This window comes from Pseudomonas sp. Root562 (assembly GCF_001427125.1).
Classification (GTDB): domain Bacteria; phylum Pseudomonadota; class Gammaproteobacteria; order Pseudomonadales; family Pseudomonadaceae; genus Aquipseudomonas.
The window spans coordinates 1-57196 of the sequence record NZ_LMGK01000008.1; the positions used below are offsets into that span (position 1 = coordinate 1).

Sequence of the window (57196 nt, forward strand, 5' to 3'; positions counted from 1 at the left end):
TGGGCGTGCATGCGTTCCGGAGAAGAATTTAATACGGCCAAGCTTTTTAGCGAAAAACATCTCGCGAAAGCTTGACCGTGAACAGAGTATCTACAGGTCCAATGAGTAACCGTAGGAGCGAGGCTTGCCCGCGAAGAGGTTGTCAACCGCAACACATTTTTCTGGGGCAACAAAAAACCCCGCCGGCTTTCGCAGGCGGGGTTTTTAGTACAGGGGTACGGCTGGCTTACATCATGCCGCCCATGCCGCCCATACCGCCCATGTCTGGCATACCGCCGCCAGCACCGCCGTCTTTCTTCGGTGCATCAGCAACAGCGGCTTCGGTGGTCAGGATCAGACCGCCGATCGAAGCTGCAGCTTGCAGGGCCGAACGGGTGACCTTGGTTGGGTCCAGGATGCCCATTTCGATCATGTCGCCGTATTCGCCAGTCGCAGCGTTGTAGCCGAAGCTGCCTTCGCCGTTCTTGACCTTGTCGACCACTACGCTCGGCTCGTCGCCGGAGTTGGCAACGATCTGGCGCAGCGGCGCTTCAACAGCGCGACGCAGTACAGCGATACCCACGTCCTGATCGGCGTTGTCGCCTTTCAGTTCGGTCAGTGCTTCCAGAGCACGGATCAGGGCCACGCCACCGCCAGGTACCACGCCTTCTTCAACGGCTGCACGGGTAGCGTGCAGGGCGTCTTCAACGCGGGCTTTCTTCTCTTTCATTTCAACTTCGGAACCAGCGCCAACCTTGATCACTGCAACGCCGCCAGACAGCTTGGCCAGACGCTCTTGCAGTTTTTCACGGTCGTAGTCCGAGGACGTTTCGGCAACCTGGGCACGGATCTGGTTGATGCGCGCTTCGATGTCGCCTTGTACGCCAGCACCGTCAACGATGATGGTGTTTTCCTTGGACAGGGTCACGCGCTTGGCGTTACCCAGGTGCTCCAGGGTGGTGCTTTCCAGGCTCAGGCCGATCTCTTCGGAGATAACGGTACCGCCGGTCAGAACGGCGATGTCCTGCAGCATGGCCTTGCGACGGTCGCCGAAGCCTGGAGCCTTGACGGCTGCGACTTTGACGATGCCACGCATGTTGTTCACAACCAGAGTCGCCAGGGCTTCGCCTTCAACGTCTTCGGCCACGATCAGCAGCGGACGGCCGGCTTTGGCAACGGCTTCCAGCACTGGCAGCATTTCGCGGATGTTCGAGATCTTTTTGTCGACCAGCAGGATCAGCGGGCCGTCCAGCTCAGCGACCATGGTCTCTGGCTTGTTGACGAAGTACGGGGACAGGTAGCCACGGTCGAACTGCATGCCTTCTACAACCGACAGTTCGTTTTCCAGGCCCGAGCCTTCTTCAACGGTGATCACGCCTTCTTTACCGACTTTTTCCATGGCTTCGGCAATGATGTCGCCGATGGAGTTGTCGGAGTTGGCGGAGATGGTGCCTACCTGAGCGATAGCCTTGGTGTCAGCGCATGGCTTGGACAGGGCCTTCAGCTCTTTGACGATCGCGATGGTCGCCTTGTCGATACCACGCTTCAGATCCATCGGGTTCATGCCGGCAGCGACGGCTTTCAGGCCTTCGTTGACGATCGACTGAGCCAGAACGGTGGCGGTGGTGGTGCCGTCGCCTGCGTCATCGTTGGCACGGGAGGCAACGTCTTTGACCAGCTGCGCGCCCATGTTCTCGAAACGGTCTTCCAGTTCGATTTCTTTGGCTACGGAAACGCCGTCCTTGGTGATGGTCGGAGCGCCGAAGCTCTTCTCGATGATCACGTTACGGCCTTTCGGGCCCAGGGTCGCTTTTACTGCGTCAGCCAGGACGTTGACACCGGTGAGCATTTTCTTGCGGGCGGAATCGCCGAATTTAACTTCTTTAGCAGCCATGATCGATATTCCTTAAATACTTTGTAGTAGCGGGAAAATGAGCGGGGAATCAGCCTTCGACAACAGCGAGGATTTCGTTCTCGCTCATTACCAGCAGGTCTTCGCCGTCGACTTTCACAGTGTTGCTGCCGGAGTAAGGACCGAACACAACCTTGTCGCCCACTTTCACGGACAGTGCACGCACTTCACCGTTATCCAGTACGCGGCCGGTGCCGACAGCGAGGATCTCGCCGCTGTTGGCTTTTTCAGCAGCCGAGCCTGGCAGGACGATACCGCCAGCGGTTTTCTTTTCTTCTTCGCTGCGACGGATGACGACGCGGTCATGCAGAGGACGAAGCTTCATTGTCGATCTCTCCTAATTGTGGTTTTCATCGGCCGGTGTAGTCCCGGCGGGTTTAACAAAGTCCGGCGGTGCCGGGTGCGGTTCGTCGAGCGAACCGCGGAAGTCTGTCTGGCGTGATCGCCAGAAACCTTGCGGTGACCGTTACATAAGGGCGTACAAGCTGATTACAAGGGCCGGCAGCGAAAAATTTTCATGTCGATGCCCCGCAAACGATCACGGCACCCGAAGGTGCCGTGTCGATAGATTGAATTACTTGGTATCGCGGTGTTCGAACTCGCCTTCGATCACGTTGGGCTCACGGCCCAGCGGTTCGCGTGGTGCGGGGCCGCCACGGGCCTGCAGGTCATCGGCAAACGCGCGTTGGCGAATCGCCTGTTCCTCGGCGCGCTGGCGCATTTTATTGGCCAGCAGACGACGACTGATCGGCAACAGCATGATCAGGCCGATCACATCGCTGATGAAGCCGGGCAGGATCAACAGGCCACCGGCCAGCGCCAGCATCAGACCTTCGAGCATGGTCTGGGCCGGTAGCTCACCGCGGTTCAGGCTTTCACGGGCACGCAGTGCGGTGGCCAGGCCGGCAATGCGCAGCACAAAAACACCGAACATCGAACCGAGTATTACCAGCAGCAGGGCCGGGAAAAACCCGATCGCCCCTGCCACCTTGACGAATACGAACAGCTCCAACACCGGGAACAGCAGAAAGAGCAACAAAAAAGGGCGCATCAAATGGTTCCTCAACGCAAGAATGCCTTGCCAGTTCACCTTAGATGACGTCGCCGTTTCGTGAATTCAAGCGTCGGCCACTTCATTTTTCGGCCAATGCTCAGCGTGGGCCAGGAAAACCAAGGCTTCGCGAACTTGTGTCGGCGTATTACATGGTGCCTGGAACGGTAGCCAGTAGAGGCTTTGACCGATGCGCAGGTGCATGCCCTCGCTGTCGATGCCGACCATTTGCGCCGGGGAAGTCTTTGGCAAACCGGCCAGTTCCACGTAATGGGCAATCGCTTTGGCGTGATCGGCGTTCATGTGCTCGACCATGCTGATTTCAGCCTTGCCGGCAAACGGGTTGGCCAGCGTCAGCTCATTGACCCAGTGGATCGCACCGAATCCACCGATGTAGCGATGACGGACCGGCGTCAGTACCCAGAAATCAAAATCATGGGCGGTGTGGTAGCTCTGCGATTCCGGAAAGTAGCGGTAATAGCGCTCGGCAGCGGCGTCAATGGCCGCGGCGTCTTCCAGCTGTCGGGCTTCGGCCAGGTAAGTCAGTCGACCGACGGCCTGTACATCTTCAGCGCCGCGTTCACCGACGAACAATGAACATTTCGGATCTTTTTGCAGATTGTGCGTGTGCTGCGCGATACGGCTGATCAGGATCAACGGTCGGCCATGCTCATCCAGGCAATACGGAACCACTGAGCCGAACGGAAAACCGGGCATTGCTTTGGAGTGCGTCGAGAGCACTCCACGGTATTCCTTGAGAAGCAATTCTCGTGCATGCTTAGCCGCTTCAACGCTCAATTTATGACTCCTTATATAGAATCCGTCAAAAAAACGGACGGGCTGCGCTGGAAAGTCCCAGCACGCCATCGGGCAATTCTCATGTGCAGCCAAGCCAGGTCAGGCGCAGATCGAGAGGCTATCTAGCAAGGAAACCACTCAGACCTGCTACCGGGGCATGCGAATGCAACTCACTGACAAAGTAATCATTATCACGGGCGGTTGCCAGGGTTTAGGCCGTTCCATGGCCGAGTATTTCGCCGGCAAGGGCGCGAAGCTGGCATTGGTCGACCTGAACCAGGAAAAACTCGATGACGCGGTCGCCGCCTGCAAAGCCAAAGGCGTCGAAGCTCGCGCTTACTTGTGCAATGTGGCCAACGAAGAACAAGTTACGCACATGGTTGCCCAGGTCGCCGAAGACTTCGGTGCGATCCATGGCCTGATCAACAACGCCGGCATCCTGCGCGACGGCCTGCTGCTCAAGGTCAAGGACGGCGAAATGACCAAAATGAGCCTGGCGCAGTGGCAGGCAGTGATCGACGTCAACCTGACCGGTGTATTCCTGTGCACCCGTGAAGTTGCGGCGAAAATGGTTGAGCTGAACAACAATGGCGCGATTATCAATATCTCGTCGATTTCCCGCGCTGGCAACATCGGCCAGACCAACTACTCTGCCGCCAAGGCCGGCGTCGCTGCGGCCACCGTGACCTGGGCCAAGGAACTGGCGCGCTACGGCATTCGCGTGGCCGGCATTGCACCGGGCTTCATCGAAACCGAAATGACTTTGGGCATGAAGCCTGAAGCGCTGGAGAAGATGACTGCCGGGATTCCGCTCAAGCGCATGGGCAGGCCGGAAGAAATCGCCCATTCCGCGGCGTACATTTTCGAGAACGACTACTACACCGGGCGGATTCTGGAGATGGATGGCGGGTTGCGGATCTAAGCCCAGACATGAAAAACACTGTGGGAGCCAGCCTGCTGGCGATTGCGGTGGTTCAGCCAACATGGTTGGTGAATCTGAATCCGCTATCGCCAGCAGGCTGGCTCCCACAGTTGATTGTGTTTCAGGCCATCAATCGTCGCTGATGCTGATGTTCGGCATCGCTGGCGTCAACGCTTCCTGCAACACGATCCGCGCACCGACGTGGCGGGCCAGTTCCTGATAAACCAGTGCTATCGGACTGTCCGGCTCGGCGATCACTGTTGGCTTGCCACCATCGGCCTGTTCGCGGATGGCCATCGCCAGCGGCAACGAAGCCAGCAGTTCGACGCCGTACTGATTGGCCAGTTTCACCCCGCCGCCCTCACCGAACAGATGCTCGGCATGCCCACAGTTCGAGCAGATGTGCACGGCCATGTTTTCCACCACGCCCAGCACCGGAATGTTGACCTTGCGGAACATTTCGACGCCCTTGCGAGCGTCCAGCAATGCCAGGTCCTGCGGGGTGGTGACGATGACGGCGCCGGCCACCGGGACTTTCTGCGCCAGGGTCAGCTGGATGTCGCCGGTGCCTGGCGGCATGTCGATGACCAGGTAATCCAGATCGCCCCAGGCAGTCTGGGTGACCAGTTGCAGCAAGGCACCGGAAACCATCGGTCCGCGCCAGACCATTGGCGTGTTGTCGTCGGTGAGGAAGGCCATGGACATGACTTCGACGCCGTGGGACTGGATCGGTACGAACCACTTCTGATCTTTGATCTGCGGGCGGGTGCCTTCGGCGATGCCGAACATGATGCCCTGGCTCGGACCGTAGATGTCGGCGTCTAGAATCCCGACCTTGGCGCCTTCGCGGGCGAGGGCCAGTGCCAGGTTGGCCGCGGTGGTGGATTTGCCCACGCCACCCTTGCCTGACGCCACGGCCACGACGTTTTTCACGTTGGCCAGCCCCGGGATCTGCGCCTGAGCCTTGTGCGCGGCAATCACGCTGGTGATGTCGACTTTTGCATTCGACACGCCATCGAGGCCTTGAATAGCCATTTCCAGCATCTGCGCCCAGCCACTCTTGAACAGACCGGCGGCGTAACCCAATTCGAGCTGGACGCTGACGCGGTCGCCCTGAATGTCGATGTTGCGCACGCACCCGGCGCTGACCGGGTCCTGGTTCAGATAAGGGTCGGTGTATTGGCGAAGGACGGCTTCCACCGCTGCGCGATTGACGGCGCTCATGGGCAACTCCGATAACAAGGCTGGAAAATCAGGCAGGTATCCTAACCGTTCTAGCTCAAGGACGGCATGCCCACTGATGATTTGTGGCAAACACATCCCTGTGGGGAGGGAGCTATTTGTGGCAAACACTTCCCTGTGGCGAGGAAGCTATTTGTGGCAAATATATCCCTGTGGCGAGGGAGCTTGCTCCCGCTCGGCTGCGCAGCAGTCGCAATCAGGTTGACGCGATCCTCCTGACAGCGCCGTGTTGCAGGGTTCGGGGCGGCTTCGCCACCCAGCGGGAGCAAGCTCCCTCGCCACNCAGCAGTCGCAATCAGGTTGACGCGATCCTCCTGACAGCGCCGTGTTGCAGGGTTCGGGGCGGCTTCGCCACCCAGCGGGAGCAAGCTCCCTCGCCACCAAAGCACTTTCCTGCTCAAACTGCCTGTTCACAGGTTTGAGCATCAGCTCAAAGACGGCATGCCCACTGATGATTTGTGGCAAACACATCCCTGTGGGGAGGAAGCTATTTGTGGCAAACACATCCCTGTGGCGAGGGAGCTTGCTCCCGCTCGGCTGCGCAGCAGTCGCAATCAGGTTGACGCGATCCTCCTGACAGCGCCGTGTTGCAGGGTTCGGGGCGGCTTCGCCACCCAGCGGGAGCAAGCTCCCTCGCCACNGGAGCTTGCTCCCGCTCGGCTGCGCAGCAGTCGCAATCAGGTTGACGCGATCCTCCTGACAGCGCCGTGTTGCAGGGTTCGGGGCGGCTTCGCCACCCAGCGGGAGCAAGCTCCCTCGCCACAACAGCCCTTTCCTGCTCAAACTGCCTGTTCACAGGTTTGAGCATCAGCTCAAGGACGGCATGCCCACTGATGATTTGTGGCAAACACACCCCTGTGGGGAGGGAGCTATTTGTGCCTGTGGCGAGGGAGCTTGCTCCCGCTCGGCTGCGCAGCAGTCGCAATCGGCTTGACGCGATCCTCCTGACAGCGCCGTGTAGCAGGGTTCGGGGCGGCTTCGCCACCCAGCGGGAGCAAGCTCCCTCGCCACCAAAGCACTTTCCTGCCCAAACTGCCTGTTCACAGGTTTGAGCATCAGCTCAAGGACGGCATGCCCACTGATGATTTGTGGCAAACACATCCCTGTGGGGAGGGAGCTTGCTCCCGTTCGGCTGCGCAGCAGTCGCAATCAGGTTGACGCGATCCTCCTGACAGCGCCGTGTAGCAGGGTTCGGGGCGGCTTCGCCCCCCAGCGGGAGCAAGCTCCCTCGCCACAACAGCCCTTTCTTCTTCAAACTGCCCGGACTCGGGTTTGAGCATCCGATGCAACCGGATACAGGTGCACAGGGTGAAAATTATGCGCTGGCGCTTTATAGTGGCCGACCTCCGTTTCATCAAGTAGCCGAGCCCCATGTCCGAGCCACGCAAGATCCTCGTCACCAGCGCCCTGCCCTATGCCAATGGTTCGATCCACCTTGGCCATATGCTGGAATACATCCAGACCGATATGTGGGTGCGCTTCCAGAAGCACCGCGGCAACCAATGCATTTATGTCTGCGCTGACGACGCCCACGGTTCGGCGATCATGCTGCGCGCAGAAAAAGAAGGCATCACCCCGGAACAACTGATCGCCAATGTCCAGGCTGAACACAGCGCCGACTTTGCCGACTTCCTGGTGGACTTCGACAACTTCCACTCCACTCACGCCGAAGAAAACCGTGAGCTGTCGAGCCAGATCTACCTCAAGCTGCGCGACGCCGGGCACATTGCCCAACGCTCGATCACGCAGTACTTCGACCCGGAAAAGAAAATGTTCCTGGCCGATCGCTTCATCAAGGGCACCTGCCCGAAATGCGGCACCGAAGACCAGTACGGCGACAACTGCGAAAAATGCGGCGCCACCTACGCGCCCACCGACCTGAAGGATCCGAAGTCGGCGATCTCTGGCGCCACGCCGGTGCTCAAGGACTCCCAGCACTTCTTCTTCAAGCTGCCGGACTTCCAGGAAATGCTGCAAGCCTGGACCCGCAGCGGCACCCTGCAAGACGCCGTGGCGAACAAGATTGCCGAATGGCTGGATGCCGGCCTGCAGCAGTGGGACATTTCCCGCGATGCGCCGTATTTCGGTTTTGAAATCCCGGGCGAGCCGGGCAAGTATTTCTATGTGTGGCTGGACGCGCCAATCGGCTACATGGCGAGCTTCAAGAACCTGTGCAACCGCACGCCGGAGCTGGACTTCGATGCGTTCTGGGGCAAGGACTCCACCGCCGAGCTGTACCACTTCATCGGCAAGGACATCGTCAACTTCCACGCCCTGTTCTGGCCAGCCATGCTCGAAGGCGCCGGCTACCGCAAGCCGACCGGCATCAACGTGCACGGCTACCTGACCGTCAACGGCCAGAAAATGTCCAAGTCCCGCGGCACCTTCATCAAGGCCCGGACCTACCTGGATCACCTGTCGCCGGAATACCTGCGCTACTACTACGCGGCCAAACTGGGCCGTGGCGTCGACGACCTCGACCTGAACCTCGAAGACTTCGTGCAGAAGGTCAACTCCGACCTGGTCGGCAAAGTCGTCAACATCGCCAGCCGTTGCGCCGGTTTTATCCACAAGGGCAATGCCGGCCTGATGGTCGACACCAACGCTGCGCCAGAGTTGACCGAAGCCTTCCTGGCCGCCGCGCCAAGCATCGCCGACGCCTATGAAGCCCGCGATTTCGCCCGCGCCATGCGCGAGATCATGGGCCTGGCCGATCGCGCCAACGCCTGGATTGCCGACAAGGCACCGTGGTCGCTGAACAAACAGGAAGGCAAACAGGATGAAGTCCAGGCGATCTGCGCCACCGGCGTCAATCTGTTCCGCCAACTGGTGATCTTCCTCAAGCCTGTGCTGCCGTTGCTGGCCGCCGATGCCGAGGCGTTCCTCAACGTCGCACCGCTGACCTGGAACGACCACGCAACCTTGCTCGCCAACCATCAGTTGAACGAGTTCAAGCCGTTGATGACCCGGATCGACCCGGTGAAAGTGCAAGCCATGACCGACGCTTCGAAAGAAGACCTGACCGCCAGCCAGACCGACACCGGCGAAGCCGCACCTGCCGGCAACGGCGAACTGGCCAAAGACCCGCTGTCGCCAGAAATCGACTTCGACACCTTCGCCGCAGTCGATCTGCGCGTGGCGCTGATCGTCAAGGCCGAACACGTGGAAGGCGCCGACAAGCTGTTGCGCCTGACCCTTGATATCGGTGACGAGCAACGCAACGTGTTCTCCGGGATCAAGAGTGCCTACCCGGATCCGTCCAAGCTCGATGGTCGCCTGACCATGATGATCGCCAACCTCAAGCCACGGAAAATGAAGTTCGGCATCTCCGAAGGCATGGTGATGGCGGCCGGCCCTGGCGGTGAAGAAATCTACCTGCTCAGCCCGGACAGTGGCGCCAAGCCAGGTCAGCGCATCAAGTAGATTTTGCGCTGAATCGATCCCACAGTCGTGCCTGGCGCGGCTGTGGGATTTTCATGTCTGGCCCATACTATCCATCAGGTGTGGCTTCACCTACAGGGTTATCCGGCAGCGGATATGGACAATCATGACCGATACGCTTTTGACGCTCTTCAGTGCAGCCTTGATCAACAACCTCGTGTTGCACTGGCCGCTGGGCGTCGATCCGCTGTTGGGCAGCAAGCGCCGGCAGGTCCATGCGCTCGGCATCGCGACGACATGCCTGATGTTGATGGCAGGCGTAGTCGGCTATGCACTGTACCGCTGGCTACTGGTGCCACTGGATCTGGCAGCCCTGCGCCTGTTCGTCTTTCTGCCACTGAGCGTCCTGCTGATCGCCCCCCTGCTCAAACTGCTTGCGCGGTTGATGCCCAAGCTTTCGTTCGAAGGCCTGTGGTTGCTACTGGCAGGCAATGCCGGCGTCCTGGGAGTGACATTGTTCAATGCTCAGGACGACAACGGTCTTTTCCATGCCACGGCATTGAGCCTGGGTTGCGGTCTGGGTTTCTGGCTGGTGCTGAGTCTTTTCAACGATTTGCGCCAGCGCACATTCGATAACGATGTTCCACTGCCCTTTCGCGGCTTGCCGATCGACCTGATCGGTGCCGGCTTGATAGCAGTGGCTTTTCTCGGATTCAGCGGACTGATCAAAACATGAGTCTGATTCAACGCATCGACGCCCTCCTGCCGCAAACTCAATGCGGCAAGTGCGGCCACCCAGGATGCAAACCTTACGCCGAGGGCATCGCCGCCGGCGAGCCGATCAACAAGTGCCCCCCGGGTGGCAGCGAAACCATCAATGCCCTGGCCCAACTGCTGAACGTGCCGGTATTGGAACTGGACGTCAGCCGAGGTTCAGCCCCGGCGCAGATCGCCTACATTCGCGAAGCCGAATGCATTGGCTGCACCAAGTGCATCCAGGCCTGCCCCGTCGATGCCATCGTCGGCGCGGCAAAACTGATGCACACGGTGATCATCGACGAATGCACCGGTTGCGATCTCTGCGTGGCGCCATGCCCGGTCGATTGCATCGAGATGCGTCCGCTGCCGATGGAGACCGTTGTGCCGATTGTCGGCGGTCTGGCATTCAGTCTTGACGATCAACGAGCCCGTGCCGAGAAGCGCAGTCATGCACGACGCCGGTTCGAACAGCGCAACGCCCGTTTGCAACGCGAAGAACAACAGAAGGCAGCCGAGCGCCAGGCTCGCTTGCAGCGAACGCCGCAGCCCGTTGAAGCCGCACTCGATCCAGTGCAAGCCGCCCTTGAACGCGTCCGCGCGCAAAAAACGGCGAATGCCGATGCGGCGCTGAAAAAAGCCAAGATCGACGTCGCGATGAGCCGGGCACAATTGCACAAGTCGCTGAAGGCTTTCGGCCATCCGCCCACCTTTGAACAGCAGTCGCAACTCGTCGTCCTGCAGCAGCAGTTCGAAGCAGCCGAACGTACGTTGACGCAACTGGAAAGCGATGCGCCGCCGGTTGCTGTGCCGCGTCCGGCAGCGGCGACAAACGATGCCGAGTTGAAACGGGCAAAAATCCAGCTGGCCATGCGCCGCGCCGAACTTAAAAAAGCCCAGACCAGCGAAGCCTCCGCCGAACAGATCGAAGCCCTGCAGCGTGCCCTCAACGAGGCCGAACGCCAGGTGGAAGCCTATGCCGTCTCTTGAGTCAGTTGACGATCGCTTGCAGCAGGCCATGAAACTGGTGCTGCTGGCCACCCTGCCCGGAGCACTGATGATGTTCTGGCTGTACGGTTGGGGCGTGTTGATCAATCTGATATTGGCCGGCATCGCTGCATTGTCGGTCGAAGCGGCCATGTTGCACCTGCGCAAGCGACCACTCGGGGCCAGCTTGAGCGACGGCAGCGCGTTGGTCAGCGCAACCCTGTTGGCGTTGGCCCTGCCACCCTATTGTCCGTGGTGGCTGACCGTCAGTGCCGCCGCGTTCGCGATGGTATTGGGCAAGCACTTGTATGGCGGTGTCGGATCGAACCCGTTCAATCCGGCGATGCTGGGTGTTGCTCTGGTGCTGGTGACATTCCCGCAACAGATGACCCATTGGCCGTCATCCCACGGCATGGACCTGTCGAGTGCTTTACAACAGGTGTTTGGCTTTGGACAGGCACCGGATGCGTGGGTCCGGGCCACGGCACTGGACAGTCTGCGGATCAACAAAAGCCTGACAATGGATGAACTGTTTTCGGCGAACCCGGCGTTTGGTCACTTCGGCGGCCGCGGTGTGGAGTGGGTGAACCTGGCATTCCTCGCCGGTGGCGCATTTTTGCTGCAACGTAAAGTGTTCAGTTGGCATGCGCCGGTCGGGATGCTGGCAAGTCTGTTCGTCATCAGTCTGTTGTGCTGGAACGGCTCGGGCTCTGACTCCCACGGTTCACCGCTGTTTCACCTGCTCACCGGTGCAACCATGTTGGGGGCATTCTTCATCGTTACGGAACCGGTATCTGGCGCCAAAAGCCCCATAGCCCGCCTGTTGTTTGGCGCCGGGGTCGGGCTGTTGACGTACCTGATTCGTACCTGGGGCGGCTACCCGGACGGCGTGGCCTTCGCCGTGCTTTTGATGAACCTCTGCGTTCCGGCGCTGGAGAGGTTTGCAGTCGCTCGTCAGGAGCAGAGCGCATCATGAATCGTGCGTCGAGCGTTGCGATCCTGGTTTTACTGGGCGCGTTTGGCATAGGCCTGAGTTATCTCGCGCAGCTCAACAGTGCGCCGCGCATCGCCTCCGAGCAGCGCTTGATCGACAGTCGCAACCTGCTGGATCTGCTACCCCCTGCCAGCTACGACAATCAGCCGCTGGAACAGCCGCTCACACTCCAGGACACCGCGTTGGGCAACAGTACCCTTATGGCCGGGTACCGAGCGACCAAGGCCGGTCAACCGTACGCTGTGTTGCTGCGCAGCCAGACCCTGGGTTACGCGGGCGCTATCGACCTGCTGATTGCCATTGACGCCAACGCAAGGCTGATCGGCGTCAAAACACTCAAACAAGCGGAAACCCCGGGGCTCGGCGCACGAATCGCCGACTGGCCCAACGCCTGGCTCCAATCGTTTACCGGCAAGTCTCGTTTTGATCCTGACGACAAGGGCTGGGCCTTGAAAAAGGATCTCGGGCAGTTCGATCAAATGGCGGGGGCGACCATTACCTCACGAGCAGTGATCAACGCCACCCACGACGCGCTGCGTTATTTTGATGAGCATCGGCAACAACTGCTCGGGAGCGCCGGCCATGAGTAAAACATCGTTGCTGCCGTGCTCATTGATGCTCGCACCGCTCATTGGCGTTACCGGCTCACTGGCGAGCGCATTGGGCCTGTGGTTGATGTTCGTTGTCGTGATCAGCGCGTTTGGCCTTGGCATGAACATCTTGCGACCACGCTTGCTCCCGGCAACGCATTTGTGGGCAAGCGTGCTGCTTTCGGCCACGCTCACCAGTTGCGCGGAACTCGGCGCACAAGTCTGGTCGCTGCAATGGCATCATCAAATAGGGATCTATGCGGCGCTGCTTGCTTTGCAATGTGTCGTGCTGGAACACAACGGATTCTTTCAGAGCACCTGGCGAGACCGCCTGCGCCTGTATGGGCTGTTCGGCGCCCTGATGGTCGGCCTCGGGCTGCTGCGCGAATTCATTGGTTACGGGACACTGGGTCATCACTTGTCGTGGTTGGTCGCTGCAACGCACGCGCAATGGCAAGGCTGGGGACTGACCACCGACGGTGGCTTACGCCTGGCTACGCTGGCTCCAGGCGGTTTTATTCTCCTGGGTCTGCTGATCGCCGCATGGCAAGCCTGGCATCGCCCGACACCTTCACACTGACGCCCTCGAGGACACGCACTGCCCATGAATGCTGCAAAACGTCTGGAAATATTCCGCAGGCTGCATGAAGACAACCCGGAACCAAAGACCGAACTGGCCTACTCCTCACCGTTCGAATTGCTGATCGCCGTTATTCTTTCGGCGCAATCGACCGACGTTGGAGTCAACAAGGCCACGGCAAAACTGTTTCCGGTCGCCAACACCCCTGCGGCTATTCATGCGTTGGGCGTTGAAGGACTGTCCGAATACATCAAGACTATCGGCCTGTTCAACAGCAAGGCAAAAAACGTCATCGAGACATGTCGGTTGCTGGTCGAGCGCCATGCAGGTGAAGTGCCGCAGACCCGAGAGGAACTGGAAGCCCTGCCCGGGGTTGGCCGCAAGACTGCCAACGTCGTGCTCAATACCGCATTCCGGCAGCTGACCATGGCGGTGGACACCCACATTTTCCGGGTCAGCAACCGCACCGGCATTGCACCTGGCAAGAATGTCGTCGAGGTCGAGCACAAATTGATGAAGTTCGTGCCCAAACAGTACCTGCTCGACTCACATCACTGGTTGATCCTGCATGGGCGCTATGTATGCCTGGCCCGCAAGCCGCGTTGTGGCAGTTGCCGTATCGAAGACCTGTGTGAATACAAGCACAAGACCTCGGACGATTGAGGCTCTATTAGAATTACCGATTCATCGATTGAAAAAATCTTTTTTACCCGCCAGGAGATTGTCGATATAAGGAGCCCCAAAGGCCTTCTTAGCCTGGAGTAACTACATGAGCACTGGCAAAGAGCAATTGGACGTAGAAGACGACTTCATCCCCGTTGAGGCTGACGATGCCGAGCCGGTGGTGGAAGTAGCCAAAACCAACCTGAGCAAACGCCGCACCATCGACAATCTGCTGGAGGAGCGCCGACTGCAAAAGCAATTGGCCGATTACGATTTTGACTTATGACATCTAAAAGCCTCCCGAAACGGAGGCTTTTTGCTAAATGCTGAACCGTGACAAGTGCCCGCTTATCCGGTGTCGTCAACGCTGCGCAATCAGACAAGCCCATTGCGCTGAGCCAGCTCGATCAGGTCGACCAGAGAGCGCGCATTAAGCTTCAACAGCAACCGCGTCTTGTAGGTACTGACGGTTTTGTTGCTGAGAAACATCCCATCGGCAATCTCCTTGTTGGTCTTGCCCCGAGCCAGCTGTTGTAGAACCATCATTTCCCGCCCCGACAGGCGATCCACCATATCGGCTTCGCTGGCGTTGCCCAAACTGGCACGCACGGTGTGCAATGCTTGATTGGGGAAGTAACTGTAACCGGACAGAACAGCCTTTATTGCACTGAGCAACTCCGTCAGGTCCTGTTGCTTGCAAACATATCCGGCAGCGCCGGATTGCATGCATCGCATGGAGAAATGCCCAGGTGCCTGTGAAGTCAATATCAATACTTTCATCGGTAAGGCTGCCGAACTCAATCGTGCGATAACTTCCAGGCCATCGAGTTTTGGTATTCCAATATCCAGAATGACAATGTCCGGCATTTGTTCACGGGCAAGTTGTAATGCATCCACACCATTGTCTGTTTCAGCAACGACTTCGTAGCCATGACGTTCCATCAGCATACGTACCGCAAGACGAATGACGGGATGATCATCCACGATCAGCACTTTATTCATGGGCAAGTCCAATTTCGCTGTTCGAATTTTTAGAGCCCGCACAATAGCCTAGTCGTTTCCCCCATGGCATGCCGCGCCCCCCGGGCATCTACAGCGAAAGACATTCCCTACAAACATCGCGGATTAGTCTTACAAAAAACCCTCGAACTCCGCCTCTGGAAAACTGTATCCGCATTGTGCATGTGTTTTTTCAACGGTGGTTTTTTGTATCAATTCACAACAAACACAAACCTTTATCGACTCTATTTTTTTCCCGCCGAACACAATCTGCCCCTCCATCCCCCTCAACGCAACAGATACTTTTAGTGCCAAACACTGAAAAAGGAAAGATCGCACAGGAAGTGCCACTCACCCTTACAGAAAAATTCAAGAATTGAACAACCATTAAAACAATACAACCCACACCGAAACAAACAGGGTATATTTTTAAAAACCAGCAACGAACCTTTTTAAGGGACTACAGCCAATCAACCGCAATAAACCAACCACTGCAATACAACCCATAAAATTTCAATCCATTAGAGAATAGACAACCAATATGAGTACAACACATGAAAATTCCCAAAAAAAGAATCGCAAACCCCATTACCGTTATCGCCATATTCGCAACACTGTCTGAAACTTCAGCAGCAGTGATATTACCTTTACTGGATAACAGAGAAAGGGAGATCTATATTTGGTTCTTGATAAGCTTTCCCTTTTATTTGCTTCTTCTTTTCTTTGCGACACTCAACTTCAATTATCGATCGTTGTACGCGCCTTCGGACTATGAAAAGGGCGAGCATTTCATAGAAGCCCTTGGTGAAATGGATAACCGGGAAAATGAGGCAACAGATGTTCCGCCTGCATCTCGCTCTCCCAACGCACAATCCCCTCCCGACGACATCGACTCGCGGCAAACCGCAGGCGAACAACGTATTCGACTGTCTCAGCCAGCAAATAGCCTGCAGATCATCGATGCACGTCAACTCAACAAGACAATCGAATTCAGTGCCTTGTCCCAGGCCATAAAAAAGCCACGGGAAAAACACTGTCAGGCAGTTTTATTTATCGCGGATACAGAATCGGAAAAATGCCTCAAGGAAGGCGCACTCAACCTTTTAAAGCAGACAAGAAAACGCAGCAACGCTACTTTTTATGTTGTTTACAATTTATGTTCAAAGAGAGTGACAGTTCTTGAATCTTGCCACTGACGTACACCACACGACGGTGATGAAAGCGGAGGGAGGTACCCGACAACGTGATATTGAGATTTCAGATAAAAAACAGCATCTGCAAATTTGTGGCCTCCTCGATGAGGAGGCCACAAATTCATTTCCGACTCAAAGGTCTCAGAACAGCTTGCGACCCTTGTTGGCTGCAATGCGCATACGCAGGGCGTTAAGCTTGATGAAGCCTGCCGCGTCGGCCTGGTTGTAGGCGCCGCCATCTTCTTCAAAGGTAGCAATGTTGGCGTCGAACAGCGACTCATCGGACTTGCGGCCGGTGACGATGACATTGCCCTTGTACAGTTTCAGACGCACGACACCGTTCACGTGGGCCTGGGACGCATCGATCATCTGTTGCAGCATCAGACGCTCAGGGCTCCACCAGTAACCGGTGTAGATGAGGCTGGCGTACTTAGGCATCAACTCGTCTTTGAGGTGAGCGACTTCGCGGTCCAGGGTGATCGACTCGATCGCACGGTGGGCGCGCAGCATGATGGTGCCGCCAGGGGTTTCGTAGCAGCCACGGGACTTCATGCCCACGTAACGGTTCTCGACGATGTCGAGACGACCGATACCGTGTTCACCACCAATACGGTTCAACGTCGCCAGAACGGTGGCCGGAGTCATTTCGACGCCGTCCAGCGCAACGATGTCGCCGTTGCGGTAGGTCAGTTCCAGGTACTGCGGCTTGTCAGGAGCCTTTTCCGGGGAAACGGTCCAGCGCCACATGTCTTCTTCGTGTTCGGTCCAGGTGTCTTCCAGCACGCCGCCTTCATAAGAGATGTGCAGGAGGTTGGCATCCATCGAGTACGGCGATTTCTTCTTGCCGTGACGCTCGATCGGGATCGCGTGTTTTTCCGCGTAGTCCATCAGCTTCTCGCGGGACAGAAGGTCCCACTCGCGCCACGGAGCAATCACTTTTACGCCTGGCTTCAAAGCATAGGCGCCCAGTTCGAAACGAACCTGGTCGTTGCCTTTACCGGTGGCGCCGTGGGAAATGGCGTCAGCGCCGGTTTCGTTGGCGATTTCAATCAGTCGCTTGGCGATCAGCGGACGCGCGATGGAAGTACCCAGCAGGTACTCGCCTTCGTAAACGGTGTTGGCGCGGAACATCGGGAACACGAAATCGCGCACGAACTCTTCGCGCAGGTCGTCGATGTAGATTTCTTTGACGCCCATGGCCTGAGCCTTGGCGCGTGCAGGTTCAACCTCTTCGCCCTGACCCAGGTCAGCGGTGAAGGTCACCACTTCACAGTTATAAGTATCCTGCAGCCACTTGAGGATCACCGAAGTGTCCAGGCCGCCGGAATACGCCAGAACGACCTTGTTTACGTCCGCCATGCCATCACTCCACGGGGTTCTACGGAAAGCCGAGAAGTCTACCGCTCATGCAGGATAATTTACAGTGGCGCGACAGCTTATGACGACGAAGCGACAGATTATGTCGAGAGCGCGACGATGACCGTAGAGTCAGGAAGTCGTTGAAGTGGCCGGTTTCACGGCTTGAGGTGCCACCTGCTCGGGTGGTGCTCCCCGTTCCAGACGTATGGTCACACGACGATTTCTCGAACGATTGGCGTTGTTGATATTGGGCGCCAACGGATAGGCTTCGCCGTGAAAGCGCAGGGTGATCTGCGACTCCTGGATCCCGTTGGCCTTGAAGAACTCCATCACAGCCAAGGCTCGACGTCGTGACAGGTCGCGATTGGTCAGGCGGTTACCGCTGTTGTCGGAATGGCCGTCAAGTTCGATATGGTTAACCGTCGGATCAGCCTTCATGTACTCCAGCATCACCCGGAGCTTGGCTTTCGCTGCCGCATCCAGATCGATACCGCCACCGGGGAAACCCACTTCGGATTGTTTGACCTGATCGAAATTCTGCGGCAACAATTTGGCCACACAGCTTTGGTAATCGGCGAATGCCTTGTTGAACCTGACCGGCAACAAGCGTACTTCCGATACCCGACCATCCGCCGAAGAATGCCGTACCACAGGGCTGCGACCGTCAATCAGGCCGCTGATCAGCCGTCCGGCCTGCGCTTGTGAACTGTTGAACAGCACGTTGCCGCTGCCGATTCGAACGGAGCCGAGATTGATGTCACCGCGCCCCGGTTGCCACGGCGCAGCCGCCGCCAACAGCGTGGCCGAGCCTCCACCCAGCATCGCGTTATAGGCATTCAGACGAAACGTCGCCTGCTCGCCAGCGCGTCGCACGAATTGCCCTGAGCCGAAATCGGTGATCGGCTGGGTCAAGCGGCACTCGAACTTGTCACCTTCGACCGTCCACTCAATGCTCTCCAGACGAGTCTGGAAAGTGAGCGCCATCGCGGGAAGGCTGGCAAACACACTGAGCAAGGCTAAATAACGCTGGCGCACGGGAGGCTCCACTGGCTTCTACAACAAAAAGACCGACACACAGATGTTTACGGCATACCTGTTGGATATCGGAAGCTTCCTGCAAAACTTGATAGCGAGTGCCTGCAAGTGTCTTTTCCGGTAGCATTCCCCTCAGTTTGACCCGCCTGGAATCCCCTCATGTCCGACCGCCTGACCCTGCTGCGTCCCGACGACTGGCACATTCATCTTCGCGATGGTGCCGTGTTGACCAATACCGTTGCGGATGTCGCGCGCACCTTTGGTCGCGCCATCATCATGCCCAACCTGGTCCCTCCGGTCCGCAATGCGGCTGAAGCCGACGGCTATCGCCAGCGGATTCTCGCTGCCCGCCCGGCCGGCAGCCCGTTCGAACCGCTGATGGTCCTGTACCTCACCGATCGCACCCAGCCTGAAGAAATTCGCGAGGCCAAGGCCAGCGGTTTCGTTCACGCCGCCAAGTTGTACCCGGCCGGCGCGACCACCAACTCGGACTCTGGCGTCACCAGTATCGACAAGATTTTCCCGGCACTGGAGGCCATGGCCGAAGTCGGAATGCCTTTGTTGATCCACGGTGAGGTCACCCGCGGCGATGTCGATGTCTTCGACCGCGAAAAAATCTTCATCGATGAGCACATGCGCCGTGTAGTCGAGCGTTTCCCGACGCTCAAAGTGGTGTTCGAACACATCACCACCGCTGACGCCGTGCAGTTCGTCAACTCGGCCTCGGCCAACGTTGGCGCGACCATCACCGCGCATCACCTGCTGTACAACCGCAACCACATGCTGGTGGGCGGGATCCGGCCGCACTTCTATTGCTTGCCGATCCTCAAGCGCAACACCCATCAGGAAGCCCTGCTCGACGCCGCCACCAGTGGCAGCGAGAAATTCTTCCTCGGTACCGACTCGGCGCCCCACGCCCAGCATGCCAAGGAAGCCGCCTGCGGTTGCGCCGGTTGCTACACCGCTTATGCAGCGATCGAGATGTACGCCGAAGCGTTCGAACAACGCAATGCACTGGACAAGCTCGAAGCCTTCGCCAGCCTCAACGGCCCGCGTTTCTATGGCCTGCCGGCAAACACCGATCGCATCACCCTGGTCCGTGAAGAATGGACTGCCCCAACCAGCCTGCCGTTTGGCGAGCTGACCGTTATCCCGCTGCGCGCCGGTGAAAAACTGCGCTGGCGCCTGCTGGAGGAACACGCGTGAGTGAAGACCATTTCGACGACGAACAGGAAGGCCAAGGCGGTGGCGGTGGTTCCCGTCACCCGATGGCCGCACGGTTTCGTGGCTATCTGCCAGTTGTCGTCGACGTAGAAACCGGTGGTTTCAACTCGGCCACCGACGCCCTGCTGGAAATCGCCGCAACCACCATTGCCATGGATGAAAAGGGTTTTGTCTACCCGGATCACACCTACTTCTTCCGGGTCGAGCCTTTCGAAGGCGCGAACGTCGAAGCGGCAGCGCTGGAGTTCACCGGGATCAAGCTCGATCACCCTCTGCGCATGGCCGTGAGTGAAGAAACTGCCCTGAACGATATCTTCCGCGGCGTGCGCAAGGCGCTCAAGGCCAATGGCTGCAAGCGGGCGATTCTGGTCGGCCACAACAGCAGCTTCGACCTGGGCTTCCTCAACGCTGCGGTCGCGCGCCTGGACATGAAACGCAACCCGTTTCATCCATTCTCCAGCTTCGACACCGCGACCCTCGCCGGTCTGGCCTACGGTCAAACTGTGCTGGCCAAGGCTTGTCAGGCGGCGGATATCGACTTCGACGGTCGCGAGGCTCACTCGGCTCGCTATGACACCGAGAAAACCGCCGAACTGTTCTGCGGCATCGTCAATCGCTGGAAACAAATGGGTGGCTGGGAAGATTTCGACGACTGATAGCTCGCCGCCCCCCCATAAAAAAACCGGCCTCTAAGGCCGGTTTTTTTTTATCTGCTTTTTAAAGCTGGAGCGTGCGCCTTACAGTGCGGCAGCGTGCTCGGTCAGGTAAGCCGCAACGCCTTCTGGCGAAGCGTTCATGCCTTTGTCGCCTTTTTTCCAGTTGGCAGGGCAGACTTCGCCGTGCTCTTCGTGGAATTGCAGAGCGTCGACCAGACGCAGCAGCTCTTCCATGTTACGGCCCAGCGGCAGGTCGTTGATGATCTGCGAACGGACAACGCCTTTGTCGTCGATCAGGAAAGCGCCACGGAACGCTACGCCGTCAGCGGACTGAACGTCGTAGGCCTTCATGATTTCCTGCTTGATGTCGGCAGCCATGGTGTAACGGACTTCGCCGATACCGCCATTATTGACCGGAGTGTTGCGCCAGGCGTTGTGGGTGAAGTGCGAATCGATCGAAACCGCGACCACTTCAACGTTGCGTGCCTTGAACTCAGACATGCGGTTGTCCAGAGCGATCAGCTCCGACGGGCAAACGAAGGTGAAGTCCAGTGGGTAGAAGAACACCAGGCCGTATTTGCCTTTGATGGCCGACGACAGGGTGAAGCTGTCTACGATTTCGCCATTGCCGAGTACGGCCGGTACGGTGAAGTCAGGGGCTTGTTTGCCTACGAGTACGCTCATTGGATATCTCCTGGTGTAGAAACGTGAATAACAAGGTTTGCGCCAGCCTGCCACTCTCAGGCGACAGCCCTGTGACACAAATCCGTTGCGCAAAGACCGGCCATCATACACTGCGTGTTTGGCCTGTCCTCAACGGTTTTTCCTGCTGGCGTAAAATTGCAGGAGCAAAATCAGCGCCTGCGCAGTGAAGAAAAACCGTTCGTCAGCCCTGGAGAAATGTTGCCTCAAAGCACTTTGACAATCATTCTCGTTAACATTAAGATCCATCGCATTCGAGCATAAACAAGCGACGGTCTTCTCTTATGTATGTTTGCCTCTGCACTGGTGTCACCGACGGTAAAATCCGCGATGCGATCTATGAAGGATGCTGCAGCTACAAAGAAGTCCGTTTAGCCACAGGCGTTGCCAGTCAATGTGGCAAATGTGCCTGCCTGGCCAAGGAAGTGGTCCGTGAAACCCTGATGGAACTGCAAACCGCGCAAGCTGCGATTCCTTTTCCCGCAGAATTTACCGCCGCCTGAATATCCCATTTCAAAGAACCGGACTGATGTCCGGTTTTTTTATGCCTGAAAATCAACCAGTTAGATGCTAGACGCGGAACACAAACATTCTTATTCCGATTAATTTTCATATATTATTCAATAACTTAGGTTTGACACTCTTAGTTGTGCGGCTCAAACTCTGCCTTATAGACAGCTAATAAAGGGCAGGACCCCATCATGAAAGGCGACATTACAGTCATCCAGCATCTCAACAAGATCCTTGCCAATGAGCTGGTCGCGATCAACCAATACTTCCTGCATGCACGGATGTATGAGGATTGGGGTCTGAACAAACTCGGCAAACACGAGTATCACGAATCCATCGATGAGATGAAGCACGCGGACAAGCTGATCAAGCGCATCCTGTTCCTCGAGGGCCTGCCGAACGTGCAGGACCTGGGCAAGCTGCACATCGGCGAGCACACCAAGGAAATGCTTGAGTGCGACCTGCGTATCGAGAAAACCGGTCACGCCGATCTGAAAGCCGCCATCGCGCATTGCGAGAAAGTCGGCGACTTCGGTAGCCGTGAACTGCTTGAAGACATCCTTGAGTCCGAAGAAGAACATATCGACTGGCTGGAAACCCAACTGGGCCTGATCGACAAGATTGGTCTGGAGAACTATCTGCAATCGCAGATGGGCGAAGACGAGTAAGTTCGACGCGATTAATTGCGATGCAATAAAAAGCCCCGTTCTCTTTTGAAGAAGCGGGGCTTTTTTGTTCTTGCTCGTTGCAGGAGCTGAGCTTGCTCCTACAAAGATACGAGATCAGGCTTCGCTTTTTGGAGCAGCAGCCTTGGCAGCTGCATCCTTGATCAGCGCCTGCAGCGAGCCGTCGGCGGACATCTCGGTCATGATGTCGCTACCGCCGACCAGCTCACCAGCAACCCACAGCTGCGGGAAGGTTGGCCAGTTGGCGTATTTTGGCAGGTTGGCGCGGATTTCCGGGTTCTGCAGGATGTCCACGTACGCAAACTTTTCGCCACATGCCATCACGGCCTGCGCGGCTTTAGCGGAGAAGCCGCACTGCGGGGCATTCGGCGAGCCTTTCATGTAAAGCAGAATGGTGTTGTTGGCAATCTGCTCTTTAATCGTTTCGATGATATCCATGGAGCACCTCGGCTGAACTTTCCGACTCATGGGTCGGCACGGTGGCGCATTGTAACGGAAAGCCGAGCGCCCTGCTCGGTCTCTCCGTCAGATACGATCAGGCCGCTGCCACGGTCACCGGGACGCCATTGAGCGCCGCATTTCCGGACAATTCATCGAGCTGACATTCGTCAGTCAGGTCGTTGGCACTGGAGCCCGGCTGGCCACTGGCAATCGTCATTTGCACGCCTGGGCGCGCATGGCCCCAACCGTGCGGAAGACTGACCACGCCTTTCATCATATCCAGACTGCCGAGCACCTCCACTTCAATTACCCCGACCCGTGAACTGACCCGCACACGCTGCCCGTCACTCAAGCCCCGACTGGCCAAATCATCGGGGTGCATCAGCAACTGATGGCGCGGCTTGCCCTTCACCAGACGATGATAGTTGTGCATCCACGAGTTATTGCTGCGCACATGGCGACGGCCGATCATCAGCAACTCATCGGCTGCCGGGGCCTGGAGTGCGCAAAAGCGCGCCAGATCAGCAAGGATCGCGGCAGGTGCGGCCTGAATCCGTTGGTTGGCGGTTTTCAGACGCGACGCCAGGTTTGGCTTGAGCGCCCCCAGATCAACGCCATGGGGATGGTCGAACAATGTCGCCAAGGACAGTTTTTGCTCTGACGCATCGCCGTACAGGCCCATGCGCAGACCACGATCGATCATCTGCGCCGGAGCGATGGTGGGTTTGAGCTCCTTGCCGGTCTTCGCGGCGAATGCCTGGGCCAATCCGACGAAAATCTCCCAGTCATGCAGCGCACCTTCGGGTTTGGGCAGAATTGCACGATTGAACCGGCTGACATTGCGCACGGCGAACATGTTGAACGTGGTGTCGTAGTGATCGTTTTCGAGCGCCGAGGTGGACGGCAGGATCAGGTCGGCGTATCGCGTGGTTTCATTGATGTACAAGTCGACACTGACCATGAACTCCAGTCCATCCAGCGCTTGTTCCAGCTGTCGGCCATTGGGCGTCGACAACACTGGATTGCCCGCCACGGTAATCAGCGCACGGACCTGCCCTTCGCCCTCGGTCAATATTTCTTCGGCCAGCGCTGATACCGGCAGCTCCCCGGCGTACTCCGGACGCCCGGACACCCGGCTCTGCCACAGATTGAAATGCCCACCCGAAGTAGAGGCCACCAGGTCGATCGCCGGCTCGGTGCACAAGGCGCCGCCAACACGATCGAGATTACCGGTCACCAGGTTGATCAACTGCACCAGCCAGTGGCAAAGCGTGCCGAACGCCTGGGTCGAGACGCCCATGCGACCGTAGCAAACCGCGCTTGGCGCAGCGGCAAAGTCCCGCGCCAGTTGGCGGATCTGCTCGGCTGGCACCGCGCAAAGCGGGCTCATGGCTTCGGCGGTGAATGTCGCGATTGCCTCGCGAACGTCATCCAGACCGTCAACAGGCAAGTGACTGTCACGGACCAGTCCTTCAGCGAACAACGTATTGAGCAGGCCGAACAACAGCGCCGCGTCGCCGCCAGGACGCACGAACAGATGCTGGTCGGCGATCGCCGCCGTTTCACTGCGTCGAGGATCGACCACGACCACTTTGCCGCCTCTTGCTTGAATGGCTTTCAAGCGCTTTTCCACATCCGGCACGGTCATGATGCTGCCGTTGGAGGCCAGCGGATTACCCCCGAGGATCAGCATGAAGTCGGTGTGATCGATGTCTGGAATCGGCAGCAACAAACCGTGGCCGTACATCAAATGGCTGGTCAAATGATGGGGCAACTGGTCAACCGACGTTGCTGAAAACCGGTTACGGGTTTTCAGCAAGCCGAGAAAGTAATTGCTGTGGGTCATCAACCCATAATTGTGCACGCTGGGGTTGCCTTGATAGACCGCCACTGCGTTTTGTCCGTGACGTTCCTGGATTGCCGCCAGCCGCTCGGCGACAAGTTTGAAGGCGTCTTCCCACTCGATGGGCTGCCATTCGCTGCCCATCCGTCGCATCGGTTTATGCAGGCGATCAGGATCGTTCTGAATATCCTGCAGGGCGACAGCCTTGGGGCAAATATGCCCACGGCTGAACGTATCCAGAGGGTCACCCTTGATCGAGGTGATCTGCAGGTTGCCGGCGTCGGCCTCGGTGGTTTCGATGGTCAGGCCGCAGATGGCTTCACACAGGTGGCAGGCACGGTGATGGAGAGTCTTGGTCATGGCCAGTCTCTGTCTTGTTCTGAGCGGGCAATGTCGGCCGCGGAAACAAAACTATGGCGCCTGCCCCGCAACCGCGCCAGCGACGTTCATCTTGTGAATCGGTGACCATCAGGCCAGCCGATGGCCGTTGTCGATCAGCTTGACGGCAGCCTCGGTGGAGCCTGCGACTGGATTTCCTGGATGGTTTCGATCTGCTCGTGGGCGACATGCACCCCGGTCAGTTCGCCAATCAATCGCCAGTGATCGTCGAGCCCGGCACTGATGGTGGCCATGCGGTCGATCATCCGCCGACCAGCGTCGCGGGTAGTCTGATCGTTGCTGCGCAGCAGTTCGAAAGACATCGAAGTCATCGACGCGGTCAGGTGCGTCAGGGAGCGGGCTGTAAGGCCAAGCAATTCCATAAGTTGCTGTTCTTTCGATTCCATTGCGGTGGCTTCCTGCGTCGCTCGTGACTTATTTATAACCCAGCACTTTGCATTAGCAAATATTTCAGATCAGACGTACTGTTGCGAAATTCAGCGAATATCCAGGCGCAAACCGACCCACAATGCGTTATCCGCGCCCCGTTTGATTGCCAAGCCGCGCAGGCCCGGTGTACAAATGGCCCGCTGCTGTCAGGAAACAGGCTTCAAATGCGCGACTGCGGTCATCCCGTAGCCCCTCTGAAATCCCCTAAAAACCGTAGCCCTATTGGTAAGACGCGACATTTAATTATAAGATCGCGCCTTCCCCTATTTCGTCGCCCCGTGCGGCTTACGCCGCAGGTCTCGCCCGTTGTTCCGTCAAACAAGGCTTTGAGCATCTGCGGTTTGTAGCAAAAAGGTAGTCAATGATGAGCGCAAGGCACTTTCTCTCCCTGATGGATTGCACGCCCGAAGAGCTGGTCAGCGTGATCCGTCGAGGCGTTGAGCTCAAAGACCTGCGTAACCGCGGCGTACTGTTCGAGCCCCTGAAAAACCGCGTGCTCGGGATGATTTTCGAAAAGTCTTCGACCCGCACCCGCATTTCCTTCGAAGCCGGCATGATCCAGCTCGGTGGCCAGGCGATATTCCTGTCGCCCCGTGACACCCAACTGGGCCGCGGCGAACCGATCGGCGACTGCGCCATCGTCATGTCGAGCATGCTCGATGCGGTGATGATCCGCACCTTTGCCCACAGCAATCTGACCGAGTTCGCCGCCAACTCGCGCGTACCGGTGATCAACGGTCTGTCCGACGACCTGCATCCTTGTCAGTTGCTGGCCGACATGCAGACCTTCCTCGAACACCGCGGCTCGATCCAGGGCAAGACCGTGGCCTGGATCGGCGACGGCAACAATATGTGCAACAGCTATATAGAAGCGGCGATCCAGTTCGACTTCCAGTTGCGCGTTGCCTGCCCGGAAGGTTACGAGCCCAACCCCGAATTCGTGGCCAAGGCTGGGGACCGGGTGACCATCGTTCGCGATCCGCAAGACGCCGTACGCGGCGCCCACCTGGTGAGCACCGACGTCTGGACCTCGATGGGCCAGGAGGAAGAGACCGCCAAGCGCCTTCAGCTGTTCGCGCCCTACCAGGTCAACCGCGCACTGCTCGACCTGGCCGCACCGGACGTGCTGTTCATGCATTGCCTGCCTGCGCACCGCGGCGAAGAAATCAGCGTCGACCTGCTCGACGACGCACGCTCGGTCGCCTGGGATCAAGCTGAAAACCGCTTGCATGCACAAAAGGCCCTGCTCGAGTTTCTCGTTGAGCCGGCGTATCACCACGCATGAGCCAGCCATTACTGCTCAACCTGCGCAACCTCGCCTGCGGTTATCAAGACCAGCGTGTGGTGCAAAACCTCAACCTGCATTTGAACGCCGGTGACATCGGTTGCCTGCTCGGTTCTTCAGGCTGCGGCAAGACCACCACCCTGCGCGCCATAGCCGGTTTCGAGCCGGTGCACGAAGGTGACATCCAGCTGGCAGGAGAAACCATCTCCAGCGCCGGTTTCACCCTCGCGCCGGAGAAGCGCCGGATTGGCATGGTGTTCCAGGACTACGCATTGTTTCCGCACCTGAGTGTGGCCGACAACATCGCCTTCGGGATTCGCAAGCATCCGCAAAAGGATCGCGTCACCGAAGAGTTGCTGGAGCTGGTCAACCTCAAAGGCCTCGGCAAGCGCTTCCCCCACGAACTCTCCGGTGGTCAGCAGCAACGCGTTGCCCTGGCCCGCGCCCTGGCGCCCGAGCCGCAGTTGCTGTTGCTCGACGAACCGTTCTCCAATCTCGATGGCGAACTGCGCCGCAAGCTCAGCCACGAAGTGCGCGACATTCTCAAGGCCCGTGGCACCAGCGCGATTCTGGTGACCCACGATCAGGAAGAAGCCTTCGCGGTCAGCGATCATGTGGGTGTTTTCAAGGAAGGACGGCTGGAGCAGTGGGATACGCCCTACAACCTCTATCACGAACCGCTGACGCCCTACGTGGCCAGCTTCATCGGCCAGGGGTACTTCATTCGTGGCCAACTCAGCAGCCCGGAGTCGGTGCAAACCGAGCTGGGCGAGTTGCGCGGTAACCGGGCCTATACCTGGCCGGTAGGCGGCGCAGTGGACGTACTGCTGCGTCCGGACGATATCGTTTATGCACCAGACAGCGCATTGAAGGTACGAATCGTCGGCAAGTCTTTCCAGGGCGCATCAACGCTCTATCGCCTGCAATTGCCGACCGGTACCCAGCTGGAGTCGATCTTCCCGAGCCATGTCGATCAACAGATCGGTGCCGAGGTGGGCATTCGTGTCTCTGCCGAACACCTGGTGCTATTCCAGGCGAGCGGCAGTATGGCGGCGCAGATTCCGACCGTTGAATCGGGTGTGCGGCGGTACAGCAGCGTTAGTTAATCAACACCTTCCCTGTAGGAGCGAGCCTGCTCGCGATGACGGTTTCACATTCAACAACAATGTTGGCTGATGTACCGCTATCGCGAGCAGGCTCGCTCCCACAACGGATTTGCATTAGCCCAGCATCAGCGTGCCGCTGGCCACCAGCGTTGCATTCCCGCCTATCTTCACCCGATCCCCTTCCAGCCGGCAGAACAACTCCCCGCCCCGCGCCGAGCACTGGTAAGCCGTCAAACCCGACTTGCCCAGACGTTTCGACCAATACGGAATCAGGCTGCAATGGGTCGATCCGGTCACCGGGTCTTCGTTGATGCCAATCGCCGGCGCGAAGTAGCGCGAGACGAAATCATGTTTGCTGCCCCGGGCCGTGACGATGGCGCCCAGCCACGGCAGTTTTGCCAATGCGGCCATGTCCGGTTTGCAATCGAGCACGGCCTGCTCAGACTCCAGCACCACGAACAATTCATTCGAGCCGAGCACGTCTACTGCTTCCACGCCGAGCGCACGCTCGACATCAAGGGTCACGCCCACTTCCGACGGGATGATCGTCGGAAAATCCAGCCACAAACGTCCACCCTCGCGACTGACGCTCAGTGGGCCTGACTTGCAGGTGAAGTCCAGGCGCTCGACCGGTTCCTTGTAGATCTCGAACAAAACATGGGCACTGGCCAACGTCGCGTGCCCGCACAGCGGGACTTCGGTGGACGGGGTAAACCAGCGGATGTGCCAGCCCAGCCCTTCTCGTACGACGAAAGCCGTTTCGGCAAGGTTGTGTTCGGCGGCGATCTTCTGCATCAACTCATCGGCAAGCCAGGCGTCCAGCCGATAGACCATTGCCGGGTTGCCGCTAAATGGTTGATCGCTGAACGCGTCGACCTGATGAAACTCGAGTTGCATAACCATCTCCCTGTGTCAGATCGTCGAGCATGAGGTCGCGGGGAAAAACGCACCAGTGACAGAACAGCCCGATTTTCCCCATACAGCGACGTATCCAGCCCCTCAGGTGCGGCCGATGTCGGCGAACTTAGCCTGAGTATGTTCGGCCAGCACCGCCGGGGCCAATTCGACCTCCAGGCCACGCCGACCGGCACTGACGAAAATGCTCGCCAAGGGCTGGGCAGAATTGTCTATAAATGTGCGCAAGCGCTTCTTTTGCCCCAGCGGGCTGATCCCGCCCAGCAGATACCCCGTAGCGCGTTGCGCAGCTGCGGGGTCGGCCATTTCGACTTTTTTCACCCCGGCGGCGTGGGCCAGGTGTTTCAAATCCAGGCTGCCGCCAACTGGCACCACCGCCACCAGCAATTCACCCTTTTCACTGGCCGCCAGCAAAGTCTTGAACACTTGCGCCGGGTCCAGTCCAAGCTTCTCTGCAGCCTCCAATCCGTAAGACGCAGCTTTCGGATCATGTTCATAACTGTGCACCCGGTGTTCGGCGCGAACCTTTTTCAGCAAATCCAATGCGGGGGTCATGGCAGCTCCAGACTGGGAGGCAGTAAAAAAATCTTGCGCGGAATTCTAGGACATTGATACGCAAAAGGCTCTATCCCGGTGCCGGTTGAACAGGCCACCAATCAGCACCCGTTGGGATCATTCACAGGATTAATAGTTTATTTGTGACCAATGGTTCACTTTCGACCTTTGACAGCAGTGTTTCTTGTCTATATTTTTTCGTTTATGAAACTGTACGAAACGTCTTACCGCAGTGCCCAGCTGTAAACCGGGACAGGATGGGGATCCTGCCTTGGGGAAAAATGCGCTCTGACCATGATGGAATGAAAGCGCCAGACAAGAAAAAAAATGAGGTTTCAATGACTACCGCTTTACAACAACCGTCCCTCTCGAGCCAATGCATGGCCGAATTTTTAGGTACTGCGCTGCTGATCTTTTTTGGTACGGGTTGTGTTGCCGCGCTCAAGGTCGCGGGCGCCAGCTTCGGCTTGTGGGAAATCAGCATCATCTGGGGCGTCGGCGTGAGCATGGCCATCTACTTGACCGCCGGGGTTTCCGGCGCGCATCTCAATCCAGCCGTCAGCATTGCACTGAGCATTTTTGCCGATTTCGAAAAGCGCAAACTACCGTTCTATATCTTTGCCCAGATCGCTGGCGCCTTTTGCGGTGCCCTGTTGGTGTACACGCTGTACAGCAACCTTTTCTTCGATTTCGAACAAACTCACCACATGGTTCGCGGCACCCAAGCCAGTCTTGAACTGGCCTCGGTGTTTTCCACGTTTCCCAACCCCAGCCTGACCACGGCGCAAGCGTTCCTGGTGGAAGTGATCATCACCGCCATCCTGATGGGCGTGATCATGTCGCTGACCGACGATAACAATGGCCTGCCCAATGGCCCGCTGGCGCCGATCCTGATTGGCTTGTTGATTGCGGTCATTGGCAGTTCGATGGGGCCGCTGACCGGTTTCGCGATGAACCCTGCGCGCGACTTCGGCCCCAAGCTGATGACTTTCTTCACGGGGTGGGGCGATATTTCCTTCACCGGCGGTCGCGATATTCCGTATTTCCTGATTCCGATATTTGCACCGATCGTCGGTGCCTGCCTGGGTGCAGCCGCTTATCGCGGCTTGATCGCCCGCCATCTACCGAGCACCGAGCCCGCAATGAAGGAAGCAACACCGGCCATTGACGGCAAACCGAGAATTTCTTGATACCGTTGGCGCATGATCCTGCCGAACAGATCGCGCGCCAGAACTCGCTCCCATATTTCGTCCAAGGCAATCGACATGACCGACACTCAGAATAAGAACTACATCATTGCCCTCGATCAGGGTACGACCAGCTCCCGCGCGATCATTTTCGACCGCGACGCCAACGTGGTCTGCACCGCCCAGCGGGAGTTCGCACAGCACTACCCGCAAGCCGGCTGGGTCGAACATGACCCGATGGAGATCTTTGCCACGCAAAGCGCGGTGATGGTCGAGGCGCTGGCGCAAGCCGGCCTGCATCACGATCAGGTCGCGGCCATCGGTATCACCAACCAGCGTGAAACCACGGTGGTCTGGGACAAGAACACCGGGCGTCCGATCTACAACGCCATTGTCTGGCAGTGCCGACGCAGCACCGAAATCTGCCAGCAGCTCAAGCGCGATGGCCATGAGCAATACATCAGCGACACCACGGGCCTGGTCACCGACCCGTACTTTTCCGGCACCAAGCTCAAATGGATTCTCGACAACGTCGAAGGCAGCCGTGAGCGCGCGCGCAACGGTGAATTGCTGTTCGGAACCGTCGACAGCTGGCTGATCTGGAAATTTACCGGCGGCAAAGTGCATGTCACCGACTACACCAACGCCTCGCGCACCATGCTCTTCAACATCCACACCCTGGAGTGGGATACGAAGATGCTGGAGGTGCTGGATATCCCCCGGGAAATGCTGCCGCAAGTGAAGTCGTCATCGGAAATCTACGGCCAGACCAAAAGCGGCATCGCCATCGGCGGTATCGCCGGCGATCAGCAAGCGGCGTTGTTCGGCCAGATGTGTGTCGAGGCCGGTCAGGCCAAAAACACCTACGGCACCGGCTGCTTCCTGTTGATGAACACCGGCGACAAAGCCGTGAAATCCAACCACGGCATGCTCACCACCATCGCCTGCGGCCCGCGCGGCGAAGTGGCCTATGCGCTGGAAGGCGCGGTGTTCAACGGCGGCTCCACCGTGCAATGGCTGCGTGACGAGTTGAAGATCATCAACGACGCCCACGACACTGAATACTTCGCCAACAAGGTCAAGGACAGCAACGGCGTGTACCTGGTGCCGGCCTTTACCGGTCTTGGCGCTCCCTACTGGGACCCGTATGCCCGTGGCGCGCTGTTCGGCCTGACCCGCGGTGTACGCGTGGATCACATCATCCGTGCCGCACTGGAGTCGATCGCCTACCAGACCCGCGACGTGCTCGATGCCATGCAGCAGGATGCCGGCGAACGTCTCAAAGCCTTGCGCGTGGACGGTGGTGCTGTGGCGAACAATTTCCTCATGCAGTTCCAGGCCGACATTCTCGGTACTCAGGTCGAGCGCCCGCAAATGCGTGAAACCACGGCGCTGGGTGCCGCTTACCTGGCCGGCCTGGCGTGTGGCTTCTGGGGTAGCCTGGAAGAGTTGCGCGGCAAGGCTGTGATCGAGCGCAAGTTCGAACCGACCCTGGACGAAGCGGCGAAGGAAAAGCTTTACGCCGGCTGGAAAAAAGCGGTCAGCCGCACTCGCGATTGGGCCTCTGAAGACGAAGCTGAATAAGCCAACCAGCAGACTCGCATCTGTATGTAACTGGCAGGGAGCGGATTCCTGCGGCATCATGGGCAAATTTTGCACGGCAGCCCAAAGGACGCCCCATGAATCTGCCTCCCCGTCAGCAGCAAATCCTCGAACTGGTTCGCGAACGCGGCTACGTCAGTATCGAGGAAATGGCCACGCTGTTCGTTGTTACTCCGCAAACCATCCGCCGCGATATCAACCAGCTCGCGGAAGCCAATTTGCTGCGTCGTTACCACGGCGGCGCGGCTTACGACTCCAGTGTCGAAAACACCGCTTACGCCATGCGTGCCGATCAGATGCGCGATGAAAAGCAGCGTATCGGCGAAGCCATTGCCGCACAGATCCCGGATCACGCGTCGCTGTTCATCAACATCGGCACGACGACCGAATCCATCGCCCGCGCCCTGCTCAATCACAACCATCTGAAGATCATCACCAACAACCTGCATGTGGCCTCGATGCTCAGTGCCAAGGACGACTTCGACGTGCTGCTGACCGGCGGCAACGTGCGGCGTGACGGTGGCGTGGTGGGTCAGGCCAGTGTCGATTTCATCAACCAGTTCAAGGTCGACTTCGCCCTGGTCGGGATCAGCGGCATCGATGAAGACGGCAGTTTGCTGGATTTCGATTATCAGGAAGTGCGGGTGTCCCAGGCGATCATCGCCAATGCCCGACAAGTGATCCTCGCCGCCGACTCCAGCAAATTCGGGCGCAACGCCATGATTCGCCTGGGGCCGATCAGCCTGGTCGATTGCCTGGTGACCGATCAGCAGCCTTCCCCGGCGCTGGCGCAGTTGTTGAGCCAGCACAAGGTTAGATTGGAAGTCGTTTAAGCACCCCCCTCCCCTGTGGCGAGGGAGCTTGCTCCCGTTGGGCTGCGAGGCAGCCCTTCCACCATTCAATCGAGTTCCCTCAGAATCATCGGATCAGCCGTCAATGCGACGGCTTCGCCGCCGAGCGGGAGCGTGCTCCCTCGCCACAAAAGCCCTCCGCTAACGCTTCAATGTTCGTAAATTTTCCTTTCGCCGCCCTTCGATGAGTATTTTCAATCGAAGCTGACTGGCTGTGCGCATCTTTATGGGCTAGTATTTTCGCAAATGAACATTTATGTTCGTAATCAAATACAGAAAATCAAAAACACCCGAGGCCTTAGCCGATGCCCACTTCCACCTTGCCTACGCCCCCTCTTGCCGAGGTCTACGATATCGCCGTCATTGGTGGCGGGATCAATGGTGTAGGGATCGCAGCGGACGCCGCAGGCCGCGGTCTGTCAGTGTTCCTTTGCGAAAAGGATGACTTGGCCAGCCACACATCGTCCGCCAGCAGCAAGCTGATCCATGGCGGCCTGCGCTACCTCGAACATTACGAATTTCGTCTGGTGCGCGAAGCATTGGCCGAGCGCGAAGTGCTGCTGGCCAAGGCGCCGCACATCGTCAAGCAAATGCGCTTCGTGTTGCCGCACCGCCCTCATCTGCGTCCAGCCTGGATGATCCGCGCCGGGCTGTTTCTGTATGACAACCTCGGTAAACGCGAACAACTCCAGGGCTCGAAAAGCCTGAAGTTTGCTGCGGACAGCGCACTGAAAAGCGAAATCACCAAAGGCTTCGAGTATTCCGACTGCTGGGTCGACGATGCGCGTCTGGTGGTGCTCAATGCCATCGAAGCCCGGGAAAAAGGTGCCCACGTTCATACTCAGACCCGTTGCGTCAGCGCTCGTCGCACCAAGGGGCTGTGGCACCTGCACCTGGAACGAGCCGACGGCAGCCTGTTTTCGATTCGTGCCAAGGCACTGGTGAACGCGGCCGGCCCCTGGGTCGCCAAGTTCATTCGTGATGACCTGAAAATGGAATCGCCGTACGGCATCCGTCTGATCCAGGGCAGCCACCTGATCGTGCCGAAGCTGTACGAAGGCGAACATGCGCACATTCTGCAAAACGAAGACCAGCGCATCGTGTTCACCATTCCGTACCTGAACCACTTCACCCTGATCGGCACCACCGACCGCGAGTACACCGGCGACCCTGCCGCGGTTGCAATCACCGATGGCGAAACCGATTACCTGTTGAACGTGGTCAACGCCCACTTCAAAAAACAGATCAGCCGGGACGATATCCTGCACAGTTATTCCGGCGTGCGTCCGCTGTGCAACGACGAATCGGACAACCCGTCGGCGGTGACTCGTGATTACACCCTCGCCCTGTCGGGCTCCGGCGAAGAAGCCCCGTTGCTGTCGGTATTCGGCGGCAAGCTGACCACTTACCGCAAACTGGCCGAGTCGGCATTGGCGCAATTGACACCGTACTTCTCGCACATCAAACCGAGCTGGACCGCCGATTCGCCCCTGCCAGGCGGCGAAGACATGACGACCCCGCAGGCGTTGAGCTCGAAAATTCGTGACCGGTTCGACTGGGTTCCGACCGAAATCTCGCGTCGCTGGGCCACCACCTACGGCAGCCGGACCTGGCGCATGCTCGAAGGGGTGCAGGACCTTGGCGATCTGGGCGAACACATCGGCGGCGGCCTCTATACCCGCGAAGTTGACTACCTGTGCAGCGAAGAATGGGCCACCACCGCCCATGACATTCTGTGGCGCCGCAGCAAGCTTGGCCTGTTCACCACGCCGGAGGAACAGGACAAGCTCAAGGACTACCTGAACAAGGTCGAGCAAAACCGCAGCAAGATCGAAGCGGCCTGATTGGTTTCCCGATCAAACGAAAGCCCCTGAATCTCACGATTCAGGGGCTTTTTTCGTAACGGCGCAATCATTCACGCAGATCAGATTCATGAATGGGTTGATCACGATGGGTAGCCCGTTGGTACTGCGCCGGCCAGACGGCTTTGCGTCCACCCAGGTCGTCGTCCGCATGCAGCGGCCAGTACGGATCGCGCAACAACTCACGGGCCAGGAAAATGATATCCGCCTGACAGGTGCGCAGAATGTGTTCGGCCTGTGCCGGCTCGGTAATCATGCCGACAGTGCCGGTGGCGATTTCCGCCTCCTTGCGGACCTTTTCCGCGAAGCGCGTCTGATAACCAGGGCCGGTCGGAATTTCCGCGTTGACCGCCGTGCCACCCGACGAAACATCGATCAAATCGACCCCCAGGGTTTTCAGGCGTCGCGCCAGCTCGACGGTTTCATCCGGGTTCCAGCCATCCTCGACCCAGTCCGTGGCCGAGACCCGGACAAACAGCGGCAACTCTTGCGGCCACACCGCGCGCACGGCTTCGGTAACTTGCAACACCAGGCGAATGCGGTTTTCGAACGAGCCGCCCCATTGATCGCGCCGCTGATTACTCAGCGGTGAGAGGAATTGATGCAACAGATAACCATGGGCCGCATGCACTTCCACCACTTTGAAACCGGCGGCCAACGCGCGCTTGGCGGAATCGACGAAGGCCTGAATCACATCGGCGATTTCACCATCGTCAAGCTGTTTGGGTTGCGTGTGCTGAGGATCAAAAGCAATGGGCGACGGCCCGACCGGCAACCAGCCACCGTCTTCAGGTTTTACGCTGCCATGTTTGCCGAGCCAAGGGCGCCAGGTGCTGGCCTTGCGACCGGCATGGGCCAACTGGATACCCGCAACGCCACCCTGGGCGGCAATGAAGCGAGTGATGCGTTGCAGCGGCTCGATCTGCTCATCGTTCCACAGACCAAGGTCCTGCGCGGTAATCCGCCCGTCGGCCGTGACCGCCGTGGCTTCGGTAAACACCAGCCCGGCCCCGCCGATGGCACGGCTGCCGAGGTGGACCAGGTGCCAATCATTGGCCAGACCATCGACGCTCGAATACTGGCACATTGGCGACACCGCAATGCGGTTGAGCAGGGTCAATTGGCGAAGGGTATAGGGTTCAAGCAGCAGACTCATGGGGCACCTCTCGAATCAGTGGTCAGGCTCCAGGGTTCTGTTTGAAAGTCGACGAGTGACAGGAAAAAGGTACAACACCCGCCCCCGCGGGCAAAAGAATTCGACAAGACGTCACAAGGATAATCAAGCAGTGCTTAGAGCCTAGTCGACATCGAGGGATGAGGGAGGGTTCAGAAAGGTTGCGAGTCAGAAAGATCGCTTTCGCGGGCAAACCTGGCGCCTATAGATTTCGGTAATCCGTAGGAGCGAGGCTTGCCCGCGAAGGGGTCAACGCGGTTCTATGTGGGCAATCATCAACTGAACCGTCTCGTTTCCACGAAACTCGTTGACGTCGAGTTTGTAAGCCAATTCGACCCACTTGATGGTCGGATTCGGCCAGACGTCGCGGTCGATGCCAAAGGCAATGCCGTCGAGCTTGACCGAACCACACTCGCTCCTCAGTACCACTTTGAGGTGCCGTTCGCCAACCACGCGCTGCTCCACCAGTTGAAACACCCCGTGAAACAGCGGCTCAGGAAAGTGCTGTCCCCAAGGCCCGGCATGGCGCAGTGCCCGGGCAAGCTCCAGGTGAAACTCCTCGACCGCCAGGGTGCCGTCCGACAGCAGACGCCCGGTCAGGTCTTCTTCACGCAATTGCCGGCGGACTTCAGCGTCAAACGCCTCGGCGAACAACGGAAAGTTGTCTTGCGCCAGCGTAAGGCCCGCCGCCATCGCATGACCGCCGTACTTGGTAATCAGGTTCGGATGCTGCGCCGCCACCACGCTCAGTGCATCGCGGATGTGAAAGCCCTGCACCGAACGTCCCGAGCCCTTGAGCAGACCATCGCCAGCATCGGCAAAAGCGATGGTCGGACGGAAGTAGCGTTCTTTCATGCGCGACGCGAGGATACCGATGACGCCCTGGTGCCACTCAGGATCGAATAGGCACAAACCGAACGGCATCGATTCCAGCGGCAGGTCCTTGAGCTGGGCCAGCGCTTCACGCTGCATGCCCTGTTCGATGGATTTGCGGTCCTGGTTCATGCCGTCCAGTTGGGCAGCCATTTCACGGGCCAGGCCGGCGTCTTCGGTCAGCAGGCATTCGATGCCCAGACTCATGTCATCCAGACGACCTGCCGCGTTCAGGCGCGGACCGACAATAAAGCCCAGGTCGGTCGAGGTAATGCGCGCATGATCACGCTTGGCCACTTCCAGGATCGCCTTGACGCCCGGCCGGGCACGGCCTGCTCGAATCCGTTCCAGGCCCTGATGCACCAGAATCCGGTTGTTGGCATCCAGTGGCACCACATCGGCAACACTGCCCAGCGCCACCAGATCCAGCAGCTCGCCGATGTTCGGTTGCGGCTTGTCCGTGTACCAGCCGAGCTCGCGCAACCGCGCGCGCAAAGCCATCAGCACATAAAAAATCACCCCGACACCGGCCAGCGCCTTGCTCGGGAATTCACATCCCGGCTGGTTCGGATTGACGATGGCATCGGCCAACGGCAATTCGTCGCCGGGCAAATGGTGATCGGTGACCAGTACGTTGAGCCCGGCCTTCTTCGCCGCCGCCACGCCATCGACACTGGAGATGCCGTTGTCCACCGTGATCAACAAATGCGGCTGGCGCTCCAGTGCCACCGCGACGATTTCCGGCGTCAGGCCGTAGCCGTAGTCGAATCGATTGGGCACCAGATAATCGACATGCGCCGCACCCAGCAAACGCAGGCCCAAAGTGCCCACGGTACTGGCCGTCGCGCCATCGGCGTCAAAGTCGCCGACGATCAGGATCCGCTGACGTTGCTCGAGGGCGACTACCAACAGATCCACCGCAGCCTCGATACCCTTGAGCTTCTGGAACGGGATCAACCGCGCCAGGCTCTTGTCCAGTTCGGCTTCGGATTGCACACCCCGCGCCGCATATAGGCGGGTCAGCAAAGGTGGAATATCACCGAGGAAGGGCAAGGTGTCGGGCAACAGGCGAGGTTCGATACGCATGGGGTGACAGGTGCTTCTCTTGAATGTGGGATATCTGGGGAATGGCGCAGCCTCAGCCGCGTTCGCCCAGCAGCCAGGTCAGCTGGACTTCGTGTTGACCGCGATCGTCGGTTACGAAAATCGTCCCTTCACTGATCATTACGTCCCACTTGATGACGCGGGGCATGTCTTTGGCCAAGGTTTCCAGCACTTCTTGAGGCACGGCCGCGATGTTGACGTTTTTCAGGTTTTTCACCGCCGGCACCACTTTGCCTTCCCAGACGCGCAGGCTACCGTAAGCCAGCAGACTGGTGCGCTCGGTGCGACGCGAACACCAGGTCAGGCGCTCGGCATCCGGCTGGCCGACTTCGATCCAGTGCAGGACGCGGTCATCCAGACTTTTTTCCCACAAGGCCGGTTCATCCACTTCTGACAGACCACGGCCAAAAGACAGTTGCTCGTTGTACCAGAGTGCGTAGGCCAGCAGGCGCACAGTCATGCGCTCTTCGGTTTCCGAAGGATGACGGGCGATGGTCTGCTTGACGCTCTCGTAGACGCTACGGTCGAGGTCGGTGAGGTTCAGTTCAAACTTGTAGGTCGTGGACGGCTGGGCCATGAACGGGCTTCTTGATACGGGGAAAGGCGGCAAGTCTAACCGATGCGACGACCATTGAACGAATAGAAGCCGATCTACCTGGGGCGCCTGACGGTCGGCTATGTTAAAACTCTGTACTCGCTCAACCCCTTTTCCTACAGGATCACGTATGTCGTTGACCGCCAAACCGCTCTCGGGCCTGAAAGTCGTTGAATTGGGCACGTTGATTGCCGGGCCATTTGCTTCGCGCATTTGCGCTGAATTCGGCGCCGATGTGATCAAGGTCGAATCCCCGGACGGCGGCGATCCGTTACGCAAATGGCGCAAGTTGTATGAGGGCACTTCGCTGTGGTGGTTTGTGCAGGCACGCAATAAAAAGTCCCTGACCCTGAACCTCAAGCATCCCGACGGCCTGGCGATTCTGAAAAAGCTGCTCGGCGAAGCGGACATCCTCATCGAGAACTTCCGCCCCGGCGTCCTGGAAAAACTTGGCCTGGGCTGGGAGATCCTGCATGCATTGAATCCGAAGCTGGTAATGGTGCGGCTCTCGGGCTTCGGCCAGACCGGGCCGATGAAAGATCAACCAGGGTTTGGTGCGGTCGGCGAGTCCATGGGCGGTTTGCGCTACATCACCGGTTTTGAAGATCGCCCACCGGTGCGCACCGGCATATCCATTGGCGACTCGATTGCCGCACTCTGGGGCGTGATCGGCGCACTGATGGCTTTGCGGCACCGTGAGGTCAACGGCGGCCAGGGCCAGGTGGTTGATGTAGCGCTGTATGAAGCGATCTTCGCCATGATGGAAAGCATGGTCCCGGAGTTCGACGTGTTCGGTTTCATCCGTGAACGGACCGGCAACATCATGCCCGGCATCACGCCCTCTTCGATCCATACCAGTGCCGACGGCAAGCACGTACAGATCGGCGCCAACGGCGATGCGATCTTCAAGCGTTTCATGCTGATCATGGGTCGCGAAGATCTGGCCAACGACCCGTTGCTGGCCAGCAACGACGGGCGTGACAGCCGCCGTGACGAGCTCTACGGGGTCATTGATCGCTGGGTCAATTCGTTGCCGCTGGACAGGATTCTTGAGCTGCTGAATCAGGCCGACGTACCGGCCAGCCGAATCTTCAGCGCCGAAGACATGTTCAGCGATCCGCAGTACCTCGCCCGGGAAATGTTCCTGCAGGCCAAACTGCCGGATGGCAAAGATTTCAAGATGCCGGGAATTGTGCCGAAACTCTCTGACACACCCGGTGATTGTGAATGGGTCGGGCCGCAACTGGGCGAGCACAACGCGCAGGTACTCCAGGAACTTGGCTATGACGCGTCGCAGATCGCACAACTGCGCAAAGACGGAGCCATCTGAGCTCAAGCGTCTGCTTGCGCAACTCTTCAAGCACTGCCTGTGGCGTAACGGGCGGGCGTTGTGTGCGGTGGCGAGCGTTCTGTTGATTAGCGCTACGTCACCGCCGGCGTTGGCGCAACCCAAAGACACGCTGATCTGGCTCAAACGCGACCTGCCACCGCTGTTCATTTTCGAAGGACCGAAAAAAGGCCTGGGCATTATCGATCAACTGTTGACGAAACTGATCGCCGGCATGCCGCAGTACCAACACAGCGTGATGAAGGTCAATCGCGCGCGCGGCTTGCAGATGCTCCACGAGCCCTCTCTCACGTGTGATGCCGCTTTGAACTGGAGCAAGGAACGCGAAACCTGGATCGCGTTTTCCATCCCGGTATTCCGCGCCATGAGCAATGGCCTGGCCGTGCGCCGCGTTGATCGCAACGTGCTGGCGCCATTCATCAAGGATGGAGAAGTGGATCTGGCCGCCCTGCTGGCCACCGGCACCGTGACGCTGGGGATCGTCGCCGAACGCAACTACGGCGAGTACCTCGACGTGCTGCTCAAACAGGCTCCGCCCAAGGCCTTGACGCTCCATTACGGTAACGACGCATTGGGCAGCCTCTTGCAAATGCAACGCCTGGGACGCTTGCAGCTGTTGCTGGGCTATCGTCCGGAAATCCGTTATCAGGCGCAGCAGCAAGGGATCGCGGAGAATGAACTGCAGTTCTACCCGATTCGCAACACCGGTAAATACTTGTCCGGTTACATCGGCTGCACCGACACGCCGCAGGGTCGAAAGGCGATCACCGAAATAAACCAACTGTTGCGTACCCTACCCCGTGACTATCTGAGCGAGGCCTACGCGGCCTGGCTTGACCCGGAAAGTCGCAGTGAATACCTGGAGGCTTCCAGGACATTTTTCGAGCAACAGACCGGGCACTGACAAACGCCGGGCAAAAAGAAACCCCGAGAAGTGGGGAGACGACTCGGGGTTAAACGTGGCCTGCATCAGACCCGTAGCAACAAGCTACAAGCACCGGAGCACAATGCTTGATCCTGTTGTTAATGGGTCTGACTGACCTTGGTGCAGGAAGGTTCCCACAAATGACAATTCAGTTTCGACTGGCCAACAGCTTGTCCTGAGCGGCATTACGCAGCGCCGCGATCACACAAGGCTCCAGGCGTCCTTCAGCAATCAGCACATCGCGATGCAAGCCGTCGACCACATCGGTCAGCAAGCGCTTGTCGCTCAACTGCGCCTGATTGAACTTGCGCTCGACCACGATCTCACCGATCGCGTTCCTCAATGTCACACGGCATTCACCCTGAATACCTGACGGGGTCAATGTCACTTGATACGGGCTCAGAGCCTCACCGAGCAAGAGACTGATACTTTCCATCTCGATCACCACTCAATAGTCCGAAAACAAAGTGCCTGGGGCGTCACTACAGTAAATGACCGCTGGCCCGGGAAGAAAGTTCTGAAAGACATAACGGCGTCCCTGATCGAGAGAGCATGCATGGCCAAGATGACAGAGAGAAAACAACTCCGTCACGCCTGTCGACCCCGTTGACCGATATCACTCCAGCCCCCCAACAGACCGCGCAATTGCCCGTCCGCACTGTAGAACGGCACCGTCCATTGATAGACGTCCTTGAGGCCACTGTGCAAGAGCAATTGCCGCTCGCTGAAGCATGGCTTGCGCGTGTTCAGTTGAACCATGAGCTCGGCATGCAGAAGTTCGGCCGTCGCTTTGGGCATGATGTCGAGCTCGATGAGCTGGCGCCCCTGAGCCTGATCGAAGCGTATCGCCAGATGCTCCTCGTAACTCTTGTTGCACATGACCAGGCGCCCTTGCAGATCACGAACGAACATCGGATCGGGCATAGAGTCCAGCAACGTATGCTGGAACGCCAACTGATCGCGAAGGTCGTTCGCGGCATCCTGGCGCTGCTGGATCAGTGTCGTGAGGCGACGATTCCAGACCAGGCAAAGCAGTGCAAATACGCTGCAAACAACAACGCTCCAGCAATCCAGCCGTTCCCACGCCGAAGGCGTCGCTACGGGTGCCGTTGCTCCGAACCATTTGTGGCGAATCGCGCGTAACTCAGCTGGTGAAAATGCTTCGAGCGCCTTGTTGAGGATGCTCAACAGTTGTGGTTGGCCTTTGCGCACAGCCAGGTAATCAGCGTCCCATTTGCCCTCTATCGCTGCGCCGACCTTGAGCCGCCCCGAAGGATAGAGTCGGGCGCCGACTTCGGTGTCGATGGTCGCGTAGGCTTCGCCGCTTTCGACCAACGCCCGAGCCTCGGCGTAGGTCTTGACCGAGCGCAGCTCAATGGATGGGTACTCATGCCGAATCACAGCTTCCAGCGCGTGTCGGGTCGGTAACACCAGGACCTTTTTCGCCAACTGCTCCAACGACTGCACCGCGGGCGCTTCGCTATGACCGATAAGCACCCAGCTTGCGCCACCGTACGCATGACTGAAATCCAGGAATGCCCTGCGCTCGTCGTTCATGGACAACATCGTGCTCATGTCGGCTGCACCACTTTCCAGGCGCTGGAGCAACTGGTCGGAGGAGAACGTCTCTTCGTAGACGAACTTCAGCCCTGTCAGGGTGCTGATGCGCTCCAGCACATCGTTGTTGAAGCCGCTCCAATGGCCGTGCTCGTCCTTGAACAGATACAACGGGTACTGTGTCAACGCAACGACAACCTGACGCTGCTCAGCGAGGTATTTGCGCTCCTGCGCATCCAGCGCGAGCACCGGGGCGGCGGCTGCAACGTCCGACTCAAAAGCCATCATTTGCGCCGCCACGGCCCACTGGGCAAAGCCCAGAGCCGCAATAAAAAACAACCAGCACATCGCTGGTTTTGACTCATGGAAACACGGCATTGCCACATCCTTGTGTTCAGTTCACCCGTCCTTCAGGGGCGAATCTCGACGGCAGTGTGGCACGCAGAAACGAGAAAGCCCGTCAGGGACGGGCTTCAATGTGTGACAGGTTTTGCCCGTTACAATGGCTTACCGCGGTTGCCATGCTGGCTGACAAAGGCCTGTACGGCTTTCAGCTCGTTCGGCAACACGGTGCAACGCTCATCTCTTTCAAACAAATCAGAAAGATGTACAGGGAGTTCCAGCGCTTTTCCTACGCCGGCTTTCTCCACCGCATCCGGAAACTTGACCGGATGCGCCGTGCCCAGAATCACCATCGGGATATCCAGGCTGCGACGGCATTCGCGTGCTGCCTTGACGCCGATCGCCGTATGCGGATCCAGCACTTCGCCGGTTTGCTCGTAAACTTCGGCGATGGTTTCGCAGGTTTGTGCGTCATCCACGGCCAGCGAGTCGAACAGTTTGCGGGCTTCGGTCCAGCGCTCCTGCTCGACGCTGAAACCACCACCTTGCTTGAAGCTGTCCATCAGACCGGCAATCGCCGCGCCGTTGCGACCGTGCAGATCGAACAGCAGGCGTTCGAAGTTCGATGACACCATGATGTCCATCGACGGCGACAGGGTGGCGTGCAGGGTTTCCTTGACGTACTGGTTGCCGCTCATGAAGCGGTGCAGGATGTCGTTGCGGTTGGTGGCGACGATCAATTGATTGATCGGCAGGCCCATGTTGCGCGCCAGGTAACCGGCGAAAATGTCGCCGAAGTTGCCGGTCGGCACCGAGAACGACACCGAGCGCGCCGGGCCGCCCAACTGCAGGGCTGCGTGGAAGTAGTAAACGATCTGGGCCATGATCCGCGCCCAGTTGATCGAGTTCACCGCCACCAGGCGAGTGCCCTTGAGGAAGCTCTGGTCGGCGAAACTCGCCTTGACCATTTCCTGGCAGTCATCGAAGTTACCTTCGATGGCGATGTTGTGGATGTTCTCACCGAAGATCGTGGTCATCTGTCGACGTTGCACTTCGGACACACGGTTGTGCGGGTGCAGGATAAAAATGTCGACGTTTTCGCAGTGCTTGCAACCTTCGATGGCGGCCGAACCGGTATCACCGGAGGTGGCACCGACGATCACCACGCGCTCGCCGCGCTTTTCCAGCACGTAATCGAGCAAACGACCCAGCAGTTGCAGGGCGAAATCCTTGAACGCCAGGGTCGGGCCGTGGAACAGCTCCAGCACCCATTCGTTGCCGTTCAGCTGACGCAGCGGCGCGACGGCGCTATGGGCGAACACACCGTAGGTTTCTTCAAGAATCTTTTTGAAATCGGCATCGGGAATGCTGCCGGTGACGAACGGGCGCATGACCCGGAAAGCCAGCTCGTGATACGGCAGGCCGGCCCAGGAAGCGATTTCTTCCTGGGTAAAACGTGGCAGGTTTTCCGGGACGTACAGACCGCCGTCGGTGGCAAGACCTGCCAGCAGGACGTCTTCGAAATTCAGGGCCGGTGCCTGGCCGCGGGTACTGATGTAACGCATGACTGACTCCAATGGACAGTGTTCGCAATGCCGGGCGCCCGACACGGCGCCCGGTAAACGATAACGGCTTAGTTCAGGTGCTCGACACGGATCCGTACAACCGGACCGACCACGCCCGCCAGGGCTTCCAAAGCTGCGATGGCATCGTTGATGCGCTGTTCCACCACTCGGTGGGTCAGCAGGATCATCGGCACCAGGCCGTCGTGCTCTTCGGCTTCCTTCTGCATGATCGACTCGATGTTGATCCCCCGCTCAGAGAGGATGCTTGCCACCTGGGCCAATACGCCCGGATGATCCTTGGCCTGGATGCGCAAGTAGTAAGCGCTTTCGCAGGATTCGATCGGCAGGATCGGGTGAGCGGACAACGAGTCCGGCTGGAAAGCCAGGTGCGGTACGCGGTTTTCCGGGTCGGAGGTCATGGCGCGAACCACGTCCACCAGGTCGGCGATCACCGACGAAGCGGTCGGTTCCATGCCGGCGCCGGCGCCGTAGAACAGGGTCGAACCGGCGGCGTCTCCGTTGACCATCACCGCGTTCATTACGCCGTTGACGTTGGCGATCAGGCGATCGGCCGGGATCAGCGTCGGGTGCACGCGCAGTTCAATACCGGATGCGGTGCTGCGCGCCACCCCCAGATGCTTGATGCGATAACCCAGCGCTTCGGCGTAGTTGACGTCGGCGGTGGTCAGTTTGGTGATGCCTTCGGTGTAAGCCTTGTCGAATTGCAGCGGAATGCCGAATGCAATCGAAGCCAGAATCGTCAGCTTGTGCGCCGCATCGATGCCTTCAACGTCAAAGGTCGGGTCGGCTTCGGCATAGCCCAGGGCTTGCGCTTCAGCCAACACGTCTTCGAAGGTCCGGCCTTTCTCGCGCATCTCGGTGAGAATGAAGTTGCCGGTGCCGTTGATGATCCCGGCCACCCAGTTGATGCGGTTGGCGGACAAGCCTTCACGGATCGCTTTGATGACTGGAATGCCACCCGCCACGGCTGCTTCAAACGCAACAATCACGCCCTTCTCGCGTGCCTTGGCGAAAATTTCATTACCGTGAACGGCGATGAGCGCCTTGTTCGCGGTGACCACATGCTTGCCATTCTCGATGGCCTTGAGTACCAGCTCGCGGGCAACGGTATAGCCGCCCATCAGCTCTATCACGATGTCGATCTCAGGGTTCGTGGCCACTTCGAAGACATCGTTGGTAATCGCAATACCGGTCGTTTGGAACTGAGGCTTTGGCGTGCGCATGGCAATTTGTGCCACTTCGATCCCACGCCCGGCACGACGAGAGATTTCCTCGGCGTTGCGCTGAAGTACGTTGAAGGTACCGCCACCGACGGTCCCTAACCCACAGATGCCTACTTTGACCGGTTTCACTGTGAACTCCCCATAAAACGGCCGACTCGAGGCCGGCCGTGAAAACAGCCGCATGTTCGCGGCTCTCTATTAATGGCCCGGCGATGTTGCTGCCGGACCATGATCGTCAATGGCTGACCGTGACGATGCGAATTTACTTCGCGCCCAGCGCCAGTTTGGCGACTTGTGGCGCAGGCTGGTAGCCCGGAATGACCTGACCATCGGCCAAAACGATGGCCGGTGTACCGTTCACGCCAATCGACTGACCGAGGGCGAACTGTTTGGCAACCGGGTTATCGCACTTGGCGGCCTTGATTTCCTTGCCGTCGACCATTTTGTCCATGGCCGCTTTCTTGTCTTTGGAGCACCACACCGCCTGCAATTGCTCATCACCCGGCGAGCCCAGCCCCTGACGCGGGAACGCCACGTAACGCACTTCGATTCCGCGCTTGTTCAACTCCGGGATTTCGGCGTGCAGCTTGTGGCAGTAGGGGCAAGTGGTGTCGGTGAACACGGTGATGTGCGATTTGGTTTCGCCGATGGCCGGGTACACCACGGTTTCAGCGACCGGGATTTCATTGACCAGTTTGGAAATGCCCAGGCGTTCGGTCTTTTCGGTCAGGTTGACGGGCTTGCCGTCCTTGAGCTGGAACATGTAGCCCTGAACGACATATTGCCCGTCAGCACTGGCATACAGCACGCGGCTGCCCTTGAGTTTGACTTCATACAAACCCGGCAACGGACTGGCGGTGATGGTTTCTACCGGTACTTCGAGCTGGAGGTTTTCCAGACTTTTACGAATGGCTTTGTCGGCCGCGTCATCGGCGACGGCAAAGGTGCTGACCAACGCAATGGCTGCGGCGGCGAAAATCTGGGTCAGACGCATGAGAACTCCTGAAGGCGGACAAATGTGACGATCAGAACGCCCGTGCCGAAACACCGGGTCATAACCGCCCATCGTGCAAACCGACAAAGCCTACCACATAAGGCAACGGTGGCCGAATGCAGGTGACGCAGGACAGCCTACGATGCCTGTTTGGCAATATTTATTGTGGCGAGGGGGTTTACCCCCGTTGGGTTGCGCAGCAACCCCACAATCTGCCACGAGGTTAAATTAGTTGCTCCGTGAGTACCGGTTTACGACTGCTGCGCAGCCGAACGGGGGTAAACCCCCTCGCCACAGATAAGCATTTCAGTTTCAGGAACGGTATTTAGCCGCGCGGATGGTGCTTGGCGTGCAAATCCTGCAATCGCGCCCGGGCGACGTGGGTATAAATCTGCGTTGTCGACAAATCACTGTGCCCCAGCAACATCTGCACCACACGCAAATCCGCACCATGGTTGAGCAGATGCGTGGCGAAGGCATGACGCAGGGTGTGCGGCGACAGCGATTTGCCGATCCCGGCGACTTTGGCCTGATGCTTGATGCGGTGCCAGAACGTCTGACGGGTCATCTGCTCGCCGCGCTGGCTGGGAAACAACACATCGCTGGGACGCCCGCCAAGCAATTCGCCACGGCCATCGCGCATGTAGCGCTCGACCCAGACAATCGCTTCCTCGCCCATCGGCACCAGCCGCTCCTTGCTGCCCTTGCCCATCACACGCAAGACCCCTTGGCGCAAATTGACCTGCTCCAGTGTCAGGCTGATCAGCTCCGTGACCCGCAGCCCGCAGGCGTAGAGCACTTCGAGCATGGCACGGTCACGCTGGCCGATGGCTTCGCTCAAATCAGGGGCCTTCAGCAGGGCTTCCACATCGGCTTCCGACAAGGATTTGGGCAACGGTCGCCCAAGTTGCGGCATGTCGATCCTTAATGTTGGATCGACCGCGATCAACTTTTCCCGCAGCAGATAGCGATAGAAGCCACGCACGCCAGAAAGAAACCTTGCCGTTGAACGGGGCTTGTAGTTTTGCTCCAGGCGCCAGGCCAGGTGGTCGAGGATCAACTCACGCCCGGCGTTGATCAGCTCCAGGCCCTTTTCCTGCAACCAGCCGTTGAACAGCGCGAGGTCACTGCGATAGGCATCGCGGGTGTTATCGGAAAGACCTTTCTCCAGCCAAAGGGCGTCGAGGAACTGGTCTATCAGGGGATGATCGATGGCGGGCATAAAGGCTCAGGCAAGACCGACAGTACGGTCAGGGAAGATAAATCGCAGGCAACAAAAAAGCAGCCCGTAGGCTGCTTTTTTCTGCATCGGAAGCTGGACTTAAGCCAGTTTTTCCTTGATGCGAGCTGCTTTACCAGACAGGTCACGCAGGTAGTACAGCTTGGCTTTACGTACGTCACCGCGACGTTTAACGGCCATGCTGTCGATTTGCGGGCTGTAGGTCTGGAAAGTACGTTCTACGCCAACACCGTTGGAGATTTTACGAACGGTGAATGCACTGTTTACGCCGCGGTTACGCTTGGCGATAACAACACCTTCGAACGCTTGCAGACGCGAACGGTCGCCTTCCTTCACTTTCACCTGAACGACAATGGTGTCGCCCGGGGCAAAGGTAGGGATCTCTTTGGTCATCTGCTCTGCTTCGAGTGCAAGGATGATTTTGTTAGTCATGCTGTGCTCCTAAGGTAAATCGTCGGATCTACCATCGATACGTTGTTAACTATCGTCCCGCTCGCGGATGTATTCCTCGAGCAGCTTCTTCTCTTCTCCAGAAAGCGAGCGGCTTTCCAGAAGATCGGCGCGTCGTTCAAAGGTCCGACCAAGGGACTGCTGTAAACGCCAACGCCGGATGTGCGCGTGATTGCCACTTAGCAATACGTCGGGAACACGCTGATCCGCATACACCTCCGGTCGGGTGTAGTGCGGGCAATCCAGCAAACCATCCGTAAAGGAATCTTCCTCGGCGGAGTCCGCATGCCCTAAAGCTCCAGGCAGCAGTCGTGTAACCGCATCGATCAGGACCATCGCCGGCAGCTCGCCGCCAGACAGTACATAGTCGCCAATCGACCACTCTTCATCGACATGAGCATCAATAAAACGCTCGTCAATGCCTTCATAGCGGCCGGCAAGCAGGATCAATGCATCCAGATTCGCCAACTCGCGTACCGCCGACTGAGTCAGTTGACGGCCTTGGGGCGACAGGTAAATCACCTTCGCGCCCTCCCCGGCGGCTGCCTTGGCCTGAACCAGAGCATCTTCCAGGGGCTTGATCTTCATCACCATGCCCGGACCACCGCCAAATGGGCGATCATCCACAGTGTGATGTCGATCCGTCGTGTAGTCTCGCGGATTCCAACAGGTGAGCTGCAACAGCCCCTGTTTCACCGCCCGACTGGTGATGCCGTACTCGCTGATGGCGGAGAACATCTCGGGAAACAAACTGATCACTTCTACGCGCAAGTTAGCCACGCTTAGAAATCCGCGTCCCAATCCACCTTCATCTCGCCTGCTGCCAGGTCGACGGCCAACACGCATTGCTCGGTATAGGGCAACAGGCGTTCGCGATCATCCAGGCTGCCAGCGCAAGGCTTGACCACCATTACATCATTCGAGCCGGTCTCCAGCAGGTGATCGATCTTCCCGAACAGTTGCCCGAGGGTGTCGATGACCTTGAGACCTTCCAGCTGGTACCAGTAGTACTCGCCGTCGGTCAGTTCAGGGAACAGGTTGCGCGGCACGCAGATCTCATAACCGGCCAGAAGACGAGCTTCTTCACGATCATCCAGACCCTTGAGCTTTGCGACCAGGAACTTGTCGTTCCCGCGTCCGCTGACCAGCTCTACCTGCTTTACATTGCCGTCACGCTTGAGCGTCCAGGTTTTGTAATCCAGCAGGTTCTTGATCGGATCAGTAAAGGAATACACCTTCACTTCGCCGCGAACGCCGTGAACAGAATAAATCTTGCCGATAACGATCAAATCATCAGCAACAGCTGGCGTCGCGTTCATATTGCTCAGGCCGCAGCCTTGGCAGATTCCTTCAACAACTGAGCAACGCGCTCAGAAGGTTGTGCACCAACGCTCAGCCAGTAGGCTACGCGCTCTTGGTTCACGGACAGACGAACTTCTTGACCACGAGCAACAGGGTTGAAGAAACCAACCTGTTCCTTGTGCGAACCGTCGCGCGGGTTGCGGCTGTCGGTTACGGTCAAGTGGTAAAACGGGCGCTTTTTGGAGCCGCCAAGGGCAAGACGGATTGTTAGCATGTGAACATCGTTCCTGTAGTCGGTGCTGCAAATCTAAAGGCACAGCGGGCATGGGTGCCCGAAAGGCCGCATATTCTAAGGAATATCCGGACTTTTGCAAATGACTTTTTCCGGCGGCCTATCGGACGCCATGCAGATTTGCTATAGAGCCGTCGTTGAAAACGGCCGGTCAGCTCCCGCCAAGCGCGGGTTTGCTGTAGATCCCGCTTCCGTGCGGGTCTGCGCCGGTGCGATGACCGGCGCGGATTCTGGTGCCCTGTTACGCCAATATTGAGCAGTATTGGCGTGACAGGGCACTAAATCTTCGGCATGCCGCCGCCGGGCAACATACCGCCCATGCCGCGCATCATCTTGGCCATTCCGCCTTTCGCAGAGAATTTCTTCATCATCTTCTGCATCTGCTTGTGCTGCTTGATCAAGCGTCCGATGTCCTGCACCTGGGTGCCGGAACCCATGGCGATACGGCGTTTGCGCGAACCGCTGATCAGCTCAGGGTCACGGCGCTCGGCCGGGGTCATGGAGTTGATGATGGCTTCCATCTGCTTGAATTGCTTCTCTGCCGCACTCTGGGCATTGCCCATTTGCGCCAGGTTCACACCGCCCATGTTCGGCAGTTTGTCCATGAGGCCGCCGAGGCCACCCATGTTCTTCATTTGTTGCAGCTGATCGCGGAAGTCTTCGAGGTCGAAACCCTTGCCCTTCTTCAGCTTCTTGGCCAGCTTGTCGGCCTTGTCCTTGTCGAGGGTCGCTTCCGCCTGCTCGATCAGGCTGAGCACGTCGCCCATGCCGAGGATGCGCGAAGCGATACGCTCAGGATGGAACGGATCGAGCGCTTCGCTCTTCTCGCCCATACCGATGAACTTGATCGGCTTGCCGGTGATGGCGCGAACCGACAGCGCAGCACCGCCACGGGCGTCGCCGTCGACCTTGGTCAGGATCACACCGGTCAGCGGCAGTGCATCGCCAAAGGCCTTGGCCGTGTTGGCGGCGTCCTGACCGGTCATGGCGTCGACCACGAACAGGGTTTCAACCGGGTTGATCGCGGCATGCAACGCCTTGATCTCGCCCATCATCTCTTCATCGATGTGCAGGCGACCGGCGGTATCGACTATGACCACGTCGATGAATTTGAGCTTTGCTTCCTTAATAGCCGCTTGCGCGATCTCGACCGGCTTCTGGCTCAGGTCGGACGGGAAGAAGGTCACGCCCACTTCACCGGCGAGCATTTCCAGCTGTTTGATCGCCGCTGGACGGTAAACGTCCGCAGACACGACCATGACCGACTTCTTCTTGCGCTCCTTCAGGAAGCGCGCGAGCTTGCCGGCGGTGGTGGTTTTACCCGCGCCCTGCAAACCGGCCATCAGGATGACCGCTGGCGGCACGGCGCTGAGGTTCAAATCTTCGTTGGCTGCGCCCATCAGGCTTTCGAGTTCGGCCTGGACGATTTTCACGAAGGCCTGGCCCGGCGTCAGGCTGCGCGACACCTCGGTGCCGACAGCGCGTTCCTTGACCGAGTTGACGAAGTCCTTGACCACTGGCAGGGCGACGTCGGCTTCGAGCAGCGCCATGCGCACTTCGCGCAGGGTGTCTTTGATGTTGTCTTCAGTCAGCTTGGCCTTGCCGGTGACATGGCGCAGCGTCTGCGAGAGACGGTCGGTTAAGTTTTCAAACATTGCGCGATCCTTTCAGGCCCTGTGTAGACCGGGATAATGGCGGCCCGGACCGGACTAAAACTGTGCTCGGCGAGCCTGCGGCGTGGGCAGGTCGCGGATTATAGCGAAGACTGCGGTCGGCGGACACCTCGCCGTCAGCTTGTCTGGTCTTTCGTGCCGCGTGGGTTCTATGCCAAACTCAGCGCCTTTCGGGCTTGCCTAACAGGACTTATGCTCCCCTTGTCACCCAGTTTGCTTACCACCCTCGCCGCCGCCTGTTTATATGCCGCTGCGACTATCTATCAGGGCACCCGCCTGGCCAACTGCGCCAAGGCCAACAAGCGCCTGCTGGTCACGCTCGGCGTACTCGCGGTGCTGGCCCATGGCGCCAGCCTGGTGACCCACCTGCTGACGCCGATCGGCCTGGGCCTGGATTTCTTCAGTGCCGCCAGCCTGATTGCCGCCGCAGTCATCGCCCTGACTTTGCTGGCCTGCTCGCGAATCCCCGTGGAGAACCTGCTGGTCTTACTGTTTCCCCTCGGCGCGCTGACCGTGCTCCTGGCGCAGTTCGCTCCCGCCGGCACGGTACAGATCATCGACGAAGAACCGGGCATCCTTGCCCATATCCTGCTGTCGATCCTCGCCTACGGCATGTTCACCATCGCGGTATTCCAGTCGCTGTTGCTGCTGGTCCAGGACCATCAGCTCAAGCACAAGCATCCGTCCGGGCTGATCAAGAACTTCCCGCCGCTGCAGACCATGGAAAGCCTGCTGTTCGGCTTCCTCTGGGCCGGCTGGACTCTGCTGTCGATGTCGTTGATTTCCGGATGGCTGTTCGTCGACAACCTGTTCGCCCAACACCTGGTGCACAAGACCTTGCTGGCCTGCCTGGCCTGGATCGTCTTCAGCGTGCTGCTCTGGGGGCGCAATCGCCTCGGCTGGCGCGGACACAAGGCCATTCGCTGGACCCTTGCCGGATTCTGCCTGTTGATGCTGGCGTATTTCGGCAGCAAGCTGGTCCGTGAATACATCCTGCATATCTAACGGGCGGCATTAATGGACGACTTGCCCTTAGGGCCAATGCTCGCTGTAGTGGCCCTGCTGGTTTTATGGTCGGGACTGTTTTCCGCCATTGAAGCCGCACATCAATATCTGCTGGCCAAACGCATCGCTTCGCGCTCGAGCGACAAGCCACCGGCCAGGCTGAGCTTCCCGCTCGTCAGCCTGATCTTCTGCAATACCCTGTGTCGCGCGCTGGTCGTGGTCATTTGCACCTTGCTGGCGATTTTCACCTGGGCGCAGAACGGTCCATGGATCGCGTGCCTCGGTGCGGGCGCCATTCTGCTGGTGCTTGCCGACTATTTGCCCCGTGCCCTTGCCGCCCGCCATCCGGATGCCATCCTCGCCTTTGGCAACAGCTTGCTGCGCGTCCCGCTGAAAATGGTTTACCCCGCTGCCTGGCTGCTTGATGCCATCGCCAAACTGTTGATTCGTCCACTGGCCCGCAAGGTCAAGGTCGTGCAACAGAGCGAAGACGAGGCACCACACGCGCAACACGATGACCGCGAACCCGCCGTCCACCGGCCACATCCGCTGCCCGGCATCCATGCGCTGGACAACATCACGGTCAACGACATTCTGGTGCCGCGCAGCGAAGTCGACGGGATCAACCTCGATGACCCGATCGAAGAAATCATCGAACAACTGCGCAACAACACCCGCACGCGCCTGCCGGTGTTTCACAGCGACATCAATCAGGTTGAAGCCGTGCTCAACACTCGGCAAATCGGCCATCTGCTGGCCGACAACAGCCTGACACTGGACGCGCTGATGGCGGCCAGTCGCGAACCGTACTTCGTACCGGAAAGCACTCCGCTGCAACTGCAACTGCTGAATTTCCACAAGCAGCAGCGTCGGCTTGGCATGGTCGTCGACGAGTACGGCGAGGTGCTTGGCATCGTGACCCTGGAAGACATTCTCGAAGAAATCGTCGGCGAGTTCGAAAGCCAGCAAAGCCTGGACAACCCGCACATTCACCCCCAGGCCGACGGCCGCCTGGTGATCGATGGCGCCGCATCGATACGCGACCTCAACAAGAGCCTCGGCTGGCACCTGCCATGCGATGGCCCGAAAACCCTTAACGGGCTGGTGACCGAGGCGCTGGAAACCATTCCCGAGAGCGCGGTATGCCTGAAAATCGGTCGTTATCGCCTGGAAATCCTCGAGACCGAAGACAACCGCGTCACTCGGGTATTGATCTGGCATACCGGCCCGGCGCCCGTCGCGGCCACGGCAGGCTGAGCATTCTTGCCCCCTTGTTGAATCGTTAGCCACCTTCCTATAATCGAGGCGCTTACCCAAGCCCCCCGCTACGCTGTGCTACCCGCACTCTGCTGCAAACCCACATCCCTGGGTGTTCAACCATAATAATTCGCTCCACTGGGGCACATGACTGTCAGGGATAACCGCATGACGACCAGCACAACCTACGACCACGCGCCTGCGCAACCGACGAACTCCGCCACCCGCGTGGCCACCGCGAGCTTCATCGGCACCGCCATCGAGTTCTACGACTTCTACGTTTATGCCACTGCTGCCGCACTGGTGATCGGCCCGGTATTCTTTCCGCAGACGTCCGGGACGGCGCAGATGCTCTCGGCTTTCCTGACGTTCGGCATCGCGTTTCTGGCACGACCGCTGGGCTCGGCACTGTTTGGCCACTTCGGCGACCGCATCGGACGCAAATCCACCCTGGTGGCCTCGCTGTTGCTGATGGGCGTATGTACCACGCTGATCGGCGTGCTACCCGGCTATGACAGCATCGGCGCCTGGGCGCCGATCCTGCTTTGCGTGCTGCGTTTCGGCCAGGGCCTGGGGTTGGGCGGGGAATGGGGCGGCGCGGCGCTGCTGGCCACGGAGAACGCCCCCAAGGGCAAACGCGCCTGGTTCGGCATGTTTCCGCAGCTCGGCCCTTCCATTGGCTTTCTTGCGGCCAACGGCCTGTTTCTCACCCTGGCCATGGTGCTGGACGATGAACAGTTCCGCTCCTGGGGCTGGCGGATTCCGTTCCTGCTCAGTGCCGCGCTGGTGATGGTGGGCCTGTACGTGCGCCTCAAGCTTCATGAAACGCCGGTCTTTGCCAACGCCGTGGCCCGCCAGGAACGGGTAAAAATCCCGCTGGTCGAGCTGTTCAGCCAATACTGGGTGCCTGTCTTGCTGGGTGCCGGTGCGATGGTGGTGTGTTACGCACTGTTTTATATCTCGACGGTGTTTTCCTTGAGTTATGGCGTCGCGACGCTGGGCTACAGCCGTGAAACCTTCCTCGGCTTGCTGTGCTTCGCCGTGTTATTCATGGCGGCGGCTACTCCACTGTCCGCCTGGGCCAGCGACCGCTACGGACGTAAACCGGTGCTGATCATCGGCGGCGTGCTGGCAATTTTGTCGGGCTTTTTGATGGAACCGCTGCTGACCCAAGGCTCGACCTGGGGCGTGGCACTCTTCCTGTGCATTGAGCTGTTCCTGATGGGCGTGACGTTTGCGCCGATGGGTGCACTGCTGCCGGAGCTGTTTCCAACTCACGTGCGTTATACCGGCGCCTCTGCCGCCTACAACCTGGGCGGTATTGTCGGTGCCTCGGCGGCGCCGTTCTTTGCGCAGAAACTGGTAGCTATGGGTGGCTTGAGCTATGTCGGCGGTTATGTGTCCGGCGCAGCGGTGCTGAGCTTGATCGCCGTACTGTGCCTGAAGGAAACACGGCATAACGATTTGAATCGGGTCGCCTGACGGATTGCTTTCGCGGGCAAGCCTCGCTCCTACAAGGTCAGTGTCGATCATGGAATAACGGCACGACCTATAACCCTATAGGAGCGAGGCTTTCCCGCGAGGGCGTCTTTACTGACAATACACTTGCGTGAAAACCACAGTTTTTCCCCCGCCCATTGTCACCTCGCTCTACGCGCATCAGCTTATCCCCGCTATACTTCCCGGCTTTTCCTGAATAAATGCCAATAGGGTCCCGCCGCGCATGGATAAGACCTACCAGCCGCACGCCATTGAAACTTCCTGGTACAACACCTGGGAGTCAGAGAATTACTTCGCCCCGCAAGGCGCGGGCGAGTCCTACACCATCATGATCCCGCCGCCGAACGTCACCGGCAGCCTGCACATGGGGCATGGCTTCAACAACGCGATCATGGACGCCCTCATCCGTTTCCGCCGCATGCAGGGGCGTAACACCCTGTGGCAGCCAGGCACCGACCACGCCGGTATCGCGACGCAGATGCTGGTGGAGCGTCAACTGGAAGCCCAGGGCCAGAATCGTCACGATCTGGGCCGCGACAAATTCCTCGAGAAAGTCTGGGAGTGGAAGGACCAGTCGGGCGGCAACATCAGTCGTCAGATCCGTCGCCTCGGCTCGTCCGTGGACTGGAGCCGTGAGCGCTTCACCATGGACGACGGCCTCTCGGAAGCCGTGAAGGAAGCGTTTGTCCGCCTGCACGAAGACGGCCTGATCTACCGCGGCAAGCGCCTGGTCAACTGGGACACCAAGCTGCACACGGCGATTTCCGACCTCGAAGTGGAAAACCACGACGAGAAAGGTTTCCTGTGGAACCTGAAGTACCCGCTTGCCGACGGCGCCAAGACCGCTGAAGGCAACGATTTCCTGATCGTCGCGACCACTCGCCCGGAAACCATGCTCGGCGACTCTGCCGTCGCGGTGAACCCGAACGATGAACGCTACAAAGCCCTGATCGGCAAATTTGTAGAGCTGCCACTGGTTGGCCGCCGCATCCCGATCATCGCCGACGATTACTGCGACCCTGAATTCGGCACCGGCTGCGTGAAAATCACCCCGGCCCACGATTTCAACGACTACGAAGTCGGCAAGCGCCACAACCTGCCGCTGCTGAACATCTTCGACAAGAACGCTGCGGTCCTGCCGGCCTGCCAGGTGTTCAACCTCGATGGCACGCTCAACGAAAGCATCGACGGCAAGATTCCGGCCGAATACGCCGGCCTGGACCGCTTCGAAGCGCGCAAGCAGATCGTCGCTGCGTTCGAAGCTGCCGGCCTGCTGGTCAGCGTCGACGATCACGGCTTGAAGGTGCCGAAAGGCGACCGCTCCGGCACCATCATCGAACCGTGGCTGACCGACCAGTGGTACGTGTCCACCAAGCCTTTGGCAGAACCGGCGATTGCCGCCGTTGAAGACGGCCGCATCCAGTTCGTACCCAAGCAATACGAAAACATGTACTTCTCGTGGATGCGCGACATCCAGGATTGGTGCATCAGCCGTCAGCTGTGGTGGGGTCACCGGATCCCGGCCTGGTACGACGAGTCGGGCAAGGTCTACGTCGGTCGTGATGAAGCCGAAGTGCGTGCCAAGCACAACCTCGGCCCGGACGTGGCACTGCAACAGGACAACGACGTTCTCGACACCTGGTTCAGTTCGGGCCTGTGGACCTTCTCGACGCTGGGCTGGCCGGAGAAGACCGAGTTCCTGAAGAAATTCCACTCCACCGATGTGCTGGTCACCGGTTTCGACATCATTTTCTTCTGGGTTGCCCGGATGATCATGCTGACCATGCACTTGATCAAGAACGAGGACGGCACGCCGCAGGTTCCGTTCAAGACTGTGTACGTTCATGGCCTGGTGCGTGATGGTCAGGGCCAGAAAATGTCCAAGTCCAAGGGCAATGTCCTGGACCCGCTGGACATCATCGACGGCATCGAACTGGAAGAATTGGTGCAAAAGCGCACCTCCGGCATGATGCAGCCGAAACTGGCGAAAAAGATCGAGAAACAGACCCGCGACGAATTCGCCGAGGGCATCGCCAGCTATGGCACCGACGCCCTGCGCTTC

53 protein-coding genes and 1 pseudogene (1 of these 54 cut by a window edge) are annotated in these 57196 nt (G+C 58.5%); 26 read left to right on the plus strand and 28 right to left on the minus strand.

What is annotated here, in order from left to right:
* Positions 1–226: 226 nt before the first annotated feature.
* The 4 genes from groL to ASD60_RS08505 form a co-directional block, all read right to left on the minus strand.
* Positions 227–1873, minus strand: coding sequence for a chaperonin GroEL (gene groL / locus ASD60_RS08490; protein ID WP_056853585.1), 1647 nt, complete (start codon positions 1871–1873; stop codon positions 227–229).
* 49 nt (positions 1874–1922) lie between these two features.
* On the minus strand, positions 1923–2216 hold the full coding sequence (locus ASD60_RS08495; protein ID WP_034149036.1) for a co-chaperone GroES: 294 nt from the start codon (positions 2214–2216) through the stop codon (positions 1923–1925).
* Positions 2217–2465: 249 nt separating this feature from the next.
* On the minus strand, positions 2466–2942 hold the full coding sequence (locus ASD60_RS08500) for an FxsA family protein (protein WP_056853586.1): 477 nt from the start codon (positions 2940–2942) through the stop codon (positions 2466–2468).
* Positions 2943–3008: 66 nt separating this feature from the next.
* Positions 3009–3740 carry a HugZ family pyridoxamine 5'-phosphate oxidase gene (locus tag ASD60_RS08505; protein ID WP_056853587.1) on the minus strand — a complete coding sequence of 244 codons (732 nt, stop codon included), beginning with the start codon at positions 3738–3740 and terminating at the stop codon, positions 3009–3011.
* A gap of 163 nt (positions 3741–3903) precedes the next feature.
* Here ASD60_RS08505 and ASD60_RS08510 point away from each other — a divergent pair, with 163 nt between their 5' ends.
* Positions 3904–4662 carry an SDR family oxidoreductase gene (locus tag ASD60_RS08510; RefSeq protein ID WP_056853588.1) on the plus strand — a complete coding sequence of 253 codons (759 nt, stop codon included), beginning with the start codon at positions 3904–3906 and terminating at the stop codon, positions 4660–4662.
* A 129-nt stretch (positions 4663–4791) separates the two neighbouring features.
* Here the strand turns inward: ASD60_RS08510 and apbC are convergent, their stop codons facing one another.
* On the minus strand, positions 4792–5886 hold the full coding sequence (gene apbC / locus ASD60_RS08515; protein WP_056853589.1) for an iron-sulfur cluster carrier protein ApbC: 1095 nt from the start codon (positions 5884–5886) through the stop codon (positions 4792–4794).
* A gap of 1389 nt (positions 5887–7275) precedes the next feature.
* Here apbC and metG point away from each other — a divergent pair.
* The 8 genes and pseudogenes from metG to ASD60_RS08555 all read left to right on the plus strand — a co-directional run bounded on the left by metG (position 7276) and on the right by ASD60_RS08555 (position 14141).
* The gene (gene metG / locus ASD60_RS08520) at positions 7276–9327 is read left to right on the plus strand and encodes a methionine--tRNA ligase (RefSeq protein WP_056853590.1); all 2052 of its coding nucleotides are present in this window, start codon (positions 7276–7278) and stop codon (positions 9325–9327) included.
* A 124-nt stretch (positions 9328–9451) separates the two neighbouring features.
* Complete coding sequence (locus tag ASD60_RS08525) at positions 9452–10021, plus strand: electron transport complex protein RnfA (protein WP_056853591.1); 570 nt, start codon at positions 9452–9454, stop codon at positions 10019–10021.
* A gap of 17 nt (positions 10022–10038) precedes the next feature.
* Positions 10039–10413 (plus strand): annotated as a pseudogene (rsxB, locus tag ASD60_RS29830) (electron transport complex subunit RsxB); the annotation flags it as partial.
* A gap of 604 nt (positions 10414–11017) precedes the next feature.
* Entirely contained in the window at positions 11018–12004 is a 987-nt protein-coding gene (locus ASD60_RS08535) for an RnfABCDGE type electron transport complex subunit D (protein ID WP_056853593.1), read from the plus strand.
* A complete protein-coding gene (locus tag ASD60_RS08540; protein WP_056853594.1) occupies positions 12001–12612 on the plus strand; it encodes an RnfABCDGE type electron transport complex subunit G in 612 nt (203 codons plus the stop codon). The genes ASD60_RS08535 and ASD60_RS08540 overlap by 4 nt, the downstream gene beginning before the upstream one ends.
* Positions 12605–13192, plus strand: a complete 588-nt coding sequence (locus tag ASD60_RS08545; RefSeq protein ID WP_056853595.1) for an Rnf-Nqr domain containing protein — start codon at positions 12605–12607, stop codon at positions 13190–13192. Before ASD60_RS08540 ends, ASD60_RS08545 begins: the two co-directional genes overlap by 8 nt.
* A 24-nt stretch (positions 13193–13216) precedes the next feature.
* Positions 13217–13855, plus strand: coding sequence for an endonuclease III (nth, locus tag ASD60_RS08550; protein WP_056853596.1), 639 nt, complete (start codon positions 13217–13219; stop codon positions 13853–13855).
* A 106-nt stretch (positions 13856–13961) separates the two neighbouring features.
* The gene (locus ASD60_RS08555; RefSeq protein WP_056853597.1) at positions 13962–14141 is read left to right on the plus strand and encodes a PA3496 family putative envelope integrity protein; all 180 of its coding nucleotides are present in this window, start codon (positions 13962–13964) and stop codon (positions 14139–14141) included.
* 89 nt (positions 14142–14230) lie between these two features.
* On the opposite strand, the gene ASD60_RS08560 is transcribed toward ASD60_RS08555, so the two are convergent.
* Positions 14231–14857: a response regulator transcription factor gene (locus ASD60_RS08560; RefSeq protein ID WP_056853598.1), complete on the minus strand. Its 627-nt coding sequence runs from the start codon at positions 14855–14857 to the stop codon at positions 14231–14233.
* Between the two features lie 551 nt (positions 14858–15408).
* Here ASD60_RS08560 and ASD60_RS08565 point away from each other — a divergent pair.
* On the plus strand, positions 15409–16050 hold the full coding sequence (locus ASD60_RS08565) for a hypothetical protein (RefSeq protein ID WP_056853599.1): 642 nt from the start codon (positions 15409–15411) through the stop codon (positions 16048–16050).
* A gap of 138 nt (positions 16051–16188) precedes the next feature.
* Here the strand turns inward: ASD60_RS08565 and ASD60_RS08570 are convergent, their stop codons facing one another.
* Both ASD60_RS08570 and ASD60_RS08575 read right to left on the minus strand, forming a co-directional pair.
* Entirely contained in the window at positions 16189–17406 is a 1218-nt protein-coding gene (locus tag ASD60_RS08570; protein ID WP_020799894.1) for an argininosuccinate synthase, read from the minus strand.
* A 129-nt stretch (positions 17407–17535) separates the two neighbouring features.
* On the minus strand, positions 17536–18441 hold the full coding sequence (locus tag ASD60_RS08575; protein WP_056853600.1) for a flagellar protein MotY: 906 nt from the start codon (positions 18439–18441) through the stop codon (positions 17536–17538).
* Positions 18442–18600: 159 nt separating this feature from the next.
* Here ASD60_RS08575 and pyrC point away from each other — a divergent pair, with 159 nt between their 5' ends.
* Both pyrC and rnt read left to right on the plus strand, forming a co-directional pair.
* Entirely contained in the window at positions 18601–19647 is a 1047-nt protein-coding gene (gene pyrC, locus ASD60_RS08580; protein WP_020799892.1) for a dihydroorotase, read from the plus strand.
* Complete coding sequence (rnt, locus tag ASD60_RS08585) at positions 19644–20321, plus strand: ribonuclease T (protein WP_056853601.1); 678 nt, start codon at positions 19644–19646, stop codon at positions 20319–20321. Before pyrC ends, rnt begins: the two co-directional genes overlap by 4 nt.
* Before the next feature lie 81 nt (positions 20322–20402).
* Here rnt and ASD60_RS08590 read toward each other — a convergent pair whose 3' ends face one another.
* Complete coding sequence (locus ASD60_RS08590) at positions 20403–21005, minus strand: peroxiredoxin (RefSeq protein ID WP_007971324.1); 603 nt, start codon at positions 21003–21005, stop codon at positions 20403–20405.
* Positions 21006–21307: 302 nt separating this feature from the next.
* On the opposite strand from ASD60_RS08590, the gene ASD60_RS08595 reads away from it, so the two are divergent.
* The gene (locus tag ASD60_RS08595) at positions 21308–21526 is read left to right on the plus strand and encodes a bacterioferritin-associated ferredoxin (RefSeq protein ID WP_056853602.1); all 219 of its coding nucleotides are present in this window, start codon (positions 21308–21310) and stop codon (positions 21524–21526) included.
* A gap of 198 nt (positions 21527–21724) precedes the next feature.
* Entirely contained in the window at positions 21725–22201 is a 477-nt protein-coding gene (gene bfr, locus ASD60_RS08600; RefSeq protein WP_056853603.1) for a bacterioferritin, read from the plus strand.
* Between the two features lie 114 nt (positions 22202–22315).
* Here the strand turns inward: bfr and grxD are convergent, their stop codons facing one another.
* From grxD to ASD60_RS08615, 3 genes are all read right to left on the minus strand, one after another.
* A complete protein-coding gene (grxD, locus tag ASD60_RS08605; protein WP_056853604.1) occupies positions 22316–22657 on the minus strand; it encodes a Grx4 family monothiol glutaredoxin in 342 nt (113 codons plus the stop codon).
* Positions 22658–22754: 97 nt separating this feature from the next.
* The gene (locus tag ASD60_RS08610) at positions 22755–24863 is read right to left on the minus strand and encodes a molybdopterin oxidoreductase family protein (protein ID WP_056853605.1); all 2109 of its coding nucleotides are present in this window, start codon (positions 24861–24863) and stop codon (positions 22755–22757) included.
* Between the two features lie 134 nt (positions 24864–24997).
* A complete protein-coding gene (locus ASD60_RS08615) occupies positions 24998–25288 on the minus strand; it encodes a hypothetical protein (protein WP_056853606.1) in 291 nt (96 codons plus the stop codon).
* 407 nt (positions 25289–25695) lie between these two features.
* Between ASD60_RS08615 and argF the strand changes: the two genes are divergently transcribed.
* Both argF and ASD60_RS08625 read left to right on the plus strand, forming a co-directional pair.
* Positions 25696–26616 (plus strand): ornithine carbamoyltransferase, encoded by a 921-nt coding sequence (argF, locus tag ASD60_RS08620; RefSeq protein ID WP_056853607.1) that lies wholly within the window; start codon positions 25696–25698, stop codon positions 26614–26616.
* Complete coding sequence (locus ASD60_RS08625; RefSeq protein ID WP_056853608.1) at positions 26613–27722, plus strand: ABC transporter ATP-binding protein; 1110 nt, start codon at positions 26613–26615, stop codon at positions 27720–27722. The genes argF and ASD60_RS08625 overlap by 4 nt, the downstream gene beginning before the upstream one ends.
* Positions 27723–27836: 114 nt before the next feature.
* On the opposite strand, the gene ASD60_RS08630 is transcribed toward ASD60_RS08625, so the two are convergent.
* Positions 27837–28619, minus strand: a complete 783-nt coding sequence (locus ASD60_RS08630; protein ID WP_056853609.1) for a PhzF family phenazine biosynthesis protein — start codon at positions 28617–28619, stop codon at positions 27837–27839.
* 102 nt (positions 28620–28721) lie between these two features.
* Positions 28722–29192 (minus strand): Cys-tRNA(Pro) deacylase, encoded by a 471-nt coding sequence (gene ybaK, locus ASD60_RS08635; protein WP_056853610.1) that lies wholly within the window; start codon positions 29190–29192, stop codon positions 28722–28724.
* Between the two features lie 338 nt (positions 29193–29530).
* Between ybaK and ASD60_RS08640 the strand changes: the two genes are divergently transcribed.
* From ASD60_RS08640 to glpD, 4 genes are all read left to right on the plus strand, one after another.
* On the plus strand, positions 29531–30382 hold the full coding sequence (locus ASD60_RS08640) for an MIP/aquaporin family protein (protein ID WP_056853611.1): 852 nt from the start codon (positions 29531–29533) through the stop codon (positions 30380–30382).
* A gap of 75 nt (positions 30383–30457) precedes the next feature.
* The gene (gene glpK / locus ASD60_RS08645; protein WP_056853612.1) at positions 30458–31963 is read left to right on the plus strand and encodes a glycerol kinase GlpK; all 1506 of its coding nucleotides are present in this window, start codon (positions 30458–30460) and stop codon (positions 31961–31963) included.
* A 95-nt stretch (positions 31964–32058) separates the two neighbouring features.
* Positions 32059–32814, plus strand: a complete 756-nt coding sequence (locus ASD60_RS08650) for a DeoR/GlpR family transcriptional regulator (protein WP_056853613.1) — start codon at positions 32059–32061, stop codon at positions 32812–32814.
* A 323-nt stretch (positions 32815–33137) separates the two neighbouring features.
* Positions 33138–34676, plus strand: coding sequence for a glycerol-3-phosphate dehydrogenase (gene glpD / locus ASD60_RS08655; protein WP_056853614.1), 1539 nt, complete (start codon positions 33138–33140; stop codon positions 34674–34676).
* A 67-nt stretch (positions 34677–34743) separates the two neighbouring features.
* On the opposite strand, the gene ASD60_RS08660 is transcribed toward glpD, so the two are convergent.
* From ASD60_RS08660 to ASD60_RS08670, 3 genes are all read right to left on the minus strand, one after another.
* Positions 34744–35850 carry an NADH:flavin oxidoreductase/NADH oxidase gene (locus ASD60_RS08660; RefSeq protein ID WP_056853615.1) on the minus strand — a complete coding sequence of 369 codons (1107 nt, stop codon included), beginning with the start codon at positions 35848–35850 and terminating at the stop codon, positions 34744–34746.
* A gap of 267 nt (positions 35851–36117) precedes the next feature.
* Complete coding sequence (gene recJ / locus ASD60_RS08665) at positions 36118–37827, minus strand: single-stranded-DNA-specific exonuclease RecJ (RefSeq protein WP_056853616.1); 1710 nt, start codon at positions 37825–37827, stop codon at positions 36118–36120.
* Positions 37828–37879: 52 nt separating this feature from the next.
* A complete protein-coding gene (locus ASD60_RS08670) occupies positions 37880–38422 on the minus strand; it encodes a YaeQ family protein (protein ID WP_056853617.1) in 543 nt (180 codons plus the stop codon).
* A gap of 148 nt (positions 38423–38570) precedes the next feature.
* On the opposite strand from ASD60_RS08670, the gene ASD60_RS08675 reads away from it, so the two are divergent.
* Positions 38571–39770 carry a CaiB/BaiF CoA transferase family protein gene (locus ASD60_RS08675; protein WP_056853618.1) on the plus strand — a complete coding sequence of 400 codons (1200 nt, stop codon included), beginning with the start codon at positions 38571–38573 and terminating at the stop codon, positions 39768–39770.
* Positions 39724–40692, plus strand: a complete 969-nt coding sequence (locus tag ASD60_RS08680; protein ID WP_056853619.1) for a TIGR02285 family protein — start codon at positions 39724–39726, stop codon at positions 40690–40692. Before ASD60_RS08675 ends, ASD60_RS08680 begins: the two co-directional genes overlap by 47 nt.
* A gap of 169 nt (positions 40693–40861) precedes the next feature.
* On the opposite strand, the gene ASD60_RS08685 is transcribed toward ASD60_RS08680, so the two are convergent.
* From ASD60_RS08685 to ffh, 11 genes are all read right to left on the minus strand, one after another.
* Positions 40862–41149 carry a DUF3509 domain-containing protein gene (locus ASD60_RS08685; protein ID WP_056853620.1) on the minus strand — a complete coding sequence of 96 codons (288 nt, stop codon included), beginning with the start codon at positions 41147–41149 and terminating at the stop codon, positions 40862–40864.
* Positions 41150–41301: 152 nt separating this feature from the next.
* Positions 41302–42648: a transporter substrate-binding domain-containing protein gene (locus ASD60_RS08690; protein WP_056853621.1), complete on the minus strand. Its 1347-nt coding sequence runs from the start codon at positions 42646–42648 to the stop codon at positions 41302–41304.
* 119 nt (positions 42649–42767) lie between these two features.
* Complete coding sequence (gene thrC, locus ASD60_RS08695; protein WP_056853622.1) at positions 42768–44177, minus strand: threonine synthase; 1410 nt, start codon at positions 44175–44177, stop codon at positions 42768–42770.
* A gap of 68 nt (positions 44178–44245) precedes the next feature.
* A complete protein-coding gene (locus ASD60_RS08700) occupies positions 44246–45550 on the minus strand; it encodes a homoserine dehydrogenase (RefSeq protein WP_056853659.1) in 1305 nt (434 codons plus the stop codon).
* Between the two features lie 133 nt (positions 45551–45683).
* Complete coding sequence (gene dsbC / locus ASD60_RS08705; protein ID WP_056853623.1) at positions 45684–46415, minus strand: bifunctional protein-disulfide isomerase/oxidoreductase DsbC; 732 nt, start codon at positions 46413–46415, stop codon at positions 45684–45686.
* Positions 46416–46740: 325 nt separating this feature from the next.
* Positions 46741–47637 carry a site-specific tyrosine recombinase XerD gene (gene xerD / locus ASD60_RS08710; protein WP_056853624.1) on the minus strand — a complete coding sequence of 299 codons (897 nt, stop codon included), beginning with the start codon at positions 47635–47637 and terminating at the stop codon, positions 46741–46743.
* Positions 47638–47736: 99 nt separating this feature from the next.
* Positions 47737–48087 (minus strand): 50S ribosomal protein L19, encoded by a 351-nt coding sequence (gene rplS, locus ASD60_RS08715; RefSeq protein ID WP_003175895.1) that lies wholly within the window; start codon positions 48085–48087, stop codon positions 47737–47739.
* Between the two features lie 45 nt (positions 48088–48132).
* Positions 48133–48885 carry a tRNA (guanosine(37)-N1)-methyltransferase TrmD gene (trmD, locus tag ASD60_RS08720; protein ID WP_056853625.1) on the minus strand — a complete coding sequence of 251 codons (753 nt, stop codon included), beginning with the start codon at positions 48883–48885 and terminating at the stop codon, positions 48133–48135.
* A gap of 2 nt (positions 48886–48887) precedes the next feature.
* Positions 48888–49424 (minus strand): ribosome maturation factor RimM, encoded by a 537-nt coding sequence (gene rimM / locus ASD60_RS08725; protein ID WP_007972729.1) that lies wholly within the window; start codon positions 49422–49424, stop codon positions 48888–48890.
* A gap of 5 nt (positions 49425–49429) precedes the next feature.
* Positions 49430–49681, minus strand: coding sequence for a 30S ribosomal protein S16 (gene rpsP / locus ASD60_RS08730; RefSeq protein ID WP_003198088.1), 252 nt, complete (start codon positions 49679–49681; stop codon positions 49430–49432).
* Positions 49682–49977: 296 nt separating this feature from the next.
* Positions 49978–51354 carry a signal recognition particle protein gene (gene ffh, locus ASD60_RS08735; RefSeq protein ID WP_056853626.1) on the minus strand — a complete coding sequence of 459 codons (1377 nt, stop codon included), beginning with the start codon at positions 51352–51354 and terminating at the stop codon, positions 49978–49980.
* 210 nt (positions 51355–51564) lie between these two features.
* On the opposite strand from ffh, the gene ASD60_RS08740 reads away from it, so the two are divergent.
* The 4 genes from ASD60_RS08740 to ASD60_RS08755 all read left to right on the plus strand — a co-directional run.
* A complete protein-coding gene (locus tag ASD60_RS08740) occupies positions 51565–52377 on the plus strand; it encodes a cytochrome C assembly family protein (RefSeq protein WP_056853627.1) in 813 nt (270 codons plus the stop codon).
* Positions 52378–52389: 12 nt separating this feature from the next.
* Positions 52390–53634 (plus strand): transporter associated domain-containing protein, encoded by a 1245-nt coding sequence (locus ASD60_RS08745; RefSeq protein WP_056853628.1) that lies wholly within the window; start codon positions 52390–52392, stop codon positions 53632–53634.
* A 168-nt stretch (positions 53635–53802) separates the two neighbouring features.
* Positions 53803–55116 (plus strand): MFS transporter, encoded by a 1314-nt coding sequence (locus ASD60_RS08750; RefSeq protein ID WP_056853629.1) that lies wholly within the window; start codon positions 53803–53805, stop codon positions 55114–55116.
* Positions 55117–55357: 241 nt separating this feature from the next.
* Positions 55358–57196, plus strand: partial view of a valine--tRNA ligase gene (locus ASD60_RS08755; RefSeq protein ID WP_056853630.1) — the 5' portion only. The gene runs 1008 nt beyond the window's last position; the window shows 1839 of its 2847 coding nt (coding positions 1–1839); it begins with the start codon at positions 55358–55360; its stop codon lies off the right edge, out of view.

Excerpts from the sequence above, each read along its gene's own strand:
- ASD60_RS08615 (WP_056853606.1), bottom strand. The coding sequence starts at position 25,288 with ATGGAATCGAAAGAACAGCAACTTATGGAATTGCTTGGCCTTACAGCC.
- ASD60_RS08510 (WP_056853588.1), top strand. The coding sequence starts at position 3,904 with ATGCAACTCACTGACAAAGTAATCATTATCACGGGCGGTTGCCAGGGT.
- ASD60_RS08650 (WP_056853613.1), top strand. The coding sequence starts at position 32,059 with ATGAATCTGCCTCCCCGTCAGCAGCAAATCCTCGAACTGGTTCGCGAA.
- ybaK (WP_056853610.1), bottom strand. The coding sequence starts at position 29,192 with ATGACCCCCGCATTGGATTTGCTGAAAAAGGTTCGCGCCGAACACCGG.
- ASD60_RS08685 (WP_056853620.1), bottom strand. The coding sequence starts at position 41,149 with ATGGAAAGTATCAGTCTCTTGCTCGGTGAGGCTCTGAGCCCGTATCAA.
- ASD60_RS08670 (WP_056853617.1), bottom strand. The coding sequence starts at position 38,422 with ATGGCCCAGCCGTCCACGACCTACAAGTTTGAACTGAACCTCACCGAC.
- ASD60_RS08750 (WP_056853629.1), top strand. The coding sequence starts at position 53,803 with ATGACGACCAGCACAACCTACGACCACGCGCCTGCGCAACCGACGAAC.
- ASD60_RS08590 (WP_007971324.1), bottom strand. The coding sequence starts at position 21,005 with ATGAGCGTACTCGTAGGCAAACAAGCCCCTGACTTCACCGTACCGGCC.
- dsbC (WP_056853623.1), bottom strand. The coding sequence starts at position 46,415 with ATGCGTCTGACCCAGATTTTCGCCGCCGCAGCCATTGCGTTGGTCAGC.
- apbC (WP_056853589.1), bottom strand. The coding sequence starts at position 5,886 with ATGAGCGCCGTCAATCGCGCAGCGGTGGAAGCCGTCCTTCGCCAATAC.
- ASD60_RS08630 (WP_056853609.1), bottom strand. The coding sequence starts at position 28,619 with ATGCAACTCGAGTTTCATCAGGTCGACGCGTTCAGCGATCAACCATTT.
- ASD60_RS08675 (WP_056853618.1), top strand. The coding sequence starts at position 38,571 with ATGTCGTTGACCGCCAAACCGCTCTCGGGCCTGAAAGTCGTTGAATTG.
- grxD (WP_056853604.1), bottom strand. The coding sequence starts at position 22,657 with ATGGATATCATCGAAACGATTAAAGAGCAGATTGCCAACAACACCATT.
- ASD60_RS08500 (WP_056853586.1), bottom strand. The coding sequence starts at position 2,942 with ATGCGCCCTTTTTTGTTGCTCTTTCTGCTGTTCCCGGTGTTGGAGCTG.
- rplS (WP_003175895.1), bottom strand. The coding sequence starts at position 48,087 with ATGACTAACAAAATCATCCTTGCACTCGAAGCAGAGCAGATGACCAAA.
- ASD60_RS08660 (WP_056853615.1), bottom strand. The coding sequence starts at position 35,850 with ATGAGTCTGCTGCTTGAACCCTATACCCTTCGCCAATTGACCCTGCTC.
- recJ (WP_056853616.1), bottom strand. The coding sequence starts at position 37,827 with ATGCGTATCGAACCTCGCCTGTTGCCCGACACCTTGCCCTTCCTCGGT.
- bfr (WP_056853603.1), top strand. The coding sequence starts at position 21,725 with ATGAAAGGCGACATTACAGTCATCCAGCATCTCAACAAGATCCTTGCC.
- ASD60_RS08565 (WP_056853599.1), top strand. The coding sequence starts at position 15,409 with ATGAAAATTCCCAAAAAAAGAATCGCAAACCCCATTACCGTTATCGCC.
- argF (WP_056853607.1), top strand. The coding sequence starts at position 25,696 with ATGAGCGCAAGGCACTTTCTCTCCCTGATGGATTGCACGCCCGAAGAG.
- ASD60_RS08535 (WP_056853593.1), top strand. The coding sequence starts at position 11,018 with ATGCCGTCTCTTGAGTCAGTTGACGATCGCTTGCAGCAGGCCATGAAA.
- ASD60_RS08560 (WP_056853598.1), bottom strand. The coding sequence starts at position 14,857 with ATGAATAAAGTGCTGATCGTGGATGATCATCCCGTCATTCGTCTTGCG.
- rimM (WP_007972729.1), bottom strand. The coding sequence starts at position 49,424 with ATGAACGCGACGCCAGCTGTTGCTGATGATTTGATCGTTATCGGCAAG.
- ASD60_RS08740 (WP_056853627.1), top strand. The coding sequence starts at position 51,565 with ATGCTCCCCTTGTCACCCAGTTTGCTTACCACCCTCGCCGCCGCCTGT.
- ASD60_RS08595 (WP_056853602.1), top strand. The coding sequence starts at position 21,308 with ATGTATGTTTGCCTCTGCACTGGTGTCACCGACGGTAAAATCCGCGAT.
- ASD60_RS08555 (WP_056853597.1), top strand. The coding sequence starts at position 13,962 with ATGAGCACTGGCAAAGAGCAATTGGACGTAGAAGACGACTTCATCCCC.
- ASD60_RS08570 (WP_020799894.1), bottom strand. The coding sequence starts at position 17,406 with ATGGCGGACGTAAACAAGGTCGTTCTGGCGTATTCCGGCGGCCTGGAC.
- ASD60_RS08495 (WP_034149036.1), bottom strand. The coding sequence starts at position 2,216 with ATGAAGCTTCGTCCTCTGCATGACCGCGTCGTCATCCGTCGCAGCGAA.
- ASD60_RS08525 (WP_056853591.1), top strand. The coding sequence starts at position 9,452 with ATGACCGATACGCTTTTGACGCTCTTCAGTGCAGCCTTGATCAACAAC.
- xerD (WP_056853624.1), bottom strand. The coding sequence starts at position 47,637 with ATGCCCGCCATCGATCATCCCCTGATAGACCAGTTCCTCGACGCCCTT.
- ASD60_RS08545 (WP_056853595.1), top strand. The coding sequence starts at position 12,605 with ATGAGTAAAACATCGTTGCTGCCGTGCTCATTGATGCTCGCACCGCTC.
- thrC (WP_056853622.1), bottom strand. The coding sequence starts at position 44,177 with ATGCGTTACATCAGTACCCGCGGCCAGGCACCGGCCCTGAATTTCGAA.
- ffh (WP_056853626.1), bottom strand. The coding sequence starts at position 51,354 with ATGTTTGAAAACTTAACCGACCGTCTCTCGCAGACGCTGCGCCATGTC.
- glpK (WP_056853612.1), top strand. The coding sequence starts at position 30,458 with ATGACCGACACTCAGAATAAGAACTACATCATTGCCCTCGATCAGGGT.
- nth (WP_056853596.1), top strand. The coding sequence starts at position 13,217 with ATGAATGCTGCAAAACGTCTGGAAATATTCCGCAGGCTGCATGAAGAC.
- ASD60_RS08625 (WP_056853608.1), top strand. The coding sequence starts at position 26,613 with ATGAGCCAGCCATTACTGCTCAACCTGCGCAACCTCGCCTGCGGTTAT.
- pyrC (WP_020799892.1), top strand. The coding sequence starts at position 18,601 with ATGTCCGACCGCCTGACCCTGCTGCGTCCCGACGACTGGCACATTCAT.
- rpsP (WP_003198088.1), bottom strand. The coding sequence starts at position 49,681 with ATGCTAACAATCCGTCTTGCCCTTGGCGGCTCCAAAAAGCGCCCGTTT.
- metG (WP_056853590.1), top strand. The coding sequence starts at position 7,276 with ATGTCCGAGCCACGCAAGATCCTCGTCACCAGCGCCCTGCCCTATGCC.
- ASD60_RS08610 (WP_056853605.1), bottom strand. The coding sequence starts at position 24,863 with ATGACCAAGACTCTCCATCACCGTGCCTGCCACCTGTGTGAAGCCATC.
- ASD60_RS08690 (WP_056853621.1), bottom strand. The coding sequence starts at position 42,648 with ATGCCGTGTTTCCATGAGTCAAAACCAGCGATGTGCTGGTTGTTTTTT.
- ASD60_RS08680 (WP_056853619.1), top strand. The coding sequence starts at position 39,724 with ATGACGCGTCGCAGATCGCACAACTGCGCAAAGACGGAGCCATCTGAG.
- ASD60_RS08640 (WP_056853611.1), top strand. The coding sequence starts at position 29,531 with ATGACTACCGCTTTACAACAACCGTCCCTCTCGAGCCAATGCATGGCC.
- groL (WP_056853585.1), bottom strand. The coding sequence starts at position 1,873 with ATGGCTGCTAAAGAAGTTAAATTCGGCGATTCCGCCCGCAAGAAAATG.
- glpD (WP_056853614.1), top strand. The coding sequence starts at position 33,138 with ATGCCCACTTCCACCTTGCCTACGCCCCCTCTTGCCGAGGTCTACGAT.
- ASD60_RS08745 (WP_056853628.1), top strand. The coding sequence starts at position 52,390 with ATGGACGACTTGCCCTTAGGGCCAATGCTCGCTGTAGTGGCCCTGCTG.
- ASD60_RS08540 (WP_056853594.1), top strand. The coding sequence starts at position 12,001 with ATGAATCGTGCGTCGAGCGTTGCGATCCTGGTTTTACTGGGCGCGTTT.